At 64.9% G+C, this 55,267-nt stretch carries 56 protein-coding genes and 1 tRNA gene (2 of these 57 running past the window's edge); 21 read left to right on the top strand and 36 right to left on the bottom strand.

What is annotated here, in order from left to right; translation table 11 throughout:
• Both ectB and RHOSA_RS0111400 read left to right on the top strand, forming a co-directional pair.
• Positions 1-635, top strand: the end of a protein-coding gene (gene ectB, locus RHOSA_RS0111395; protein ID WP_037256154.1) for a diaminobutyrate--2-oxoglutarate transaminase. 661 nt of this gene lie to the left of the window's left edge; only the last 635 of its 1,296 coding nucleotides appear in the window; its start codon lies off the left edge, out of view; the stop codon is at positions 633-635.
• A 158-nt stretch (positions 636-793) separates the two neighbouring features.
• Positions 794-1,189: an ectoine synthase gene (locus RHOSA_RS0111400; protein WP_027288774.1), complete on the top strand. Its 396-nt coding sequence runs from the start codon at positions 794-796 to the stop codon at positions 1,187-1,189.
• 96 nt (positions 1,190-1,285) lie between these two features.
• Here the strand turns inward: RHOSA_RS0111400 and pdeM are convergent, their stop codons facing one another.
• The 3 genes from pdeM to RHOSA_RS22005 are packed head-to-tail and all read right to left on the bottom strand — an operon-like array spanning position 1,286 to position 5,067.
• Positions 1,286-2,050 carry a ligase-associated DNA damage response endonuclease PdeM gene (gene pdeM, locus RHOSA_RS0111405; protein WP_242468789.1) on the bottom strand — a complete coding sequence of 255 codons (765 nt, stop codon included), beginning with the start codon at positions 2,048-2,050 and terminating at the stop codon, positions 1,286-1,288.
• Positions 2,051-2,073: 23 nt separating this feature from the next.
• Positions 2,074-4,548, bottom strand: a complete 2,475-nt coding sequence (locus RHOSA_RS0111410) for a ligase-associated DNA damage response DEXH box helicase (RefSeq protein ID WP_037256157.1) — start codon at positions 4,546-4,548, stop codon at positions 2,074-2,076.
• Between the two features lie 54 nt (positions 4,549-4,602).
• Complete coding sequence (locus RHOSA_RS22005) at positions 4,603-5,067, bottom strand: DUF6314 family protein (RefSeq protein ID WP_037256160.1); 465 nt, start codon at positions 5,065-5,067, stop codon at positions 4,603-4,605.
• A gap of 126 nt (positions 5,068-5,193) precedes the next feature.
• Here RHOSA_RS22005 and RHOSA_RS22010 point away from each other — a divergent pair, with 126 nt between their 5' ends.
• Together RHOSA_RS22010 and RHOSA_RS0111430 are read left to right on the top strand one after the other, a co-directional pair.
• Positions 5,194-6,267: a ligase-associated DNA damage response exonuclease gene (locus RHOSA_RS22010; RefSeq protein ID WP_051432064.1), complete on the top strand. Its 1,074-nt coding sequence runs from the start codon at positions 5,194-5,196 to the stop codon at positions 6,265-6,267.
• Positions 6,267-7,886: a cisplatin damage response ATP-dependent DNA ligase gene (locus tag RHOSA_RS0111430; RefSeq protein WP_027288778.1), complete on the top strand. Its 1,620-nt coding sequence runs from the start codon at positions 6,267-6,269 to the stop codon at positions 7,884-7,886. The genes RHOSA_RS22010 and RHOSA_RS0111430 overlap by 1 nt, the downstream gene beginning before the upstream one ends.
• 43 nt (positions 7,887-7,929) lie before the next feature.
• Here RHOSA_RS0111430 and RHOSA_RS0111435 read toward each other — a convergent pair whose 3' ends face one another.
• From RHOSA_RS0111435 to RHOSA_RS22020, 3 genes are all read right to left on the bottom strand, one after another.
• Positions 7,930-8,295 carry a cupredoxin domain-containing protein gene (locus tag RHOSA_RS0111435; RefSeq protein WP_051432065.1) on the bottom strand — a complete coding sequence of 122 codons (366 nt, stop codon included), beginning with the start codon at positions 8,293-8,295 and terminating at the stop codon, positions 7,930-7,932.
• Positions 8,292-9,341 (bottom strand): cytochrome-c peroxidase, encoded by a 1,050-nt coding sequence (locus RHOSA_RS22015; RefSeq protein WP_051432066.1) that lies wholly within the window; start codon positions 9,339-9,341, stop codon positions 8,292-8,294. Before RHOSA_RS22015 ends, RHOSA_RS0111435 begins: the two co-directional genes overlap by 4 nt.
• 127 nt (positions 9,342-9,468) lie before the next feature.
• A complete protein-coding gene (locus RHOSA_RS22020) occupies positions 9,469-10,647 on the bottom strand; it encodes a 4-helix bundle domain-containing protein (RefSeq protein WP_156092704.1) in 1,179 nt (392 codons plus the stop codon).
• Between RHOSA_RS22020 and RHOSA_RS0111450 the strand changes: the two genes are divergently transcribed.
• The 3 genes from RHOSA_RS0111450 (at position 10,634) to RHOSA_RS0111460 (ending at position 12,948) form a co-directional block, all read left to right on the top strand.
• Positions 10,634-11,329: a Fe2+-dependent dioxygenase gene (locus RHOSA_RS0111450; RefSeq protein WP_027288780.1), complete on the top strand. Its 696-nt coding sequence runs from the start codon at positions 10,634-10,636 to the stop codon at positions 11,327-11,329. The genes RHOSA_RS22020 and RHOSA_RS0111450 overlap by 14 nt on opposite strands.
• 354 nt (positions 11,330-11,683) lie before the next feature.
• Positions 11,684-12,130 (top strand): Fur family transcriptional regulator, encoded by a 447-nt coding sequence (locus RHOSA_RS0111455; RefSeq protein WP_051432068.1) that lies wholly within the window; start codon positions 11,684-11,686, stop codon positions 12,128-12,130.
• 374 nt (positions 12,131-12,504) lie between these two features.
• Positions 12,505-12,948, top strand: coding sequence for a hypothetical protein (locus RHOSA_RS0111460; RefSeq protein WP_027288782.1), 444 nt, complete (start codon positions 12,505-12,507; stop codon positions 12,946-12,948).
• On the opposite strand, the gene RHOSA_RS0111465 is transcribed toward RHOSA_RS0111460, so the two are convergent.
• Positions 12,945-13,280, bottom strand: coding sequence for a hypothetical protein (locus RHOSA_RS0111465; RefSeq protein WP_156092706.1), 336 nt, complete (start codon positions 13,278-13,280; stop codon positions 12,945-12,947). The genes RHOSA_RS0111460 and RHOSA_RS0111465 overlap by 4 nt on opposite strands.
• Before the next feature lie 165 nt (positions 13,281-13,445).
• Between RHOSA_RS0111465 and RHOSA_RS0111470 the strand changes: the two genes are divergently transcribed.
• Positions 13,446-14,060 carry a YceI family protein gene (locus tag RHOSA_RS0111470; protein ID WP_037256162.1) on the top strand — a complete coding sequence of 205 codons (615 nt, stop codon included), beginning with the start codon at positions 13,446-13,448 and terminating at the stop codon, positions 14,058-14,060.
• Positions 14,061-14,145: 85 nt separating this feature from the next.
• On the opposite strand, the gene iadA is transcribed toward RHOSA_RS0111470, so the two are convergent.
• Complete coding sequence (iadA, locus tag RHOSA_RS0111475; RefSeq protein ID WP_051432069.1) at positions 14,146-15,288, bottom strand: beta-aspartyl-peptidase; 1,143 nt, start codon at positions 15,286-15,288, stop codon at positions 14,146-14,148.
• Between the two features lie 356 nt (positions 15,289-15,644).
• Here iadA and RHOSA_RS22025 point away from each other — a divergent pair, with 356 nt between their 5' ends.
• Both RHOSA_RS22025 and cphA read left to right on the top strand, forming a co-directional pair.
• Positions 15,645-16,553, top strand: coding sequence for a cyanophycinase (locus RHOSA_RS22025; protein ID WP_081728670.1), 909 nt, complete (start codon positions 15,645-15,647; stop codon positions 16,551-16,553).
• The gene (gene cphA / locus RHOSA_RS0111485; RefSeq protein WP_027288786.1) at positions 16,550-19,174 is read left to right on the top strand and encodes a cyanophycin synthetase; all 2,625 of its coding nucleotides are present in this window, start codon (positions 16,550-16,552) and stop codon (positions 19,172-19,174) included. The genes RHOSA_RS22025 and cphA overlap by 4 nt, the downstream gene beginning before the upstream one ends.
• Before the next feature lie 45 nt (positions 19,175-19,219).
• Here cphA and RHOSA_RS0111490 read toward each other — a convergent pair whose 3' ends face one another.
• From RHOSA_RS0111490 to RHOSA_RS0111545, 12 genes are all read right to left on the bottom strand, one after another.
• Entirely contained in the window at positions 19,220-19,840 is a 621-nt protein-coding gene (locus RHOSA_RS0111490) for a hypothetical protein (RefSeq protein WP_027288787.1), read from the bottom strand.
• 83 nt (positions 19,841-19,923) lie between these two features.
• Positions 19,924-20,349: a PAS sensor domain-containing protein gene (locus RHOSA_RS22030; protein WP_051432070.1), complete on the bottom strand. Its 426-nt coding sequence runs from the start codon at positions 20,347-20,349 to the stop codon at positions 19,924-19,926.
• A 165-nt stretch (positions 20,350-20,514) separates the two neighbouring features.
• Positions 20,515-20,796 (bottom strand): Dabb family protein, encoded by a 282-nt coding sequence (locus tag RHOSA_RS0111500; RefSeq protein ID WP_027288788.1) that lies wholly within the window; start codon positions 20,794-20,796, stop codon positions 20,515-20,517.
• Positions 20,797-20,817: 21 nt separating this feature from the next.
• Positions 20,818-21,609, bottom strand: a complete 792-nt coding sequence (locus RHOSA_RS0111505; RefSeq protein ID WP_081728671.1) for an ABC transporter ATP-binding protein — start codon at positions 21,607-21,609, stop codon at positions 20,818-20,820.
• A 5-nt stretch (positions 21,610-21,614) separates the two neighbouring features.
• Positions 21,615-22,883: an ABC transporter substrate-binding protein gene (locus RHOSA_RS0111510; protein WP_081728672.1), complete on the bottom strand. Its 1,269-nt coding sequence runs from the start codon at positions 22,881-22,883 to the stop codon at positions 21,615-21,617.
• Between the two features lie 81 nt (positions 22,884-22,964).
• Entirely contained in the window at positions 22,965-24,038 is a 1,074-nt protein-coding gene (locus tag RHOSA_RS0111515) for a branched-chain amino acid ABC transporter permease (protein WP_027288791.1), read from the bottom strand.
• 4 nt (positions 24,039-24,042) lie between these two features.
• The gene (locus RHOSA_RS0111520) at positions 24,043-24,924 is read right to left on the bottom strand and encodes a branched-chain amino acid ABC transporter permease (protein WP_027288792.1); all 882 of its coding nucleotides are present in this window, start codon (positions 24,922-24,924) and stop codon (positions 24,043-24,045) included.
• Entirely contained in the window at positions 24,921-26,930 is a 2,010-nt protein-coding gene (locus tag RHOSA_RS22035; protein ID WP_081728673.1) for an AMP-dependent synthetase/ligase, read from the bottom strand. The genes RHOSA_RS0111520 and RHOSA_RS22035 overlap by 4 nt, the downstream gene beginning before the upstream one ends.
• Entirely contained in the window at positions 26,920-27,753 is an 834-nt protein-coding gene (locus tag RHOSA_RS22040) for an ABC transporter ATP-binding protein (RefSeq protein ID WP_051432071.1), read from the bottom strand. The genes RHOSA_RS22035 and RHOSA_RS22040 overlap by 11 nt, the downstream gene beginning before the upstream one ends.
• Before the next feature lie 291 nt (positions 27,754-28,044).
• Positions 28,045-28,881 carry an ABC transporter substrate-binding protein gene (locus RHOSA_RS0111535; RefSeq protein ID WP_037256165.1) on the bottom strand — a complete coding sequence of 279 codons (837 nt, stop codon included), beginning with the start codon at positions 28,879-28,881 and terminating at the stop codon, positions 28,045-28,047.
• Between the two features lie 45 nt (positions 28,882-28,926).
• Positions 28,927-29,691: an ABC transporter ATP-binding protein gene (locus RHOSA_RS0111540; protein ID WP_242468788.1), complete on the bottom strand. Its 765-nt coding sequence runs from the start codon at positions 29,689-29,691 to the stop codon at positions 28,927-28,929.
• A gap of 8 nt (positions 29,692-29,699) precedes the next feature.
• Positions 29,700-30,404 carry an ABC transporter permease gene (locus RHOSA_RS0111545; RefSeq protein ID WP_027288795.1) on the bottom strand — a complete coding sequence of 235 codons (705 nt, stop codon included), beginning with the start codon at positions 30,402-30,404 and terminating at the stop codon, positions 29,700-29,702.
• A gap of 237 nt (positions 30,405-30,641) precedes the next feature.
• Between RHOSA_RS0111545 and RHOSA_RS0111550 the strand changes: the two genes are divergently transcribed.
• A complete protein-coding gene (locus RHOSA_RS0111550) occupies positions 30,642-31,421 on the top strand; it encodes an enoyl-CoA hydratase/isomerase family protein (RefSeq protein ID WP_027288796.1) in 780 nt (259 codons plus the stop codon).
• A gap of 3 nt (positions 31,422-31,424) precedes the next feature.
• On the opposite strand, the gene RHOSA_RS0111555 is transcribed toward RHOSA_RS0111550, so the two are convergent.
• Complete coding sequence (locus RHOSA_RS0111555; protein ID WP_027288797.1) at positions 31,425-31,658, bottom strand: hypothetical protein; 234 nt, start codon at positions 31,656-31,658, stop codon at positions 31,425-31,427.
• Between the two features lie 112 nt (positions 31,659-31,770).
• Positions 31,771-32,223, bottom strand: a complete 453-nt coding sequence (locus tag RHOSA_RS22045) for a PaaI family thioesterase (RefSeq protein ID WP_037256168.1) — start codon at positions 32,221-32,223, stop codon at positions 31,771-31,773.
• Between the two features lie 291 nt (positions 32,224-32,514).
• Here RHOSA_RS22045 and gatC point away from each other — a divergent pair, with 291 nt between their 5' ends.
• The 7 genes from gatC (at position 32,515) to RHOSA_RS22055 (ending at position 39,256) form a co-directional block, all read left to right on the top strand.
• Positions 32,515-32,802: an Asp-tRNA(Asn)/Glu-tRNA(Gln) amidotransferase subunit GatC gene (gene gatC, locus RHOSA_RS0111565; protein ID WP_027288798.1), complete on the top strand. Its 288-nt coding sequence runs from the start codon at positions 32,515-32,517 to the stop codon at positions 32,800-32,802.
• A gap of 19 nt (positions 32,803-32,821) precedes the next feature.
• Positions 32,822-34,318 carry an Asp-tRNA(Asn)/Glu-tRNA(Gln) amidotransferase subunit GatA gene (gatA, locus tag RHOSA_RS0111570; protein WP_027288799.1) on the top strand — a complete coding sequence of 499 codons (1,497 nt, stop codon included), beginning with the start codon at positions 32,822-32,824 and terminating at the stop codon, positions 34,316-34,318.
• 7 nt (positions 34,319-34,325) lie between these two features.
• Positions 34,326-35,780 (top strand): Asp-tRNA(Asn)/Glu-tRNA(Gln) amidotransferase subunit GatB, encoded by a 1,455-nt coding sequence (gene gatB, locus RHOSA_RS0111575; RefSeq protein ID WP_027288800.1) that lies wholly within the window; start codon positions 34,326-34,328, stop codon positions 35,778-35,780.
• A gap of 353 nt (positions 35,781-36,133) precedes the next feature.
• Complete coding sequence (locus RHOSA_RS22050) at positions 36,134-36,400, top strand: hypothetical protein (protein ID WP_037256171.1); 267 nt, start codon at positions 36,134-36,136, stop codon at positions 36,398-36,400.
• 276 nt (positions 36,401-36,676) lie between these two features.
• Positions 36,677-37,369 (top strand): glutathione binding-like protein, encoded by a 693-nt coding sequence (locus tag RHOSA_RS0111585; RefSeq protein ID WP_027288801.1) that lies wholly within the window; start codon positions 36,677-36,679, stop codon positions 37,367-37,369.
• Between the two features lie 19 nt (positions 37,370-37,388).
• Positions 37,389-38,567 (top strand): trans-sulfuration enzyme family protein, encoded by a 1,179-nt coding sequence (locus tag RHOSA_RS0111590; protein ID WP_051432072.1) that lies wholly within the window; start codon positions 37,389-37,391, stop codon positions 38,565-38,567.
• A gap of 56 nt (positions 38,568-38,623) precedes the next feature.
• Positions 38,624-39,256 carry a glutathione S-transferase N-terminal domain-containing protein gene (locus RHOSA_RS22055; RefSeq protein WP_081728674.1) on the top strand — a complete coding sequence of 211 codons (633 nt, stop codon included), beginning with the start codon at positions 38,624-38,626 and terminating at the stop codon, positions 39,254-39,256.
• A 115-nt stretch (positions 39,257-39,371) separates the two neighbouring features.
• On the opposite strand, the gene RHOSA_RS0111600 is transcribed toward RHOSA_RS22055, so the two are convergent.
• Entirely contained in the window at positions 39,372-39,590 is a 219-nt protein-coding gene (locus tag RHOSA_RS0111600) for a hypothetical protein (protein WP_027288803.1), read from the bottom strand.
• 292 nt (positions 39,591-39,882) lie between these two features.
• On the opposite strand from RHOSA_RS0111600, the gene RHOSA_RS0111605 reads away from it, so the two are divergent.
• A tRNA-Ser gene (locus tag RHOSA_RS0111605) sits at positions 39,883-39,975 on the top strand.
• Positions 39,976-40,321: 346 nt separating this feature from the next.
• Here the strand turns inward: RHOSA_RS0111605 and RHOSA_RS25155 are convergent.
• The 3 genes from RHOSA_RS25155 to RHOSA_RS0111615 all read right to left on the bottom strand — a co-directional run bounded on the left by RHOSA_RS25155 (position 40,322) and on the right by RHOSA_RS0111615 (position 42,641).
• Complete coding sequence (locus RHOSA_RS25155; protein ID WP_156092708.1) at positions 40,322-40,894, bottom strand: hypothetical protein; 573 nt, start codon at positions 40,892-40,894, stop codon at positions 40,322-40,324.
• Positions 40,895-41,283: 389 nt separating this feature from the next.
• Positions 41,284-42,012: a hypothetical protein gene (locus tag RHOSA_RS0111610; protein ID WP_027288804.1), complete on the bottom strand. Its 729-nt coding sequence runs from the start codon at positions 42,010-42,012 to the stop codon at positions 41,284-41,286.
• Positions 42,013-42,167: 155 nt separating this feature from the next.
• Positions 42,168-42,641 carry a DUF4168 domain-containing protein gene (locus RHOSA_RS0111615; protein WP_027288805.1) on the bottom strand — a complete coding sequence of 158 codons (474 nt, stop codon included), beginning with the start codon at positions 42,639-42,641 and terminating at the stop codon, positions 42,168-42,170.
• 387 nt (positions 42,642-43,028) lie between these two features.
• Here RHOSA_RS0111615 and RHOSA_RS24260 point away from each other — a divergent pair, with 387 nt between their 5' ends.
• A complete protein-coding gene (locus RHOSA_RS24260) occupies positions 43,029-43,889 on the top strand; it encodes a bactofilin family protein (RefSeq protein ID WP_051432073.1) in 861 nt (286 codons plus the stop codon).
• A gap of 19 nt (positions 43,890-43,908) precedes the next feature.
• Entirely contained in the window at positions 43,909-44,718 is an 810-nt protein-coding gene (locus RHOSA_RS0111625; protein ID WP_051432074.1) for an alpha/beta hydrolase, read from the top strand.
• Between the two features lie 5 nt (positions 44,719-44,723).
• Here the strand turns inward: RHOSA_RS0111625 and RHOSA_RS0111630 are convergent, their stop codons facing one another.
• The 10 genes from RHOSA_RS0111630 to RHOSA_RS0111675 form a co-directional block, all read right to left on the bottom strand.
• Complete coding sequence (locus tag RHOSA_RS0111630) at positions 44,724-46,358, bottom strand: NTP transferase domain-containing protein (RefSeq protein WP_027288807.1); 1,635 nt, start codon at positions 46,356-46,358, stop codon at positions 44,724-44,726.
• Positions 46,355-47,089 carry an XdhC family protein gene (locus RHOSA_RS22065; RefSeq protein WP_051432075.1) on the bottom strand — a complete coding sequence of 245 codons (735 nt, stop codon included), beginning with the start codon at positions 47,087-47,089 and terminating at the stop codon, positions 46,355-46,357. Before RHOSA_RS22065 ends, RHOSA_RS0111630 begins: the two co-directional genes overlap by 4 nt.
• Positions 47,086-47,430, bottom strand: a complete 345-nt coding sequence (locus RHOSA_RS0111640) for an XdhC family protein (protein ID WP_051432076.1) — start codon at positions 47,428-47,430, stop codon at positions 47,086-47,088. The genes RHOSA_RS22065 and RHOSA_RS0111640 overlap by 4 nt, the downstream gene beginning before the upstream one ends.
• Positions 47,427-48,668: a vWA domain-containing protein gene (locus RHOSA_RS0111645; RefSeq protein ID WP_037256176.1), complete on the bottom strand. Its 1,242-nt coding sequence runs from the start codon at positions 48,666-48,668 to the stop codon at positions 47,427-47,429. Before RHOSA_RS0111645 ends, RHOSA_RS0111640 begins: the two co-directional genes overlap by 4 nt.
• Before the next feature lie 191 nt (positions 48,669-48,859).
• Positions 48,860-49,789 (bottom strand): AAA family ATPase, encoded by a 930-nt coding sequence (locus RHOSA_RS0111650; RefSeq protein ID WP_027288810.1) that lies wholly within the window; start codon positions 49,787-49,789, stop codon positions 48,860-48,862.
• Positions 49,790-49,917: 128 nt separating this feature from the next.
• The gene (locus RHOSA_RS0111655; RefSeq protein WP_051432077.1) at positions 49,918-50,271 is read right to left on the bottom strand and encodes a YdbL family probable chaperone protein; all 354 of its coding nucleotides are present in this window, start codon (positions 50,269-50,271) and stop codon (positions 49,918-49,920) included.
• Between the two features lie 49 nt (positions 50,272-50,320).
• Positions 50,321-50,524 carry a YnbE family lipoprotein gene (locus RHOSA_RS0111660; protein ID WP_244880635.1) on the bottom strand — a complete coding sequence of 68 codons (204 nt, stop codon included), beginning with the start codon at positions 50,522-50,524 and terminating at the stop codon, positions 50,321-50,323.
• A gap of 107 nt (positions 50,525-50,631) precedes the next feature.
• A complete protein-coding gene (locus tag RHOSA_RS0111665) occupies positions 50,632-53,535 on the bottom strand; it encodes an intermembrane phospholipid transport protein YdbH family protein (protein ID WP_027288813.1) in 2,904 nt (967 codons plus the stop codon).
• Positions 53,536-53,670: 135 nt separating this feature from the next.
• Entirely contained in the window at positions 53,671-54,465 is a 795-nt protein-coding gene (locus tag RHOSA_RS0111670) for an FAD binding domain-containing protein (protein WP_027288814.1), read from the bottom strand.
• Between the two features lie 16 nt (positions 54,466-54,481).
• A protein-coding gene (locus RHOSA_RS0111675; RefSeq protein WP_027288815.1) for a xanthine dehydrogenase family protein molybdopterin-binding subunit crosses the window boundary here: on the bottom strand, positions 54,482-55,267 show its 3' portion. 1,578 nt of this gene lie beyond the right edge of the window; 786 of the gene's 2,364 nt are visible here — the last part of the coding sequence; its start codon lies beyond the right edge, outside the window; the stop codon is at positions 54,482-54,484.

Here is a 55,267-nt window from a genome sequence, read left to right on the forward strand (position 1 = left end):
CCTGGCTCAAGCGCCTGGACCAAATCTGCAAGGCCCACGACATCCGGCTGATCGTCGACGACGTGCAGGCCGGCTGCGGGCGCACTGGCACCTTCTTCTCGTTCGAGGCCGCCGGCATCGATCCGGACTTCATCTGCCTGTCCAAGTCGATCGGCGGTTACGGCATGCCGATGGCGATCACGCTGATCAAGCCGGAGTACGACAAGTTCGCCCCGGGCGAGCACAACGGGACTTTCCGCGGCAACAACCCGGCGTTCGTCGCCGCAACGGCCGCGCTGGAGACCTACTGGCGCGACGATACCTTCGCCAAGGGCGTGCGCGAGAAGGGTGAGTTCATCACCAAGCGCCTGAAGGAGATGGCCGCCAAGCATCCCAACGTGCCGAGCGAGGTGCGCGGGCGCGGCTTCATGCAGGGCATCGCGCTGCATGTCGACGGCCTGGCCGACGCGGTCACCGAGGAAGCGTTCAAGCGCGGCCTGATCATGGAGACCAGCGGCCCGGCGGACGAGGTGGCCAAGCTGCTGCCGCCACTGACGCTGGATCAGCAGGGCCTGGAGAAGGGCCTGGACATCATGGAGCAGGCGCTCGACGCCGCCGTCCAGGCACATGCCGACAAGATCGGCAAGGTCGCCTAGCTTCCGCGACGCGGGGCGCGGGGCGCTTTCCGCGCCCTGGCTTTTTGGCGCCGGTCCGGGCAGGGTGCACGCCGCATCTGATCCGGGCCGGCGCCTTTTCGTGCGCCCCAACGCCCGGCACCCCGAACAATCAACGAGATCAGGAGACGGATTCCGCCATGATCGTGAAGCACCTGAACGAGATCGTGGACACGCAGGCCGACGTGCACGCGGAGAACGGCAACTGGAAGAGCCGCCGCTTCCTGCTGAAGCGCGACGGCATGGGCTTTTCCTTCCACGAGACGATCATCCACGCCGGCACCGAGACCTACATCCACTACGCCAACCATCTGGAGGCGGTCTACTGCGTGGCCGGCAACGGCGAGATCGAGGATCTGGAGACGGGCAAGGTGCACAAAATCACCGACGGTACGATGTACGCCCTGAACGGCCACGAGCGCCACTACCTGCGCGGCGGCACCGAGGACATGCGCATGGTCTGCGTCTTCAACCCGCCCCTGACCGGCCGCGAGACGCACGACGAGAACGGCGTCTATCCGCTGCTGGAAGACTGATCCAACAAGGCCAGCCGGTCCTATTGGCAGGTTTTGAGCGTGTGAAAGACCCGCGTCTCGGACCACGCCAATGGGGCCGGCGGCCCTCGGCGCGCTTCAGCCCACCAGCGCGTGCCTGGGATAGGGGTAGACCGCGCGCTTGCCGATCAGGTGGGCTGTGAAGTTGCGCGGGAACAGATTGGCAATCGCAGGATCGAGCACGCTCAGGCCGCCCGTGTAGGCGCCGAAGGCGGGCAGGATCAGCCGCCGGCCATCGGCAACGAAGCAGCGGGCGGAGACGCCCTTGCCCCGCACCCGCACGCGCGTTTTGGGGTGGTAATGGCCGGAAACTTCGCCCGCGCTCCGGTGCGCGGGATCGGCCGCGTGCCGAAACACCAGCGGTCCCAGGGTCAACTCCTGTGCAACCGTGCCGCCCCAGTCGGCCGGCGGGGCCGGGTCGTGGTTGCCGGCGATCCAGGTCCAGTTGACCCGTGCAGCCAGCGTCTGAATCTGTGCGCGTTCGTCGTCCGCCAGACGGTCCGCCGCGCGGCGGTCGTGGAAGGAATCGCCCAGGCAGATCACGTGCTCGGGCCGCCTGCGGTCGATCACCGCTTGCAGCCGCTCCAGCGTCGCCCGGCTGTCGTAGGGCGGCAGGTTGTGGCGGCTGTAGCTGCTGCCTTTTTCCAGATGCAGGTCGGCCACCACCAGCACGCTGCGTGCCGGCCACCACAAGGCGCCGGAGACGTCAGGCACCAGGTCCGCGCCATTGAGGCGGATCGCGGCGTCACTGTCGGCAACGGATTCGGACATCGGCGGGCGGGACGACTCCAGCGGGTCGGGATCGGACGGCGCATCCCTTGTGCGTGATTCGGGGTCGGTCATCCAGCGCCTTCCCGACACGCCGCTCACAACGGCAGCTCCGACTGATCGTACTCGGTTGAGGTGGCCTCCTCGATCAACGTCTGCGCCCCCTCGTCCAGCAGGTCGTCCAGTGCCTCGCCGTCAACCTGCTCGCGACCGATTTCCAGCAACACCGGCACGGCGAGCGGCGAGATTCGTTCCAGCCGGGTGTGCCGGATCGCGCCGGCGACGCGCCCAAGCATGTCGGACAGGCGGCGAATATCGGTCAGGCCGCCGCCGACGTCCTGCCGGGTCGCGCGCAACAGGATGTGGTCCGGCTGGTGCTTGCGCAGCACGTCATAGACCAGATCGGCGGAGAAGGTGACCTGCTTGCCGGTCTTCTCCTGGCCCGGAAGCTGCTTATCGATCAGCCCGGCGACCACCCCGACGTTACGGAAGGTCCGGCGCAGCATTGAGGATTCCTCCATCCACTCCTCAAGCTCGTCACCCAGGATATCCTGGTCGAACAGTTGGCCGACCTGTTCGTCGCTCGGCGCGCGCAGCGACCAGACAGCGAGCACATAGTCGGTCGCGACGAAGCCGAGCGGTGAGAGGCGTAGCCGTTCCATCCGTTTGGTGATCAGCATGCCGAGCGTTTGGTGGGCGTTGCGCCCCTCGAAGCAGTAGGCGACCAGGAACTCTTTGTCGCCGCGTGGGAAGCTCTCGACCAGCAGCCCCTCGCGCCCGGGCACGCTGGAGCGCCAGCGCTGGATGCCCAGCCATTGTTCGACCGGCCCCGGCAGATCGGCCCAGGCGCGCCGATCCTCCAGGATGCCGCGCACCCGTTCGGCCAGGTGGGTCGACAGCGGCAAACGACCGCCCATGTAGGCCGGCACCTTGGGTTGGTCGGCCTTGGTCGCGCGCGTGACCTCGCAGGTCAGCTCCTTGATTCGCTCGAAGCGCAGGAGCTGGCCGGAAAACAGGAAGGTGTCGCCAGCCTCCAGATACTGGGCGAAGAATTCCTCGACCTCGCCCAGGACGCGTCCGCCCCTCAGCTTCACCTTGAGCGTCGGCGCCTCGACGATCGTGCCGACGTTCATGCGGTAACGCTGCGCGTCCGGGATCGAGGCGACGCGGTAGGTGCCGCGGTCGTCTTGGGTCATCCGGCGGAACTTGCGATAGCCTTTGAGCGCATAGCCGCCGTGGTCGACGAAGGCGAAGGCGTCGTCGAAGTCCCGGCGGGACAACTCCCGATACGGCTGGGCGGTACGAATCTCGGCGTACAGGGCGTCGGGATCGACCGGGGCGGAGCAGGCCATGCCCAGAATGTGCTGGCATAAGACGTCCAGCCCGCCCGCGCGTAGCGGTTCACCGTCCAGTATGCGCGCCTGCACGGCTTCGACCGCTGCGCGGCACTCCAACACTTCGAAGCGGTTGGCGGGCACCAGCAGGGCGCGGCTCGGCGCGTCGAGCCGGTGATTGGCGCGGCCGATGCGCTGCAGCAGCCGGGCCACGCCCTTGGGCGCGCCGACCTGCACGACCAGATCGATCGCCGCCCAGTCGATGCCAAGGTCGAGCGAGGAGGTCGCGACCACGGCCTTGAGGTCGCCGCGGGCCATCGCCGCCTCGACCTTGCGGCGCTGTTCGACGTCGAGCGAGCCGTGGTGCAGGGCGATCGGCAACAGGTTCTCGTTCAGGCGCCAGAGCTCTTGGAACACGATCTCCGCCTGCGCGCGCGTGTTGACGAAGATCAGCGTGGTCTCCGCCTGTTTCAGCCGTTCGTAGACCTCGCTCAGGGCATGTACGGCCATGTGGCCGGACCAGGGCAGGTACTCGCGCGTCGTTAGGATTTCGATCTCGGGCTTCGGCCCTTCGCCGCCGTCGACCTGCTGCACCGAGCCGTCGTCCTCGGCTGACGGCGACAGCCAGGCGCGCAGCTCGGCGGGCGTGCGCACCGTGGCTGACAGGCCGACACGCCTGGCCTGCGGGGCCAGGCGGTTCAGCCGGGCTAGGCCGAGCGCCAAAAGGTCGCCGCGCTTGGTACCTGCCAACGCGTGCAACTCGTCCAGCACAACGCACTGCAGACCGGCGAAGAATTCCGGCGCGTCCGGATAGGAGAGCATCAAGGCGAGCGATTCCGGCGTCGTCAGCAGCATGTTAGGCGGATGCAGCCGCTGGCGCTTGCGCTTGGCCTGCGGCGTGTCGCCGGTGCGCGTCTCAACCGAGACGTCGAGGCCCATCTCCGCCACCGGTGTCTCCAGGTTGCGCTGGATATCCTGCGTCAACGCCTTGAGCGGGGAGATGTAGAGGGTGTGCAGACCCGTATGCGGCCGCTCGGCCAGTTCGCACAGCGAGGGCAGGAAGCCCGCCAGTGTCTTGCCGCCGCCGGTAGGGGCGATCAGAAGGGCCGAACGCCCGGCCCGCGCGGCCGCCAGCATCTTCAACTGATGGGCGTGCGGCGCCCATCCCCGATCGGCGAACCAGTCGGCTACCGGGTCGGGCAGGGCGGAATCGGTCTGATCGGTATCGTTCTGGACCATCGCGCCCCCGAGGATAGGCGTCGGGACGGCCAAGGGAAGGGCGGTGAGCCCGCGTTAAGGCTCCCGTTTGAAGGTCGTCATCAACACGCTGTCCTTGCGCGGGCCGGTGACGGCCCAGCGGACGGTGAAACGATCGGTGTCGAGCACGCGATAGAGGCCATCGTAGACGTCCGGCGGGCAGTCGTGGTGGACCGCGCACGTGCCGGCCGACAAGTCGAGAGCATGGAACGGTCGGCCGTCGTCGAACAACACTTCGGCGCGTGCGCCCGCGAGGTTCGCGATCCGGTAGCGGCGCGTGCCGGTCATCTCCTGGCCGGCCGGGCGCCACGTAACCGTCTCGTCGTAGAGCAGTCCAGCGGGATCGCCTGAAGGCAGCGCGAAGGTACCGCTGCCGCGCATGACGTGCCGAACCCCCGCACGGCGATCCTCGATCTCGCGCACGATGGCCCAACGGCCTACGAAGAAGGCGCATAGGTCATAGACGGGCATCGGCTCACCGGCCGGGTCGGGGGCAGTCATAACCAGGACCCTTCGCCGGTTGGGAACAGGCGGTCAAGACCGCGGCGTTGACCGTGCGCCTGCCATGGGCAATCTCTAGGATCGGTTCCGCCGATAGATGATCTTTCTCCTAACCGATTGACCGACATGCCCGCCCCCCGTCCGGAAAGCTGGATCCAGGTCACGAACCGCGGCTTCTACGTCACCCCCGGCGGCTTTTACGTCGATCCGACACGACCCGTCGATTACGCCGTCGTGACCCACGGCCACGCCGATCACGCGCGCCCGGATCATGGCCACGTGTTGGCGACGCCGGAAACGCTGGCGATCATGCGCCATCGCTACCAGGAGCGCGCGGGTGGGACGCACGATCCGATGCGCTATGGCGAGGCACGCAAAATCGGCGAGGTAACGGTGCGCTTCGTGCCCGCCGGCCATGTGCTGGGCAGTGCGCAGGCGGTGCTTGAGTACAAGGGATCGCGGGTCGTCGTCTCCGGCGACTACAAACGCCGGAGCGATCCGACCTGTCCGCCGTTTGAACCGGTGCCCTGCGATGCCTTCGTGACGGAAGCGACCTTCGGCCTGCCGGTGTTCCGCCATCCGGACGCGGCCGGCGAGGTGCGCCGCTTGATAGATGCGCGCGCGCAGTTCCCGGAGCGCGCGATCCTGGTCGGCTCCTACGCGCTCGGCAAGGCGCAGCGGTTGATCTCGCTGATCCGGGAAGCTGGCTACGATCGGCCGATTTATCTGCACGGTGCGCTGATGGGCCTGTGCGAACTCTATCAGGAACTGGGCATCGATCTCGGCCCGTTGGAGCGCGCGACCGGGCAGAACAAGAAGACCCTGGCCGGGGAGATCGTTCTGGCGCCGCCGGCGGCGCTTAACGACCGCTGGGCCCGGCGCCTGCCGGAGCCATTGCCGACCATGGCCTCGGGCTGGATGCGGGTGCGTCAGCGCGCCCGTCAGCGCGGCGTGGAACTGCCGTTGGTGATCTCCGACCACGCCGATTGGGACGAGCTGACCCAGACCCTGCATGACGTCGGCGCGCCGCAGGTTTGGGTCACGCACGGCAGCGAGGAGGCGCTCTGCCACTGGGCCAGTCAGCAGGGCTTCGACGCTAGGGCACTGGCCGTCGTCGGCTGGGGCGAGGAGGAGTCCGATCCCGAGGAGGCGACGGCGCAGGAAACCGAGCCATCAGAACAAACGGGGCAGGCGGGCTGATGGAACGTTTCGCCGAACTGCTCGACCGGCTGGTTTTCACCGCCTCGCGCAATGCCAAGCTGCGGCTGATGGGCGACTATTTCCGCACCACGCCCGATCCCGACCGCGGCCACGCGCTCGCGGCCCTGACAGGCGCGCTGGACTTCAAGGAGGCGAAGCCAGGCCAGATCCGCGGCTTGGTGCAGGCGCGCGTCGATCCCGTGTTGTTCGAATGGTCCTACGACTACGTCGGAGATCTGGCAGAAACGACCGCCCTGATCTGGCCCGCCCAGCCCGGTGCCAACCGCAAGCCGGAGATCACCGAGGTCGTAGCGCGCTTGGCGGAAACCAAACGCGCGCAGGTCCCCGATCTGATTGCGCGCTGGTTGGATGCACTCGAACCAACCGAACGCTGGGCGCTGCTTAAGCTGATCACCGGCGGTCTGCGCGTTGGCGTATCGGAGCGGCTGGCCAAGACCGCGCTGTCGGAGGCGTTCCAGACCGAGCTACAGGAGATTGAGGAGGTTTGGCACGGTCTCCAGCCGCCCTATGAGGAGCTGTTCGCCTGGCTGGAAGCCCGTCAGGGCCGGCCGGAGATCGACACCCGCGCGGCCTTTCGCCCGATGATGCTGGCGACCCCGCTGGAGGACCAGGAGGTCGATCAGTTGGAAGTTGCGAATTACCGCGCGGAATGGAAGTGGGACGGTATCCGCGTGCAGCTGGTCGCCGGCGGTGGCGTGCAGCGCATCTTCTCGCGCACCGGCGAAGAGATCACCGGCACCTTCCCGGATGTCGCCGAGGCGATGACCTTCGACGCCGTGCTGGACGGCGAACTGCTGGTCGTGCGCGACGGCGTCGTGGCGTCGTTCAATGACCTGCAGCAGCGTTTGAACCGCAAGAAGGTGACCTCGGAGCTGTTGAAGGACTATCCCGCATACGTGCGGGTTTACGACATTCTATTCGACCAGAACGAGGACCTGCGCGGCTTGTCCTTCGATGACCGTCGGGCGCGTCTTGAAGCCTTTCTCGCGCGCGAGCAGCCAGCGCGGATGGACGCCTCGCCGTTGCTGCCGATCGACCGCCTGGACGCCCTCAAGGAACTGCGCGAGGAGGCGTGCCAGCGCGGCATCGAGGGGCTGATGCTCAAGCGCAAGGACAGTACTTACGTCGCCGGTCGGCCCAAGGGTCCGTGGTTCAAGTGGAAGCGCGATCCCCTGACACTGGACGCCGTGCTGATGTACGCCCAGCGCGGCCACGGCAAACGCAGCAGCTATTTCTCCGATTACACCTTCGGTACCTGGCGACCGGTTGACGACCGCGCATCAGACGCGGACGCCAACAAGTCGGAAGTGAATGGCTGGGAGCTGGTGCCGGTCGGCAAGGCCTATTTCGGTTTCACCGACCAGGAACTGCGCCAACTCGACAAATGGGTGCGCGACCATACGGTGGAACGCTACGGCCCGGTCCGCGCGGTCGATCCGCGGCTGGTGCTGGAGGTTGCGTTCGATGCCGTACACCCGTCGAACCGGCATAAGTCCGGGGTCGCCATGCGCTTCCCGCGCATCTCCCGCATCCGCTGGGATAAGCCGGCGCACGAGGCTGATACCTTGGCCAATCTTGAGAAACTGGTTGAGAGTTAGCGGATAAGCTCCGGCTTAGGAAGAAATAGGGAGAGAGAGGCGGCTAACCGTCTGCCTCCGAACCCTTCTCCTGCACCGTCACCTTCAGCTCCATCACCGGGTGGATGCCGCAGGTCACGTAGTAGGTGCCAGGCTCGTCGAAGGTCAGGCGGACATCCTCGCCGGGGTCCTGGCTGCCGGAGTTGAAGTCCATCCTGGGATCGTAGACGCGGATGTTGTGGGTTCGGCTATCGTCGTTGTGTAACACGATGGTCTCGCCCACCTGAATCTCGACGGCATCTGGGTGGAAAGCCTTATTCTTCTGGCTGATCTCATGCGCCACGTCGTTGCCGCCGTCGCCGCACGCGGCGAGCGCGAGCAGACCGGTAACCGTCAGCAGCCGGGCGCAGGCGTGTAGAGCGCGGGTCATTGCGGTAGCTCCGGCCGGGTGACGTTCTGTAGCGCGTGCGGGGTCTCCAGGGTCTTCAGGAAGGCGATCAGCTGGGCGGTTTCGACGTCTGTCAGATCGATCTCCTGCATATCGGCGGACAGCGTCTCACGGCGCACGAAGTCTCCCTCATAGTGCTGGATCACCTCGCGCAGCGTCTGCATTCGGCCGTCGTGCATGTAGGGCGCGCGCCGCGTGATGTCGCGCAGGGTCGGCGTCTTGAAGGCGTGGTTGGCGGCATCGACGTCCAGCACCGGTCCGCGGCCCAGGTCGCCACGATCGTCCAGGCCGATGTCGTGATAGGCGCCGCGGGTCAGCCGCCAACCGCCGTGGCACGAGGCACAATTGGCCTTGCCGTTGAACAGGCGGAAGCCCTGCTTGGCCATGTCGGAGATCGCGTCTTCGTCGCCGGCGATCCACTGGTCGAACGGTGTCATCGGCTGCACGAGCGTACGCTCGTAGGTTGCCAGCGCCTTGGCGAGGTTGGCCTGCGTGATCTGCGGGTCGGCCTCCGGGAACACCTTCGCAAACGCCCGCCGATAGCCGTCGATCCCGCGCAATTCCTTGAGCAGCGAGGGCATCGGCTGATTCATCTCGCCCTGCGACAACACGGGACGGGTTGCCTGGTCTTCCAGGCTGGGTGAACGACCATCCCAGAAGAAGGTCCGTTCCCAAGCCACATTCCACAGCGTGGGCGAATGGCGCTGCTGGGGGGTGCCCGTCGGACTTTGAGCCACCGGCTTGCCATCTTCCCAGCCAAGGTCAGGGTTGTGGCAACCGGCGCAGGCGATGTCGTTGTTGCCGCTGAGACGGGTATCGAAAAACAGCTGCTTGCCAAGCTTGGCCTTGGCCGGCGTGTAGGCGTTGTCGGCTGGGAAGGGCGGAACGGCCGGACGGACGTAACGCTGCTTCAACTGTGCCATGCTGGGCTCGGGGGTCGCGTCCGGGCTCAGATACCAGCCCAGCGCCGCAGCTGTGGCGGAGATTGCTGCGAGGCCGACGGCAGGCAGGAAGATGCGCAAACGCATCGAAAATCTCTAGCTCTGATCAAACGGAAGAAACACCGGGCAGGGCGCTGTTAAGCGCTCCACCCGGTGCGTTGGACCCGACAAGACACGAAGGTCTCGGTGGGGTGCAAGAGGGACGCTGGTCGGCTCAGCCGCCTTCGCCGCCCTCTCCACCTTCACCACCTTCGCCGCCTTCGCCGCCTTCGCCGCCAGCAGAGGCACCGTAGTCGCGGATGATGAAGCTGGACAGTTCGAGTTCAACCTTGGACGCTGCGGCCTGAACCTCGCCCGGGCTCATCTTGGGCTCGTATTCTGGCGTGATCGACGGCCAGGCGGTCATCAGCGACTCGTAGTCCGCGATCGCGTCCTTCAAGTCTTCAGCATCCCGGCTGTACAGGCTGGAAGCCAGACTGCCCAACAGGTCGCGGCCGATCCAGACGAATCCGCGGCTGTCCTGGTACTCCGCGACTTTGACCATCTGGCCGTCCTTGATCGCGGCATCGTATTCGGCAGCCGCCTGCTGCACCAGCGCGGTCACCACCGGCAACATGAAGCTGGGCTTCGTGGTGTACTCGGGGCTGACGGCATTCAGGCCCGCGTTCACATATTCCAGCACGTGGTAGTAGGCGTGCTCGGCCTTCTCGTAATCGCCGGCTTCGGTCGCCTCGACCAGCTCGGCGAGGTCATCCCTGAAGTCCTGGACGCCACGCTCTGCGAGCTGGCTTTCGATGCCGCCGTAGATCTCTTCCACCGGGTGGCGGAAATGCACCATGGCATCTTTCGGCTTCTCGGCTTCGAGCAGCTCGTAGCCGGAGTGCAGGTGCCCCTTCATCATGGCAAGCTGGAACAGGAAGTTCTGGTCTGCGGACAGGCCAGCGGCGGGACCCGCTTCGCCGCCCTCGCCACCCTCGCCACCTTCGCCACCTTCGCCCCCTTCACCTCCGGCGGAGGCGAGCTGGATGGCGGTTGCTGTCTTGGACGGCGTGTAAGGGGCGTGCGCACCGCGCTCGCCGCCAGCCACTCCGGCCGCAGCCTCGGCGTCCTTGACCGGATCGCCTTGCGCACCGGCACCGGCAGCAAACACGAAGGCGCCGAGGCCGACCCAGAGCTTGGTTCGGTTCTTGGACATCGTCGTCCTCTCAAAAAACCGTTGGAAGATCAGGCTCGCGCTGGAGCCTTCCTGGAAAGCCGCGCCATATTGCCGCGGTTTCAACACTTTGTATGAGAATGAATTGCAATTGCAACCGCAAAATACCCACCCTAAGGTGCCGTTTCGATCGCCCGCATGCAAAGTATAAAGGACCGATGTCGCGATGATCGTGTGCATCGCCAATGTTCTGGACCGCCAGACCTTGCAGCAGGTACGCGACCTGCTGGCTCAGGGAAGCTACGTCGACGGCAAGCAAACCGCCGGCTGGCATGCCAAGCTGGTCAAACACAACCAGCAACTCGCCGCCAGCGAGCCGGCGGATCACGCAGACAAGCTGGTGCGCGAGGCGCTACTCAGCCATCCAGTATTCAACGCGGCCGTTCAGCCCAAACGGCTAAGACGCATGCTGTTCAGCCGCTACGAGGGCGGCAATGCCTACGGCGCGCACGTCGACGACGCGCTGATGGGCGCGGGCCCGAAGGTCGAGACGGACGGCGACAGCGCACGCCTGCGCTCGGACGTGTCGATGACCGTCTTCCTGGCCGACCCAGAAGACTACGACGGCGGCGAGCTGGTGATCGAGGGCACCGGCGGCGAGCAGTCGTTCAAGCTGGAGGCTGGCCACGCCGTGACCTATCCCTCCAACACGCTGCACTATGTGGCCGAAGTCACCCGCGGCACCCGGGAGGTCGCGGTCACCTGGGCTCAGAGCCTGGTGCGCGCGCCCGAACAGCGTGAAGTCCTGTTCGATCTCGACACCGCCCGACGGACGCTTTTCCAGCGCGAAGGTAAGAGCCGTGAATTCGACCTGATGTCGAAGACGCACGCCAACCTGACTCGCATGTGGGCGGAGCCGTAGACCTAGATGACCGGGGTGTGGGTGATGCAGATGCGAATGATTTGCAGTTGCATCCGCTGCGCCCGCATGGCACAGTCCGATTCAGGATCAAGGGATCGGACACGGCCCTTGCCATCCTCATGTGCAAACTCCGCATTGGCCCGACCGGGTATGGCCTCTAGAATTGGCGTCTCGGTCGGGCCATTTTTTTGCGTAAATGGCTGTTTTGCGCGGCGCTAACGGCTGTTGCGTTCACGCGGATTGCACCGGCGCCGTCGGAGGCGCATTTTAGGACGCGTTGGTCGTGCCTTCCGGTCAGGTGATTCGGTCGCGCGCGGCATCGTGACGCGTGAAGGCGGTAAACGCAGGGTGGATATGGCTGATACGAGCGAAAGCGCACAGGGCGACCGGGTCCGTCAGTTGGAGGCGGATGCCCGCCGCTCCGGCATGCGGATCACGCCGCACACCACGACGATCATTCAGATCCTGGATGAATCCACGGACCACCCGACCGCAGAGGACATTTTTGAGCGGGCGCGCGAGCGCGATCCCAGCATCTCCTCTGCGAGCGTCTACCGGATTCTGAACAAGTTGGAGGAAAGCGATCTTGTCCGCCGGCAACGTCTGGACAGTGATCGCTTCCGCTATGAGATCGCGGACGAGTGCCGCCATCACTTGGTCGATCTGGACACTGGCCAGGTGGTCGGCATTACCGATCCGGAGATCGACGAACTCAAGGACAAGATCGCGAAGCGCCACGGCTACGAGATCGTCGATTTCCGCTTGGAGTTGTTCGGCCGGAAGACAGGCGGTGGCAGTTAGGCCCGGGGCGTACGTCTCTGGAGTTCAGATCTGATCAGGGCGCAGGCGGACTGAGGTCGGCATCCGCTGACACCTGAACGGACCGCTTAAGTGGGCAAACGGTCGAACCTGTCCAGTATGGCTCGGCGCGAACGTTTGGGCTCAAGCGCCTGAAGTGCTTGGTCAGGACCCTCCCTTATCTTACTGATATTTTTGCAGTCGGGATGGCTTGCCGGTTGCGTCATTCTGTCAGTATCGACAAGGTGTTGTCGAATAGGTAATATGATTCTGAATTGACGGATTCATGTCAATTTAGCATGAATCCAAGTCCATACGTATCCCGAGCGCCGAGGCGCTTGCCGATCGGCCGTCATCACACAAACGGGAGATGTCGGATGACCAATCGCTTGCATGCGCTGGCGGGCAGCTTGGGTCTGCTCTGCATCGCGCTTTTTTGGGCCGCAACCGTTGTCAGTGAACTGTCTCAGGATATGACAGCGATCGTTTGGGTGAAGACCGCCATTCCGTGGGGTCTGCTGGTATTGATCCCGGCGATGATTGTCGTCGGTGCCAGTGGATTCCGTCTGGCCCGCGGGCGAACTGGCAACGTGATCGAGGCAAAGCGCCGGCGTATGCCGCTGATCGCGTTGAACGGGATGTTGGTTCTGGTTCCCTGCGCTTTCGTGCTGGCAGCATGGGCACAGGCTGCCCGCTTCGATAGCTGGTTCTATGCGGTGCAAGCACTGGAACTGGCGGCGGGCGCCCTCAACCTCATGCTTATGGGGCGTAACATGCGCGATGGCCTGCGGCTAACCAATCGGTGGCGAAGGACCACTTAACGGTTCGTGGCGATCTGCATGGCCGCCGCTTCGTCGGACGCCGTCACCGCCTTGCGGGCGATTTTGTACCAGAAGGACTGCTGGCTTTCGTCCAGCGCAGCAAAAGCTTCCGAATTGGTGTCGTGCATGGCGCCATAGATCGCTGCTGCGACGCGGCGCACACGCGCTTCGCCGGCATCATGCTCGGCCAGGCTGCGCAAGCCGGCAGCAAGTGTCATGCGTGCAAGCCCTTCATAGCCGAGTGCGCTCGGATCATCCTGTGCCTTGAGCAACGCCTCGCCGAGCGCGTCCGCGGCATCCTCGACCGCTTGGCGGGCGGTTTTGTCGGTCATCGTGGCGTCCTCCTTGATCGGTTGATGCGCAGCACCGCCTGCATAAGGCGTCAACAGTGTGTTTTCGAACACTGTCCTTGTGGGAAGCCCCCAACAGAACATCTAAACGGGACCTTCACGGGTATTCCAGCCCGTTCAGACCAATTCGACGAGGAGGCTTCCAGAATGCGCCAACTCCGCACCCTGACGCTGGGCGCTGCCGGCACCGCGGCGCTTGTGCTCGCCACGCCGCTGCAGGCCGAGGCCGCCCCCGAGACGTTCACCGTTGACCCGACACACACCCAAGTTGCCTTTCTGATTAACCATCTTGGTTACTCCAACATGCTGGGCGAGTTCGAGGAGATGTCGGGGGAGTTCACCTTCGATCCCGAGGATGCGTCTGCTGCGCAGGTCTCGCTCACGATTCAGGCCGACAGCGTTTATACCGGCCACGACAAGCGCGATGAGCACCTGACAGGGCCGGACTTTCTGAATGCGCAGGAGTTTCCGGAGATCACCTTCGAATCGACCGGCGTTGAGCGCACGGGCGAGAAGACCGGCAAACTGACCGGCGATCTGACGATGCACGGCCAGACGCATCCCGTGACCCTGGACGTAACCTTCAACAAGATGGCGCCGAACCCGCTCCCGCAGTATGATAACGTCTTGACCGCAGGCTTCTCCGCCCGCGGCACGATCGACCGGACGAAGTGGGGTGTCGATGCCTATGCGCCCGCCGTGGCGGCCGAGATGCAACTGATCATCGAGGTCGAGGGGCACGACAAGGATCACGAGGGCTAAGCGCCATGTGCCGGCTTCGGCGATCAAATTGAAGCCGAAGCCGGCCTTTCCGAGTTTTCCGTAGCGAGCGGATAGAGCAGCACGCTCAGGCGTAGTGGCTCCATACCTCCCGGCCCTGGGAGAACGTCATGCATGGATTAAGGGCTTCGTCGAGCAGGGTCACGTCAGCATCGAAGCCCTCGACAAGCTGACCCTTGCGGGTGTGTAGCCCGAGCACACGCGCGACGTTCGCCCCTAACAAAGGCAAGGCATCTGCTAGATCCAAGATGCGTTCACGCACCAGCGTTTGCCAGTCGCTGAGCAGCGGGCCGTTGCTTGCCACCGAGAGCTTGGTCAGGCGGCCTTGCGCGTCGAACTCCGGCAGGCTGCCCTGGCAGTCGGACGACAGGGTGATCTGCGCCGCCGGTACGCCACGCTCCAAAAGTCGACGCACGCCGTCGAAGCCGGTGAGCCCATCGCCCGGATCGCCGTCGAACGCGGTGACGTCGACACTCGCCTGGAAGGTCTTGGCATAGTCCGCGGCGTCCTCGATCAGATGCGCGATTCGATTCACATGAGTCGGTATGACCTGTTCGGCAGGGATTTCCGTCTCCGACAGCAAGCGGCGCAGCAGCTCCAACCCGCGCGACCCGTCACCCATGTGGAAGTGGCAGATGCCGCGCTTGCCTGCCAGCATACCGCCGACCCGCGCATCCGCGACCAGCCGGGCAAGTTCATCGAAGGTCGGCTGGCTGGACCTATGGTCGGACAGCGCGATCTCGCCAACGCCCAGGATTTCAGGAACCCACGCAAGGTCGCGTTGTACGGAACCGGTCAGGGTAGGGGGCGGCACCCGGTAGTTGCCGGTATACATGTAGGCGTCGACACCTTCCGCCCGTAGTCCACGGACTTTTGCCAGTACATCGGCAGGCGAGCGGCTGATGCCGTCGGTCCCCAGTAGGCCGACGACCGTTGCAATGCCACGCTCGGCGATCTGGCGGGCGGTGATCTCGGGGCAGCGGGTGACGGGCCCACCTTCGCCGCCGCCGCCTGTGACGTGAACGTGCTGATCGATGAAACCGGGCACAGCCCAGCAGTCGGGACGCTCGTAGACGGCAACCGGCCAGTCCGTGGGTACCGATAATTCTGGACCGACGTAGGCGATCCGGCCATCGGCAAACAGGATGTCGGTCGCTTCGCTCGGCTGCGGGGTGTACACCCGCGCCACGCGCAGCAGGGTCAGCATCATCGATACTCCGTTTTCGACCGCCGGACGGGTTAGGGAACGATTCACCATCCTCAGGCGGCGCGCCATTCGGGTATAATTAACATGTTGCGGGCAGAGTGATAGTGAGTCGGTCCGTCACAGCAAGGATATCGCGCTTGACACGGAGGCGAGCTTGGAGCGGATATATCGCGTCAATGATCGGTCTGGCCTGGAACTTACGATGCGTTCCTTTTGGCAGACTGCGCGCTTTGGAGCCGCTGCGATCGTTCTCCTGTCATCCTGCCGCTGCTGATCGTCCGACATCCTTTCCCGACCCATCACTCGTGAACCTGCCCTAGCTAAGAGAGGCGTCGCGCACTGCGACGACTGGCCTTCCCATGGATAGCAATAACGTCGATCCCGCTGCCGACACCGGCCCGACCGGTGCTTCCCAGAACCTCAGCCATGACGCGCCCAAGGGTACCTTGATCGCCATCGGCGGGGCAGAAGATAAGACCTCCAACCTGGAGGTTCTAACCCGCGTGTTTGCCTACGCGCCGGCGGATAACAAGACGGTGGCGGTGATTGCGACCGCCAGCCAGATCCCCGAAGAGGTGCTGCCCGCTTATGAGCAGGTGTTCAAGCGCCTGGGCGCAACACACGTCCATTCCTTGGATGTTCAGGACCGGAAAGCGGCGAAGGATCCCAAGACCTGCGAGGCCGTACAGAGCGCCGGCGTAATCTTTTTCACCGGCGGCGACCAGATGCGCCTGACCCATGTGTTGGGCGGCTCGCCGCTGTTGCAGGCGGTCCGTGCGCGCTACCAGGAAGGGGCTGTTGTGGCAGGGACGAGCGCGGGGGCGGTCGCTTTATCGTCAACCATGATCTACAATGGCCACGCCGCAGATGCCCTGCGCAAGGGCGCGGTCAAGATGAGCAACGGCCTGGGCTTCGTTGACGATGTGGTGATCGACAGCCACTTCCTGGAACGCGGTCGCTTTACCCGTCTGATGGAAGTTGGCGCCACAAATCCGGAATATCTGGGCTTCGGTCTGGGGGAGGATGCGGGCGTGATCTTCCACAATGGCGGCTTCGTGGAAGCGATTGGTCCGGGACATGTCGTAATCGTGGACAGCCATGATATGGGCAGTTCCAACGTTGCCGATCTGGAAGACGGCCAACCGGTTGCCGTCGAGAACGTGGTTATGCATGCCCTGATCGCCGGTCACGGCTATGACCGGACAACCCGAACGTACCTTGGCACAGACACGCTCGCCCAGCGCTTGAGGGAAAGGACGCCCGTTTGAAGATTCTCGAGCTCCGCGCGCTGCGCGGCCCGAATTACTACAGCCGCTATGTAGCGATTTACATGCGTCTCGACATCGAGGCGTTGGAGGACAGCCCGACCGACACGGTACCGGGGTTCAAGGAGCGGCTGCAGGCGTTGTTGCCCAGTCTCTACGAACACCGCTGTTCGGTCGGCGAACCAGGCGGCTTTCTACAACGGGTCGAGCGCGGCACCTGGGCTGGGCACGTCGTCGAACACGTGGCGATCGAGTTGCAGAACCTGATCGGGTTCTCCGTGGGCTATGGCAAGACGGTCGATAGCTACGAGACTGGCATCTACAACGTCCTCTTCCGATACCGGGACGAAGCCTGTGGTCTGGCGGCGGGCGAGGAGGCCGTCGACATCGTCGACAAGCTGTTCAAGGGGGAAGAGGTCGACCTCGAGGCCGCGGTCGCGCGGCTGAAAGAGGTGCGCGACGCGCACCAGTTGGGCCCCTCAACCGGCTCGATCGTCAACGCAGCCCAGGCGCGCAACATTCCCTGGTATCGGCTGAGTGACGACACCAGCTACACCCAGCTCGGGCACGGCACCAAGCAACGCCGCTTCCAGGCGACCGTGACCGCGCGCACCAGTCTGATCGGCCACGGCATCGCCGACGACAAGGATTGGACCAAGCAAATCCTGGGCGACGCCGGCATCCCGGTGCCCAAAGGCTACAGCTGCGAGTCCTGGGATGACGCGCTGTGGGCAGCGGAGCAGATCGGCTATCCGCTCGCGGTGAAGCCGCTCGTCGGCAATCATGGCCGGGGTGTGACCACCAACATCACCACCGAGCAGGAACTGCGCGAGGGCTACGAGGCTGCCTGCGCGCGCTACGAGACGGTGGTGGTGGAGAGCTTCGTTCGCGGTGAAGATCACCGTCTACTGGTGATCGATGGCAAGCTGGTCGCGGCCGCCCGTCGGCGCCCGGCGCATGTCGTCGGTGACGGGCAGTCGAGCATCCAGCAACTGATCGATTGTGAGAACGCCGATCCGCGCCGCGGGGTCGGGCATGAAAATCTGCTGACTCAGATCCATGTCGATGAGCAGACCCACCGGCTGCTTGGCCAGGTTGGTATGAGCCTGGAGACCGTGCCCAAGGATGGCGAAGTCGTGTATCTGAAGGCGACCGCTAACCTGTCAACGGGCGGCACGGCGACCGACATCACCGATGACGTCCACCCGGAAGTGAAGTACGCGGCCGAGCGGATCGGCCGTCTGATCGGCCTGGACATCATCGGCATCGACCTGTTGGCCGAGACGCTGACCAAGCCGCTCGACCAGCAGTCCGCCGGTGTGGTCGAGGTGAATGCCGGCCCCGGTTTCCGGATGCACATGTCGCCAACCCACGGCACGCCACGCGATGTTGGCAAGCATGTGGTCGATATGATGTTCCCGGACCCGCAGGACGACGGGCGGGTCCCGATCACCGCGATCACCGGGACCAACGGGAAGACCACGACGACCCGCCTGATTTCGCACATGCTGCGCCAAGCGGGCCGTCAGGTCGGCATGGCCTGCACCGGGACGATTGAGATCGACAATCACGTGATCATGCGCGGCGACTACTCCGGTCCGCAGGCAGCGCACGCGGTGCTCAAAGAACCAACGGTCGAACACGCCGTGCTCGAATGCGCGCGCGGCGGCATCATGCGCCGCGGCCTCGGCTTCGACGAGTGCGACGTTGGCGTGCTGCTGAACATCGCCAGCGACCACCTGGGCGAGCGCGACATTCACACTCTGGACGAACTCGCCCGCTGCAAAACCGTCATAGTCGATGCGGTCCACCCAGGCGGCACCTGCGTACTCAACGCCGACGATCCGCGTGTGCTGGATCAGGGCACCTATTGGGCGCGCGGCAAGATCGCCTACTTCACCCTGGACCCCGACCACCCGGATGTCGCCAAGCATGTCGAGGATCACGGCATCGCTTTCACCGTTGCCGACGGCAAGATCGTCCTGCGCCAGGGCCAGGTGCAAGCGGACATCATCGAGGTGAACGATGTGCCGATCGCTTTCGAAGGACATGCCCGCTTCAACGTTTCCAACGCACTGGCGGCTGCGGCGGCCGGGCACGCGCTGGGCTTGGAACTGGCCGACATCCGCCAGGGTCTGATGACCTTCCACCCGACCCCGGGCCAATTGCCGGGTCGGACGAATCTGGTGGAGGCGGACGGCGTGCGGGTGCTGGTCGATTACGGCCATAACGTGCCGGCGTTGACCGCGCTGGAAGAACTGGTCGGAGGGCTGACCGCCAAGCGCCGGATCGCGGTTGCTTCGGCGCCCGGCAACCGGCGCGATGAGGACCTGCGTGCCCTCGGTGCTCAATTAGCGCAGATGCACGACCAGGTATTCATCTGCGAGCCCGATCCACGTGGTCGCGAGGTCGGCGAGGCGGCCAATCTGCTGCGCAGCGGCGCCGAGGACGCAAACGCAGGCAAGGTCGAGGTCGTGTTGGACGAACACGGCGCGATCGAGAAGGCCGTTGACGCGGCCAGCGAGGGGGACCTTCTGGTGATGCTGGTCGACGACACCGAGTTTGCGATTCAGCGCGTCAAAGGTCGCTCCTTCCGCGCCGCCGCTCCGATTGCGAAGGGGTAAAGCGCGAGTCCGGGCGAACCGTTCCCGCCTCTGAGGGTGAGGGGGTTACGCCACGGCTTTGGGCGAGGTCTTAGTGCTATCCAGACGGCGTTTCTGAGCGTCGTCTGGGTCATGCGGCAGTGCCGGGACCTCATCGGTTTCAGGCATCGCCCGGGTACTGCTGCTCTTACCCGCAAGCTGGCGGCGCGCGAAACGGTCGAGGCGCTGGCCGCTCGACACGCGTTCAGTTCGTTCGCGCCGGCTGTTTGTCCGTGTGTTGGCGGGCGCCGTCTCCGGCTCGGCCTGCACCGTTTCGGCCTCGGCAGCCGCCTTCGCCGCCTCCGCGCGCTGGCGCCGGACGGCGTTAAACTCGGTCATGCGGGCGACCAGCTTGTCCAGCAATTCGGTTTCCGACGGCGCCTTCTCAGGTGCCTTCACACTGAACACGTCGAGGCCAGCATACTTCACCTGCACAAAGCTGACCTGCAGGCTGCGCCAAGCGCAGAAAACGGCGAAGACGCCCACCACTAGCCAGCCCGAACCTTGGCCCAGCAAGGCGAAGGCCAGTCCGCACACCCCGCAGGCGAGCAGGACAACGGCTGCGACCGGTCGCCAGAATACGGCAGCGACCAGCAGCAGCACGGCGATCTGAACGGAGAATACGAGGATATCGCTGGCAGCGAGCATGGCGGTCCCGATCGACTAGTCCTGCCCCAAGGTAGTCGCGCAGCAGTTAACCGATCGTTAGAGCGAGCGGTAGCCAGGGGGCTTCAAGCCAGCGGTTCCATCACCGGCATATCAAAATAAGGGCCACGGTCCACTTGGGACTCGGCGATTGGGTTCTGAACGCCGACGTAGGTGTCGAGCACACCTTCGCGGAACACCGGACGCAAGCGCAGACGGTTCCAGAAAGGCGTGCCGTCCTTGCGGTAGTTCAGGATGTCGATGGTCAGGCTGCGCGCTTGCGCGATCGCCTTGTGAATCGCGGCAACGTCATGCGGGTCGGTATCGGGGCCTTGCAGGAACCGACAGTTTCGATTGATCACTTCCTCCGCGGGATAGCCGGTTTGGTCGACAAACGCGCGGGTGACATAGACCAGTGGCATATCGGCGTGCTGGCAGTCCGCGATCACCGCTGACCGTTCGGCTTCGGTCTGGGTCAAGCGGTCGTAGGCCTCATCAAGGGTCGTGATCATGGGGTCGGGCTCTCGGCATGCCGTGAAGGTAGCTTCGTATCAAAACCCACTACACCTCTAGATATTATGAAACCGTAAAGCCCACACCTTCCAGTGGTGCGAGTCGCATGGTTGTTGTTGAAAATATCCGGGGCGTTCAAGACACAGAGGTCAGCAGCACGCGGGTCACGAGATGATGTCGGCTGCGATCCGCATTTCTCGTAACGGGCGGACCCAATCGATGGCGCTCTGGTACAGTGGATCAGCCTTGTAGCGTGCCAGGGCTGCCTCGTCGGCAAACTCGCCATAGACCACCAGATCGACCTCGTTTGACATCAGGTCGCGGTTGAGGTTGCGGCGGATCTCGAGCCGATCGGCGTGGGGGACTCGTTCAAGCGTCTTCAGGCCAGCCTCTGCCGCATCCAGCCGGTCAGAGGGAACCGTGAAAAAGACGATATGGCGGATCATGCGCGGCACTATCCAGATGGGCTAGGCAAGCCAACGTTTACGCCGACGGTAGTGCTTGACGTTGTGGTAGTCCACCCGGTCGTGACCGCCCAGATAGAATTCCTGGATGTCCGGATTTTGCTTCAGCGTTTCGGCATCTCCGGACATCACGACGTGGCCGTTCTCGATCAGATAGGCGTGGCGCACGGCCTCGAGCGCGGCGGCGGCGTTCTGTTCGACCAGCAGGACACTGACCCGCTCTTCCCGATTGATCCGAGTGATGATCTCGAAGATCTCCTGCACCAGCACGGGGGCAAGACCCAGCGATGGCTCGTCCAGCATGATCAGGCGCGGTTGGGTCATCAGCGCGCGGCCGATCGCGAGCATTTGCTGCTCGCCGCCGGACAGGTAGCCGGATTGACTGCGCCGACGTTCGTACAGACGCGGGAAGTAGTCGTAGACCTGCGCCTTGAGCGCCTGCAGCTTCTGGCGGCTGCCGTTCAGCGGAAACGCGGCCGTCAGGTTGTCGTCCGGAGTTAAGTGCTCGAAGATTCGTCGGCCTTCCAGCACATGCACGATGCCCTTCTCGACCCGCTGGGCGGCCGCCATCGACAGGATGTCCTGGCCGTCGAACGTGACCTCGCCGCGCGTGACCGCCCCACGCTCAGGAACGAGCAGGCCACTGACGGTCTTCAACGTGGTCGATTTGCCGGCGCCGTTGGCGCCGAGGAGGGCGACCATGTCGCCCTCCTCGATGGCCAGGGAGACCCCCTTAATGGCGAGGAAGACTTTGTCGTAGACCACCTCGACATTGTTGAGCGACAGCAGGGCCATGGCGACTAGTTGCCCTGCTCGAACTGCTTGGCGTTCTTTTCGATCTCCTCCCAGACGATGTCCTGATAGGCCGCGATCCAGTCGCTCTGCGGCTCCCAGCTGTCGCCGGTCCACATCGACACGCGGCCGTAGCCGCCACCCTGATGGTCCTTCTCGGTAATCGTGATCGGCGGCATCAGGCCTTCGGCATTGAAGTCCTCGACCATCTCGAAGCCCTGTTTCAGCTTGGGGCCGGTCAGGGGAGCGCCATGCTCTTGAAGAGCCAGCTCCGCTGCGCGGACCGAAGCGGCCATCGTAGCCACGCCGATGTTGTAATAGACGTTGCCGACGTTCTTCTCGTCGCCGGTGCCGTTCCCCTGGGTGACCACCTGGTCCATGATTCGCTGGATCACCGGGGTGTCGCGGCCGGTATGGGTGGCAGCGAACCGCTTCACGCCGGTCGCGGCGTCGAAGCCGACCTGCTCCATGTCGGTGCGCGCAAGCCAGACCACCGACAGGATATCCTCCGGGGAGATGCCGTTGCGGATCGCGGTGCGGATCGACACCGGCTGGCCGCCGCCGGCGCCCCAGATGGTGACGTGGTCCGGGCGCCAGCGGCGCACGTCGGACCAGGTCGAGGATTGCTCGTTGCCGGGCGAAGGATAGGGGAAGGCCTTAACCTCGAAGCCCTTGCGCTCGGCGAGCTCTTCCAGGATCGGCAGCGGCTCGCGGCCGAACGGGCTATCGATGAAGACGTGGGCGATCCGCTTGCCTTCCAGGCCGCCCATGCTCTCCTCGATGTAGTTCGCGAGCACGCTGGCCTGCGACCAGTAGGTCGCCATCATCGGGAAGACGTAGGGGAAGGTCTTGCCGTCGCTGGCGTCGCCACGGCCGTGCAGGGCGGTGATCATCACCACCTCGTCTTCCAGCACGCGCGGGACCATGGCACGGCTAACCGGGGTCGACAGGAAATCGACCAGCACCGCGCCTTCCTCGACCGCGCGGTTATAGGCTTCGATGCCGCGTTGCGGCTCGTTGCCCGTGTCGCGCACGATCAAATCGATCGGATGGCCCTGCACGCCGCCGGTGGCGTTGACCATCTTGATGTAGTCCTGCTGGCCCTGGTTGTATTCATTCGAGACGAAGGTGTAGACGCCGGTGAAGTCCTGCAGCAGGGCAAAGGTGATCGGCTCCTTGTCCTGTGCGCTGGCCTGGGCGGCAAAGCCGGTGAGGGCGCACGCCGCCGCCGCGATCGCGACGGTCGCGGTGCGCAGGGCACCTCGTCTATGGATCATGGGGTTACCTCCCGTTTCGACGTTAAGCTTCTTCTTGCTTTGGCCAGGCCGCGGGGTGTCGTTGGTGTCATGCTCCTGGCGTCAGTTCCGGGTGTGCTGGAAGGGCCACACCAGGAAATAGTTGCGCACGTTGTCGTAGATCTTGGCCAGCCCCAGCGGTTCGAACAGCAGGAATGCGATGATCAGACCGCCGTAGGCCATCAGCGGGATATGCGACTGCAGATTCTGCGACATCGCGATCACCCCGCTGTCGGCGAGTGCTGCGACCAGGTTGGTGAGCACGATCGGCAGCAGCAGCACGAAAGCGGCGCCCAGGTAGGCGCCGATCACGCTGCCCAGCCCGCCGACCAGCACCATCGCGACGAACTGGATCGAGACGTCGAAGCTGAACTGCTCTGGCGTGACGGCTTCGTAGTAGCAGAAGGCGAGCACCGCCCCCGACACCCCGCCGAGGAAGGAGGAGGTGAAGAAGGCGAGCAGCTTGTACTTGAAGACGTTGACCCCGATCACTGCGGCGGCGAAGTCCTTGTCGCGCACCGCGACCAGGGCGCGGCCGAAAGCGGTGCGCTTAATGTTCATGATGAACACCGTGAGGATCACCGCCCATAGCAGCGCGCCGTAGTACTGCACCGTACCGTTGGTCATCGGCGCGCCCAGGAAGCTGACCTCGGGCGCCTGCAGGGTTGCCTGCGCGCCGCCGGAGATCGCGGGGACGTTGATGATCGTCCAGTCCACCAAATACTGCATGGCGAGCGTCGCCATCACCAGATAAAGGCCCTTTACCCGCAGCGCCGCCGCGCCGAACAGCGAGCCGATCACAGCCGCCATCAGACCGGCGCCAAGCAGCGCGAACTCGAACGGGACGCCGGCGCGGGTCAGGTGGATCGCGGTGTAGGCGCCGATCGCCATCACCGCCGCGAAGCCGAAGTGCAATTGTCCCGCAACGCCCATCAGCAACGTCAGCGACAGCGCCGCGGCAGTCCAGACCAGCCAGGGTAAGAGGTAGCTGGACAGGTACAGGTCGCCCACGAGCAAAGGTGCCAGGACGGCGAGGGCGAGAACGCCCAGCGCCTGCCAGCGATCAGCCGGCACCGGCCAGAGCTTACGCTCGCCCGCGTAGGTGGTGTGGTAAACGCCGGCCAGGCGATAGAACATCCAGCTAGACCCTTTCGATATCCTCGCGGCCGAACATGCCGTTGGGGCGGACCAGGATGGTGCCCAGGATGATCAGCGAGGTGACGACGTCGCGGGTGCCGCCGCCGACCAGCGGGTCTAGGTAGCCCGGCACCACGCTGCCCAAGATGCCGACCAGAAGCCCACCGACCAGCACGCCCCAGATGCTGTCCAGCCCGCCCAGGATGACCACCGCGATCGCCGGGAACAGCAGGGTAGAGAGCGTCCAGTCGACGCCTTGGGCGGACCCCCAGAGCGCGCCCGCCGCGACCGCGGAAACGCCGGCCAGGCCCCACGAGATGCCGATCGCACGCTCCACCGAGATGCCCACCGACCAGCTCGAGACGTGGTCATCGGACACCGCGCGCAACTTGGTGCCCAGGCGCGTCTGGAAGAACAGCAGGGACAGCACGATCATCGCGACCGCCACCGCCGCGCCGTACAGGTAGGCCCGGTTGATGAACACGCCTTCGACGATGATTGGCGCCAGCCCGATGCCGAGGTTGAGCGACTTTGGCGCGGCGCCCAGGAAACCGGGCGCGAGGCCGCGCAGCAGAATGTCCAGGCCCAGCGTCAACATCACGATCATGATGATCGGTTGGCCCACCATGCGCCGCAGCAGGACGCGTTCGGCGACCAGGCCGAAGACGAACATCAGCACCGCGGCGAGCGGAATCGCGAGCCACAGCGATAGCCCGACCATGCTGGCGAAGATGTAGATGAAGTAGGCGCTCAGCATGATCATCGCGCCATGGGCCAGGTTGGGCACGCCGGCAGACTTGTAGATCAGCACGATGCCGAGTGCCGCGAGTGCATACATGAGTCCGGTCAGGGCGCCGTTGATTAGCAGCTCGAAAAAATAGGTCATTGGGCGGCCCGGCGTCCGGTGGCGCCACCTACGGAGGTGATGTCGCGCAATTGTAGCCGGCGGGTCTGCTCGCCGGTTTCGCCGGTTTCGTAGGTGAAGGTCGCCTTGTATTCGATGCTGGCATCGCCGCCGTAGAGCGCCTCGATGATCGGGCGATAGTGTTCGTCGATCACGTTGCGGCGCAGCTTGCGGGTGCGCGTGACCTCGCCGTCGTCCGGATCGAACGGCTTGTGCAGATTGACGAAACGTCGGATCTGCAGGCCCTCCGGCAGCGTCTCGTTGGTGCGCTGGAGCACGCCCGCGATCAGATCGTAGACCGGATCCTTCTGCGACAGGTCGGCGTAGGAGGTGTAGGGCACCCCCCGTTCCTCCGCCCAGTGGCCGACCGCGTCGATGTCGATGCAGACGATCGCGGTCAGGACATCGCGGGCTTCGCCCAGGATGCAGATGTCGCGGATGAAGTGAGAGAACTTGATCCGGTTCTCGATGAAGGTCGGGATGAAGCGTGCGCCGCCAGCGGTGTAGACCACTTCCTTGACCCGGCCCTGCACGACCAGTTGACCGTCGTCTTCGATGTAACCCGCATCGCCGGTGTACAGCCAGTCGTCTTGCAGTGTTTCGGCCGTGGCATCCGGGCGCTGGAAGTAGCCATCGAACACGTTGTCGCCCTTGACCAGGATTTCGCCCGCATCGCTGATCTTGATCTCGACGCCGGGAAAGGGCTTGCCGACGGTGTGCAGCTTGACCGCATCGGGGTCCTGCGCGGCCGTCAGCGCCGCCGTCTCCGTCTGGCCGTAGAACTGCCGCAGTTCCAGGCCCAGGGCGCGGAAGAACAGGAACACTTCTTCGCCCATCGCCTCGCCGGCCGTGTAGGGGCGGCCGACCCGGCGCAGGCCCAGCTGATCGCGGATCGGACCATAGACCAGGAGTTCCCCCAGGGCGCGCCAGAGGCGTTTGCCGACGCCGGGCTGATGGCCTTCCAGGCGGCGGCGCTCCAGCTCGACGGCGAACGGCATGAAGCGGTTGTACAGCCAGCGCTTGAACGGTGTGCTTTCGTCAATGCCGACCTGGATGCGGGTCAGCAGATTGGACCAGGCACGCGGGCCGGAGAAGTACATCGTGGGGGCGATTTCCCGGATGTCCTTCTGCGCCGTCTCCTGCGTCTCCGGAATGTTGACCGAGAAGCGCAGCAGGATCGCCGCGCCGACGGAGAAGGTAAAATCGCCCACCCACGCCATCGGCAGGAAAGCCATGTGCACTTCGCCTTCCCGGAAGTAGCCGGCGGCAGCGGCATTGCGCACGGCAAACAAGACATGGCCGTGCTTGAGCGGAACCCCTTTGGGCGCACCTGTGGTGCCGGAGGAGTGCAGCAGCACCGCCACGTCGTGCACGCGGGCACGGCCCAACAGGTCCTCGCGCAGCCCGGGCTCCGTCTGCAGGCGCGTACGACCCGCCTCGACCAGCGTCTCGACCCCGACCACGCCGTCCGGTTCCTTGCCTTTCAGGCCGCGCGGGTCGTCGTAAACGATCAGTTCAAGCTGCGGGTAGCTTTTCTGGATTTCCAGCAGCTTATCGACCTGTTCCTGGTCCTCGCCAAGAGCGACGCGGATGCTCTCGCGCTGCACCTGGTCGCCGATTTCCTGCGGCGTCGCGTCCGGATAGGCGGGCGAGGGGACGGCGCGCAGCGCGCCCGCGCTCAGCATGGCGAAGTAGAGCGCCGGCCGGTTGTCCCCGATCACCAGCATCTGTTCCCCGGCCTTCAGGCCGTACTGCTCCAGCCCGGCGGCGAGGGCGAGCACGCGCTCCAGGTAGTCCGACCAAGTGTACTCCTGCCAGATGCCGTGGTCGCGTTCGCGCATGGCGACGCGATCTGGCACCTCGCGCGCGTTGCGGGCCAAGTGGTTGAGCAACGTGTCATCGGCCTGCCAGTCGGGGTGCTGGGCCGCCGGCGCCGTGCTCTCGGCATGCCCGGTCGCGGCAGTGGGGGCTTGAGCCTCAACCGGCATGGGCGACATCCGCTGGCTTCGGGGTGTCGACCTTGCCGATGTAGGCGGCGACCACCTCGGGATCGCTCATCGCATCCTTGGCGGCGTCTTCGGCGATCTTCTCGCCGTTGTTCAGCACCGCCACGCGCTCGCAGATCGCGGTGACCACGTCGAGGTGGTGTTCGATCAGCAGGATGGAGAGGTTGAGCGCCTCGCGCGCGTCCAGGATGAAGCGCACCATGTACTCCTTCTCCTCCTGGTTCATGCCGGCCATCGGCTCGTCCAGGATCAGAAGGCGCGGTTCGGCCGCCAGGGCGCGCGCCAGCTCGACCCGCTTCTGCATGCCGAGCGGGATCATCTCGACCGGTTCGTGGCGGACGCTTTCGAGCTGTAGCAGGTCGATGATCTCCTCGACCTGCCGGCGGTTAGCGACTTCGTCCTTTTCCGCCCAGACCCAATAGAACAGCGAAGCCAGCGCGCGCGGTTTCATGTGCACGTGCCGGCCCATCAGGATGTTGTCGAGCGCGCTCATACCCTTGAACAGGGCAACGTTCTGGAAGGTGCGCGCGATCCCCAGGCCCGCCACCTTGTGCGGCTTGACCCCGGCGATCTGCTTGTCCCGGAAATGGATCGACCCGGTATTGGGCGGGTAAAAGCCGGTGATGGCGTTTACCAGCGTGGTCTTGCCCGATCCGTTCGGGCCGACGAGACCGTAAATCTCCCCCGGCCCGATCTCGATCGACACGTTCTTGAGCGCCTGCAGACCGCCGAACGACCGGCTGACGTTGTCACACGTCAAGACGGCCTTATAGCCGGCGGACCGAACGGTCTCTGCTTCGGCCACGTTGTTTTCGCCTCCCCAGACGAAACGGGCCGGCCGTGATTTGTTTTCTTGCGCGGCCGGTCTCCTTTCTCAATAACCGGTTCGGGGCCGGCTTGTGAACCGGAAAGCCAGACATCTTTTAGGTTGCAGCGCAGCATATGACTGCGTGCATCGCAGCAAGGCTGCGCATGAAACTGCGGCTGTGGCCTGATCAAAAAAAGCCCCGGCAGCCATAACGCAACGGCCACCGAGGCTAGGATCACCGGAGGTTGGGCCATCCGGCGAAGCACGTCGTCTTGTTCAGACGGGTGTCTAGTTCGCGTTCGGGAAGAAGGCCTGCTCGCCTTTCAGCCGGTAGTTGCCGATCGCCTGCTGGCCGTCGGCGGAAACCAGCCAGTCGACGAACGCCTGCGCCGGGCCTTCCTTGACGTCCGGGTGCTGCTCGGGGTCCAGCACCATGACGCCGTACTGGTTGAACAGGCGGGGGTCGCCCTCGACCAGGATGTCGTAGCCGTCCTTGTTCCCGAAGTTCAGCCAGGTGGCGCGGTCGGACATCGTGTAGGCGCCCATCTGCACGGCGGTGTTGAGCGTCTTGCCCATGCCGGAGCCGGTCTCGCGGTACCAGTCGCCGCTATCCTCCTGCGGGTTCACGTCGGTGGCCGACCAAAGGCCGAGCTCCTTCTTGTGGGTGCCGCTGTCATCCCCGCGCGAGGCGAACGGTTCCCCGGACTCCGCGATCTGGGTCAGCGCGTCGGTGACGCTGTCCATCTCGGAAATGCCGGCCGGATCGTCTTCCGGCCCAACGATCACGAAATCGTTGTACATGACGTCGAAGCGGCGCTTGCCGTGGCCGTCGGCGACGAACTTGTATTCGCTCGGGGTGTGGTGCACGAACAGAACATCGCCGTCGCCATTGCGGGCGTTGCGGATCGCCTGGCCGGTGCCGACCGCGACCACGCGCACATCGATGCCGGTCATGTTCTCGAACTTCGGCAGCAGGTACTCGAACAGACCAGAAGCCTCGGTCGAGGTGGTCGACTGCACGATGATGAAACGGTCGTCCTGCGCCTGCGTGCTGTCAATCGGTTGCGCCACGATGGCGAGCGCGACCGCCCCCAGGACGATGCCGAGACGCTTGAACAGGGTCATTTGAGGTTTGCCTCCCACTCCTTATGCGCCGGAAACCGGCACGGTTTACAGAACGAGGTCGCCGGACAGGAATGCCCGGGCCTGCGCACTCTGCGGTTGGTCGAAAAAGGTTTGAGCCGGGCTGCGCTCGATCAGGTGGCCGCGATGCAGAAACACCACTTCGTCCGCCAGCCGGCGGGCCTGGCCCAGGTCGTGCGTGGTCAGCACGATCTTGGTGCCCCGGTTCTTGATCTCCGCGACCATGCGCTCGACGGCGTGGGCGCCGGCGGGATCCAGGTTCGCCGTGGGCTCGTCGAGGAACAGCACTTCGGGCCGCGTTGCCCAGGCGCGGGCCAGGGCCAGACGCTGCTGCTCGCCACCCGACAGCACGCGCGCCGGCCGACGAGCCAGCTGGTACAATCCGGCGTCGGCCAAGGCTTCGGCGGCCCGCTGCCGGCGTTGGCTACGCGGCAGGCCATGGACCTTGAGCGCATAGACCACGTTCGCGATCACCGAGCGGCGCAGCAGCACGGGCTTTTGGAACACCATGGCCTGTTGGCGGCGCACCGTCCGGTCTGGTGCCCGGCCGTTCCATCGCACCGTGCCCGCACTTGGCGTCAACAGCCCGTGCAACAGGCGCAGTAGCAGGCTCTTCCCTGCGCCGTTTGGCCCCATGATCGCCGTCGTGCCGGTGCGGTCGAGTGCGAGGTCGATGCCATCGAGCAGCTTCTGCCCGCCCGCTTGAAAGGTGAGTCCCTGCACGGTCGCCGGCCGGATGCTATCGGCTGGCTGATTCCGGTGTGCCTGCCGCTGGGCGGTACCGTGCATCATCGCGGCCCTCACCAGTTCGCCTGCGCGCTTAAGCCCCGCAGGCTCATCACGGCGGCGTTCACCAGAACGGCGAGCAAGATCAGGATGATGCCCAGCCCGAGCGCGAGCTCCAGGTTGCCCTTGGAAGTCTCGAGCGCGATCGTGGTCGTCATCACCCGGGTGACGTGGTTGATGTTGCCGCCGACGATGATCACCGCGCCGACTTCCGCGATCGCCCGGCCGAACCCTGCAAGCAGGCCAGTGAACAGGCTGTAGCGCCCGTCCCACAGCAGCGTCGCGGTGGCCTGCACGGGCCCGACCGACAGCGAACGGAACTGCTCGGCGTATTCGGCATGCAGGTCTTCCACCGTTTGCCGGGTCAGGGCGGCGATGATCGGGGTCACCAGAACGGTTTGCGCGATCACCATCGCGCTCGGCGTGAACAGCAGCCCCAGATCGCCGAGCGGTCCGGCGCGCGAGAGCAGCAGGTAGATCACCAGGCCCGCAACCACCGGGGGCAGCCCCATGAAGGCATTGAGCACAACAACCACGGCCTGCCGGGCAGGAAAGCGCGCCACGCCGAGCGCCGCGCCGATCGGCAGGCCGATCACGGCCGCGCACAGAACCGCACTCAGACTGATCTGGAGGGAGAGCGCCACGATCTCCACCAGTTCCGAGTCCAGCCCGACGATCAGCTTGAAAGCGGCCAGAAAGGCCGCGGCAAAGTTATCCATGACGGGCGCGCAGGCCCCCTCCCAGACCCCATTAAATCGCTTCGAGTGTGTCTGGACCTGTCACTGTTTTCAATGGACTGACTAAAACGGAATTAGAACATATTGAAACATCTATACGCAGATCGTGTGTCGCATTCGGACACTTGCGACGGAGTGGGAAATCAGCGATGGATCGAACATCCCGCCGATGCGCGGTCCGTCGCGCCCATTGCTGGTGGCATAGACCCTGGGGACCCCATGGCCGATGAAATCCTGCTGACCCACGAAGACGCCATCGCGACCGTGACGCTGAACCGCCCGGAACGGCGCAACGCCTGCAACCTTGCCATGTGGCGGGAACTCCATCGGGTGATGACGGAGGTCAGTGCGGACGACAACCTGCGTTGCATCGTCGTACGGGGTGCAGGCGCAGAGGCATTCGGCGCCGGTGCCGATATGTCGGAATTCGAGGCCGAGCGCTTTTCGGCCGAACAGGCACGCAGCTACAATGCCGTGATGGCGCCGGCGATCTACGCCCTGCGCGATTGTCCGCATCCCACCGTCGCACTGGTACAGGGCGCCTGCATGGGCGGCGGCCTGGAAATGGCGCTCTTCTGCGACCTGCGGATCGCGGGAGATGGCGCCAAATTCGGTATCCCGATCAACCGGATCGGGCATGGCTTGCCCCTACCGGAGCTGTCGGAACTGGTGAGCCTGGTCGGTCGACCGGCCGCGCTGGAACTGTTGCTGGAGGGCCGAATCTGGGCGGCCGACCAAGCGCGCGAGCGTGGCCTGGTGACACGTGTGGTGCCGGACACGGAAGTCGAAGACGAGGCCTATGCCACGGCCGCGCGGATCGCCAAAGGCGCGCCGATCGCCGCACGCCTGCACAAGCGCATGGCCCGGCGGGTCGCCCAACCCGAAGCGCTCACGGCCGACGAGTTGGACGCCCCGTTCCAGACCTGCGACACGGCGGATTACAAAACCGGCGTGCGCGCCTTCCTGAACAAGGAAAAGCCGAACTTCCGCGGCGCGTAGTGGCTAGATCTCCTCGTCGCCCAATCCCGGCTGGTCGAGGATGTCGCACAGGCGCTTGACCTTCGGACTGCGTGCCTCATGCAGCCCGGGTGTGTCGTTGCTGTTGACCCATTGATAGGCGGCAACCAGTTCACTGACCGTGGCCTTGGTCGCCACAACCTCGGCCGCGCGCGCGTCATCAAGCTGGCCGACGATCCGCTGGACGTCGTGCGCGGTGACCGGGCGGTCGCTGCTCATCGCTGTGCCTCCTGATGCCTGGGGAGGGAGCCGACCAAGGTTGCCGGCTCCGTATCTCTATATGCGCACGCCAAAGTAGGTGTACGCCCGCAGCCGTTGAAGAGGGACGGGATCAGGTGCCAGGCAGTTGATCGACCGCCACCCCGGCGGGATCACCGCTGCCAGGGGTGTATTTGAACACCCCGTCGCCGCGCCCGATCAAGGTGCCGTCGTCGGCGTGGACGGTGCAGTCAGCGAAGAAGACCGACTTGCCACCCCCGGTCTGGCGTGCCCGGGCGACCAAACGCTGGCCGGCCTGCGCCGGGGCCAGGAACTGCGTATTCAACTGCAGCGTCATTGCCCGGCGCGCCCGGCCCGGGCTGTCGCAGAAGCAGCCCGAATAGCCGCAGGCGGTATCGATCAGGGTCGTCAGCACGCCACCATGCAGGATACCGCTGCGGTTCAGATGGTCGGCTACGACACCCAGCTCGACCGCGGCTTGCTGCCAGGACCAGTCGGCGATGCGGTAGCCGACCAGGGCGGCGAAGCCCTGGGCCGGGGTGAGGGGATCGTTGGAATCGGTCATGACGCGTGAACGTGCCGAGGCACGTGGGCGCTGTCCAGCGTCGGCCCCATGAAGGCGTTCCGATTCATCGAGGCGTGAAGCCAGAAGAGCCACCTTCGCACGCGCACAATCGCCGCGCTGCCGGCGCCTTGCGAGCCCCCGGGGCCGGTGCTAGGTTCCGGTCGGTTTCGCGCGTCGGAAGGTGTGGTTTTCCCGCATCATTCAGCGCGCCGTTCTCACGCCAATCGAGCCGGCAACGCGCGGATGCGACTAAGCGTTTGCGCGCGCGGCACAGTCTCAAGGGAAGGTGGCATGGCGGTCGACAAGGATACCGTCGCCCAGATCGCAAAACTCGCCCGCATCAAGGTCGACGATGCGCAGCAGGAAGCGCTCACCAAGGAGCTGTCCAACATCCTGGGCTGGGTCGACGAACTGGGCGAGCTGGACACCGAGGGCGTGCAACCGATGACCAGTGTCGTCGAGGTGCAGCACAGCCTGCGCAAGGACGTCGTCAACGATGGCGACCGCCAGGACGACATCCTGAAGAACGCGCCCGAGTCCAAGCAGGGCTACTTCGTCGTGCCCCGCGTCGTCGAATAACACGAGTATCGAAATACCAATGGCCGATACCCCGAGCCGCCCGAACGAAATGACCCTGAGCGCCGCGCGTGACGCGCTGGCCGGGGGCGAGATCTCCGCCAAGGAGTTGACGGACGCCCTTGTCCAGGCCGTGGAAAGCGTCCGCCCGCTCAACGCCTATATAACCGAGACCCCGGACCACGCCCGGAAAATGGCGGAGGCCGCCGATGCCCGCCGCGCCAAGGGCGAAAGTCGCGGCCCGCTCGATGGCGTGCCGATCGGGATCAAGGACCTGTTCTGCACCCAGGACGTCCTGACCACCGCCGGCAGCCGTATCCTGGACGACTTCAAGCCGCCCTATGAATCGACCGTCACCAGCAAGCTCTGGGACGCCGGCGCCGTCATGCTGGGCAAGACCAACCTGGACCAGTTCGCCATGGGGTCGTCGAACGAGACCAGCTACTACGGCTCGGCCGAGAACCCCTGGCGGCGCGCGGGCGACAATCGCCCGCTGGTCCCCGGCGGCTCTTCCGGTGGCTCGGCCAGCGCGGTCGCCGCGCGCGCCGCGCTGGGCGCGACCGGCACGGATACCGGCGGATCGATCCGTCAGCCGGCGGCGCTCACCGGGATCACCGGCCTGAAGCCGACCTACGGCCGCTGCTCGCGCTACGGCATCGTGGCGTTCGCCAGCTCGCTCGACCAGGCCGGCCCGATGGCGCGCACGGTGCGCGACTGCGCGCTCCTGCTAGGCGGTATGGCCGGCTACGACGACAAGGACGGCACGTCCGTCGACACGCCGGTGCCGGACTACGAGGCGGCGCTAACCGGCGACATCCGCGGCCTCAAGGTCGGCATCCCCAAGGAATACCGCGTCGAGGGCATGCCCAAGGAGATCGAGGACCTGTGGCAGCAGGGGCTCGACTGGCTGCGCGACGCTGGTGCGGAGCCGGTGGAGATCTCCCTGCCGCGCACGCATTACGCGTTGCCGACCTACTACATCATCGCCCCGGCGGAGGCGTCGTCGAACCTGGCACGCTACGACGGCGTGCGCTTCGGCCTGCGCGAGCAGCCGGGCAAGTCGCTCGATGAGATGTACGAGGCGACCCGCGCCGCCGGCTTCGGCGACGAGGTCAAGCGCCGGGTCCTGATCGGCACCTACGTGCTCTCGGCTGGCTATTACGACGCCTACTACAACAAGGCGCGCAAGGTCCGCACCCTGATCGCCCAGGACTTCGCCGAAGCCTACAAGCAGTGCGACGTGATCCTGGCGCCGACCAGCCCGAACGCGGCCTTCGGCGTGGGTGAGCTGACCGACGACCCGATCAGCATGTACCTGAACGACGTCTTCACCGTGCCGGCCAGCCTCGCCGGACTGCCGGCGCTCTCGGTGCCGGCGGGTCTGGACGGCCAGGGCCTGCCGCTCGGCTTGCAGCTGATCGGCCGCGCCTTCGACGAGGAAACCGTGCTGCGCGCCGGCGAGGTGATGGAAAAGGCAGCGAACTTCACGGCCGAGCCGGCCTTCGTGGCGGGGAGATAAGCGAGATATGGCGGACTATCGTCTCCAGGGCGACACGGGAGAGTGGGAGGTCGTCTGCGGCCTCGAGATCCACGCCCAGATCATCTCCAAGAGCAAGCTGTTCTCCGCGGCCGCGACCGAGTTCGGGGCGGAGCCGAACAGTCAGGTTTCGCCCGTCGATGCGGGCATGCCCGGCATGTTGCCGCGGGTGAACGAGTTCTGCGTCGAACAGGCGGTCAAAACCGGGCTCGGTCTGCGCGCGGAAATCAATCGCTGGAGCGCGTTCGAGCGCAAGAACTACTTCTACGCCGACCTGCCGCAGGGCTATCAGATCAGCCAGTACCTGCATCCGCTGGTGGGCGAGGGGACTGTCTACCTCGACATGCCCGACGGCTCGACCGTGCCGGTCGGCATCGAGCGCCTGCATATGGAGCAGGACGCCGGCAAGTCGTTGCACGACCAGGAGCCGGGCAAGACCTATATTGACCTCAACCGCTCCGGCGTCGGGCTGATGGAGATCGTCTCCAAACCCGACATCCGAAGCCCCGAGCAGGCCGGCGCCTACGTCAACAAGCTGCGCTCGATCCTGCGCTACCTCGACACCTGCGACGGTAACATGGCCGAGGGGTCGATGCGCTGTGACATCAACGTCTCGGTCCGCAAGCCGGGCGGCGAGCTGGGCACGCGCTGCGAGCTCAAGAACGTCAACTCCGTGCGCTTCATCATGCAGGCGATCGAGGCGGAGGCGACCCGTCAGATCGAGATCCTTGAAGACGGCGGCGAGATCGAACAGCAGACCCGCCTGTACGATCCCGACAAGCGCGAAACCCGCGCCCTGCGCGGCAAGGAGCATGCGCACGACTACCGCTACTTCCCCGATCCCGACATCCTGCCGCTGATCGTCGAGAACGACTGGGTCGAGCGGATCAAGGCGTCGATGCCCGAGCTCCCGGACGAGAAGAAGCAGCGTTTCATCAACGACTACGGTCTCAGCGCCTACGATGCCGGCGTGCTGGTCGCCGAAAAGGACTACGCCGACTTCTTCGAGACGCTGGCCGAGGGCCGCGACGCCAAATTGGCCGCCAACTGGTTCACCGGCGATTTCTTCGGTGCGCTCAACAAGGCGGGGCTCGACCTCGATGAGTCCCCGGTCGACAGTGCCAAGCTGGGCGAGCTGCTCGACCTGATCGCCGACGAAACGATCTCCGGGCGGATCGCCAAAGACGTCTTCGAGGAGATGTGGGAAACCGGCAAGCCGGCCGGCCAGATCGTCGAAGAGAAGGGCCTGAAGCAGATCACCGACACCTCCGAGCTCGAGGGTATCGTCGACAAGATCGTCGCCGACAACCCCGAGCAGGTCGCCCAGGTCCGGGAAGGCAACCAGAAGGTTAAGGGCTGGTTCGTCGGTCAGGTGATGAAGGCCACCGGCGGCAAGGCCAATCCCAAGCTGGTCAACGAAATCTTGGCGAAGAAGCTAGGGTAGGGGGCGCCGATGGGCGCCCCCACGCCTCAGGAGCTCGATCTGCCCCTTCACGCAGGCTTGCGGCTGAGCGGCCTGAGCTGAACATTTTGTTTTTAAAGCATAAAACAAGACCATAGCTACTGAGCGAACGCCAAAGACGTCGTCTCCAAGCACGCAGCAAGTGCTCAGATCTGACGATCACCGCTTCCAGGCGTTTTTTTCTTTTTCCACCGACGCGCGCCGACACCCCTTGCGTCCCTGTCGCGCTGGCCGTAGATTCAAACCTGACCTTTACGGTCTGATTTAATTTCCAGAGTTTGGAGTCCGCCAGGACGGGTTTATCGTCCTGGGATCGCAAGCCGCAGGATCGAGAAATGACGCGCGAGAAAGACAGCACGACGTTGGGTGAAGGGGGCAAGACCGCCCGAGACATCCAGTGCGAAAAGCTCGACCCGAATTTGCCCTGCAACTGCCGCGAGGCGGTCTGCCGGGCGTATCGGGAAATGGTGGCCCGCGGGGCAAGCCACGTGGACGCGCACCAAGTGGCGGCGCGCGTCTATCGCCACCACCACCCCAACCAGCCGGCCGCCCAGGTCAACCGACTGGTGACCCGGTTGGTCGAGCCCGCACCGCTTCACTAGCTCCCGGCTTCACGGCTCACGCGCCAAGGCCGAGGCGACGATCTGTAAAAAAGTCGCGATCGGTCGGAAGAGGGTTCGCTCTCACTTAAATATTAGAATTTCTCCAATTCAAAAGACTGTTGACCGCCCGCGCGCCCTGTCGCGGGTTTTTGATTTTCCGCCCTCCCGTTCCCACGTGCTATCCAGTCGGCAACGTCGCCTTCGTTGTCCGAACGGACATCCCACCCCGCGTGCTGCGCCGATTGAAGGCGCGCAAAAACAGGGAGTACCCGCGGCATGATCGAGCTCTATTCCTGGCCAACGCCGAACGGCCATAAGGTCCACATCATGCTGGAGGAAACGGGCCTGGAGTACGAGGTCCACCCGATCGATATCGGCAATGGCGACCAGTTCGATCCAGAGTTCCTGAAGATCTCGCCGAACAACAAGATGCCGGCGATCGTCGACCGCAATGGGCCGGAGGGCCACCCGCTGCCGCTGTTCGAAAGTGGCGCGATCCTGATGTACCTGGCCGAGAAGACCGGCTACTTCCTGCCCAGCGAGCCGACCAAGCGTTACCGCACGCTGCAGTGGTTGATGTGGCAGATGGGTGGCCTCGGCCCGATGGCCGGGCAGGCGCACCACTTCCGGCAGTACGCCCCCGAGCGCATCCAGTACGCCTATGATCGCTACACCAACGAAACCAAACGCCTTTACGGCGTGATGGAGCGCCGGCTGGGCGAGGCGCCCTATCTCGCGGGCGAGCACTACACGATCGCCGACATCGCGGCCTTCCCTTGGACTCGTTCCGCGGAGAAGCAGGGCATTGAGATCGAGGACTTCCCGAACGTGCAGGCCTGGCGGGACAAGATCGCCGACCGGCCGGCCGTGCAGCGTGGGCTGGAGGTCCTGGCCGACCGGCGCAAGGAAGGCTTCGACGACAAGGCGCGCGAGCTGTTGTTCGGCGCCAGCCAGTATCAGCAGCGCTAGCGCAGGGCCCTGTCAGACAATGGCGAAGAAGGACAAAGCCGCCAAGAAGCGCGCCAAGAAGGCGCCGCACCCCGCCACCCTGGCCGCGCAGACGCTGGAGGGCGTCAGCCCGCGTGACGGTGCGGTCGTTCCCGACGTGCGGCCCTCGACCACCTATGCCCGCGACGCCGACAACGGCTTGATCGGGGACGCAGTCTACGCCCGCGATGCCTCGCCCAGCGTGCGCCCGGCCGAACGCCTGCTGGCCGAGCTGGAGGGCGGCGAGGCCGCGCTGCTGTTCGCCTCCGGCATGGCCGGCGCGGCGGCGGTGTTCCAGGCCCTCAGGCCCGGCGACCATGTGATCGCGCCGAAGGTCATGTACTGGTCGCTGCGCAACTGGCTGGTCCAGTTCTGCGCGGACTGGGGCCTCAAGCTCGACCTCGTCGAGGCCAGTGATCCCGAGGCGATCGAGGCCGCCGTGCGGCCGGGCGAGACGGCGCTGGTCTGGATCGAGACGCCGTGCAACCCGACCTGGGATGTGATCGACATCGCGAGTGCCGCCGACGTCGCCCACGCGGCGGGCGCATTGCTGGCGGTCGATTCCACCGTGGCCACACCGGTGCACACCCGCCCGCTCGAGTTCGGCGCCGACTTGGTGTTCCACGCGGCCACCAAATCGCTGAACGGCCACAGCGACGTCGTCGCCGGCGCGCTGGTCACCGACGACCCCGAAGCCGAAATCTGGCAGCGCATTCGCGCTAACCGCGCCAATGTCGGCGCGATCCTGGGCCCGTTCGAGGCGTGGCTGCTGCTGCGCGGCATGCGCACGCTCTACTTGCGGGTCCCGCGCGCGAGCCAGAACGCCATGGCGATTGCCCGGCACTTCGATGGCCATCCGAAGGTCGCAAACGTGCTCTACCCCGGTTTGGAAGGCCATCCAGGCCACGGGATCGCGGCCCTGCAGATGACCGATGGCTTTGGCGCCATGCTGTCGCTGCGCATCCAGGGCGGACGCAAGAGCGCGCTCAAGGTGCTGGGGGCCTGCAACCGGTTCCTCCGCGCGACCTCGCTGGGCGGGGTCGAGAGCCTGATCGAGCACCGCGCGACCATCGAGGGGGACCGCAGCCCGGTTCCGGACGACCTGCTGCGTCTCTCCATCGGCATCGAAGAGGTGCAGGACCTGATCGCCGACTTGGAGCAGGCGCTCGACCACGCCTGAACGCGGCCGCGCCCCGGCCGCAAATCCATTCCGCAGACCGTTAGAAGGGGGATGGCTTGACCATCGATCTCTACACCTTCGGCACACCCAACGGACATAAGGTGTCGATCCTGCTGGAAGAGCTCGGTCTGGATTACACCGTGCACAAGGTGGACATCTCGAAGGACGAGCAGTTCGACCCCGAGTTCCTGAAGATCAGCCCGAACAACAAGATCCCTGCGATCGTCGACCAGGAAGGGCCGGAAGGCCGGCCGATGCCGCTGTTCGAGACCGGCGCGATCCTGATGTATCTGGCCGAGAAGACCGGACAGTTCTGGCCGCGCGAGCCGGAGCCCTATTGGCGCACGGTCGAATGGCTGATGTGGCAGATGGGCGGCTTCGGCCCGATGCTGGGACAGGCCAATCACTTCAACAAGCTGGCCAAGGAAACCGTGTCCTACGGCCAGCAACGCTATACCAACGAAGCGCGACGCCTCTACGGCGTGCTCGACAAGCGCCTGGGCGAGGTGCCGTATGTCGCCGGTCAGAGCTATACGATCGCCGACATCGCTACCTGGCCGTGGGCGCGGTTCCACACCTGGCACGGCGTGGAGCTCTCCGAGTTCCCCAACATCCAACGCTGGTACGACGAGATCGCCGCGCGCCCCGCGGTTCAACGCGGGCTGAACGTGCCGAAGCAAGAAGAGTAGGGCAGGCGGGCGCGTGCGGGGGCCTTCGCGCCGGCCCGCAACGCGCCCGGCCATGGCCGCCGCGCCCGTCGGATTTGGATATGCCGGAAATCCAGGCGCGCCGATAGCGCGGTGTTTAGCCGACAGCGACGCGCTGGCTACTTGGCGCCTGCGCCACCTGCTGCGGGCGACCCGCCGCCCGGCCAGCCGCGTCGCAAACCTCCCGCAATTCCTCGCGCGCGCTCTGCAACGCTTTCAATTCCCGCCGGTCGTCGCGGTCCCAGACCTCGAGGCAGCTCAGCTTGATCTCCACGAGGTCGATCAACGTCTCGATCGTCGGCTTGGAGAGGGTCATGGCTGGCGTTCCCATCCCTGTAGTGCGGGCGGCCCATCGCGGCCGCGAGGTCGGTATGAAAACGCGTTAAAGGTTAACGCCAGGTTGCCCGCGTTAACCAGACTCCACCCAGACTCCAGATCGAGCATGTGCGCGCACACCTCGCGTCGATATGCCCTTGAGCCGACAGATCACGGTTCCGGCGATCATGTGCTTCGGGCGCGTTGACAACCCCGCCGGCCGGTCGCTAGAAGGCGTATGCGTCACAGTCGCGGCGGTGTTTCAAGGCCGCACGGTGACCGCGACAATCTGTGGAGAGGTGGCCGAGTGGTCGAAGGCGCTCCCCTGCTAAGGGAGTGTACGGGTAATCCCCGTACCGTGGGTTCGAATCCCACCCTCTCCGCCAACTACCCCACATGGGCGTATCTTACTGAAATCGTCTAATTTTTCAGAGGATGCCCCGTGGATAACCCACAGGTTTGCTTATTTGCTCGTTCGCGGCGAAAAGGAAGACGTACCTAGGTGAGAGAAGTCCCGATGGTAGATTATCAATGGGGTCGCGGAGTCGCTGAGGCCGCTCAGGCAACGGACAAGGCCTTGGACCAAACGCAAGGATTGGGGCGTTTCCCCCTTACTCTACGGCAGGGCGTGGGGCTACAGGCAGGGGCGTGGGTGGGTGCCTGGTGCAACAGCCTCCCGCAACACTCAGCTCGAACGCGCGGAACACTGCGACGCTCCGCTAGCTGTCGTATCTAATGCGACCGAAATAAGCTTTCTACGACTTCAATGCCAGTTGTGGCTCCTAGAAAACCCGCGCCCATGGCTGCAATTTCCGTCAGAACAGCAGTTATCCGTAATGCGTTTAAGAAAAAATTGCGATAATATACACGTCTAAGTATTTTTTCTTTTTTAGAAACTGCCTGCTCTAGCTCAAAATGGTCGTCAGTAAAACGTTCAACGGGAAATCCGTCCTTGAATTCTTGTATATGCAGGAGTCTTTTCGCGCGCAGATTGTTCTCGCTTGACCTGAATGAATAAGATACAGCGAGGAAAAGTAGGCCTGCGAAAAAGTATTTTAGGCTGTGTAAGGCGCCAGCTACATTTTCAGCGTCCGGCCCGATACTGGCTAGAAAGGAAAGAGCTGCAACTAACCCTCCCGCATTTAGCAAGAAAAACAATTGTATCTGCGCTTTTTCCCAATAATTATATTCATCAACGTAATAGTTGCGAAGCACATTCAAATCGTATGGTTCTTTTTCAAATGCAGCGTATAGTTTAAGAATCTCCTGTTTTGTCTGTTCAGACTTGGCGTTTTCGTCAGACATTATCGGAAGCGCATTTCTGTGATTTCGTGGAACGCTGCTATGGCTGGAGTAAGATTTTAACAATCCATGTGGTGGTTTAGCCATGCTTTGATGAGCGAACGTGTGCACCGGCGCTGGGGTCACGGTAACCAAATGTGTTGCTTTGCAGGTAGATAGCATGCCGATCGGCGTTCAGACCACACGCCGATCAACAGATTGGTTTCGCAAAATGTATCAATTCTTGCGAGCTAACCATGCTTAGGATACACCCAAGACTGGCGGTCACATGGCGAAATATTTTGGCTTCTCCACGAGCGCAACCAACACCAGATCGCGAGAGGCGACGGCAGGTAGCGGTCCTGTAGAGGCAGGATGAGGCCGTCGCGCGGATCGCGGGGCGCGCGCCGGTGTTAGATGCAACTCTCCAACAGCATGCGGGTGACCTGGGCCTTGTCTTTGAAGCCCAGGCTGCGGCTGGTACCCAGGACGATCGAGCGCAGCAGCATACGCTCGCCCTGAAAGGGTACGAGGTCGAGCGCGAGCGGGGTGCCGTTGAGCCGGGTCCAGAGCGCCCCGTCGGGCTCCACGCGCACCTTGTGCGGCGGGCTCGTCTTCGGAATTTCGGCCATTTCCAGGCAGGCGGCGAGCGTGGCGTAGTTGATGCCAAGGTCGTCCACGCCGCGGCGGAGCACCACCGGCTTGGCGAACCGCGCCGCGTAATCCTTGGCATAGGTCGCGTGGACCTGCGTGCTCTCCACCGGGATGCGGGCCAGGCGCATCCGGGTCAGGCGACGCAATGCCTCTTCGACATAGAGCGTCCCGACCAGCTGGAGATCGCTGTCCTGCAGCGTCCGGCCGCGATCGATCGCTTCTTCGATCGTTGCAACGGGCGCGTCCCCGCCGCGGCCGAGCAGCGCATCGACGTCGGCGAGGTAGCTGCGCACCGATTGCGCGGCATTCTCAAGCGGCAGCGGCGTGCCCGTATCGCCGTGCATCACCGTGACCGGGCCAGTGTCGGTGTGCGTATAGAGCGGCGTCGGCGCGGGCTCCCCGGCAGCCTCGGCGGCTTCTGGTAGCGCGACAGCGGCGAGCAGCACAGCGGTCGCAAGCGGCCGCACGGATCGGGTCAAACGGGTCATGTCGAAGAGGCTAGCACGCCCACGGGCTTTGGCGAGTAGCCACACAGGTCGCGAGGGGCGCCGCTCAGACCGACATCCTGTTCGATCCCAACATGAAAAAGCCGTGCGGAGGCGGGCTCCGCACGGCTTCAAAGGCACTTTTCCAGCCGGAACCGTTACTGGCTTCCGCCCTGGTCGGTCTCACCCTGACCGCCGCGCTTCTTTTGCATCTTGGTCTTCACGATGCTGGACAGCTCGTTGGCGAGCTCTTCGTCCTGCTGCGCGGCCTTGGCGATCTGGCGATATTCCTTCACCGAGATGTTCTCGGTGTTCTGGATGGTCGTGCGCATCTCGCCGGTGGCCTGCTCGGCCAGGCTCTGGGCCTTCTCCTTGTCGCCGCCCTGCTGGGCCTGGCGGATCTTGGGCGTCCAGGCGCGCCGGACCTCCGAGATCTTCACGGCAGCGTCGGCGAAGGCGTCCAGCTTTTCGTCCGAGAAGTCCGGGGTGGGGGCCTGCTGTTGGCTCTGCTGCTGGCCCTGGTTGGCGTTCTTGCTGCCGTCGGCCGCGACAGCGGGCGTGGTGCCGACGGTGGCGCCAATCATGGCGAAGCTGAAGGCCAGAGCGGCGAGGCGCGAAACGCGGATGCTCATCTGTGGCTCTCCGGATGTTGTGGAGATGGTAAGGTATGATCGGTCGCGAGCTCGTTCCACGCGACAGCGTCGGATGTTGCGGGTAACAGCCGGGGCGCGCCGCGTAAAGCGAGGCGCCGCGAGCCATGGGTGTCGACGCTGTGTCGGGGATTGGGCGGTTACGTTGACGTGCCGGACGTGCGAGCGTACGCGTATAGCCGCGACGGGGCGGCATCCGGGCGCGCGAGGGCCACGCGTACGGCGCCATAAGATCGCCACAGCTTTGCCGTACGCAGACAAACCCCTGGTCTAATAGGCTGCCGAAAGTCTGGCTGAACGACGATTCCCGGGTGTTTCGGCCAGCCATGCCTTGAAGCCAGCTATGCCTTGAAGGAGGTCGCAGTGCCCTTGACGTCTTCGATCCCGCACATCGCCCGAGGCCCCGCCGATCGGCCGGGCGGCGATGGCAGCAACGGGCCGGGCGGACCGCAAGCGCAGCGCCCGCTGGTTCCAGGCATTCCCTCCCGCCGGGTCGATCCGAGCGGGGTGGTTACGCAGCAGAACCGTCACTTGCGTCCAGGTCAGCAACAGGGGCCGCGCGGCGCGGTCGCCGAAGAGGGCGAACTCGTCGTTGGCCACGGCATCACGGTCAGGGGCGGAATCCATAACTGCCACCGGCTCGTGGTCCACGGAACGGTGCAGGCGACCGTACCTTGTGACTCGCTAGAAATCGGTCCTGACGGGGTGTTCGAGGGCCGCTCGGAGGTCAAGGACGCCACGATCGCCGGCCGGTTCGACGGGGATCTGCTGGTCGATGGGGCACTGACCGTCGCGCCGGGCGGCTTGGTCAAGGGGCGGGTCCGCTACCGGTCGCTGCGCGTCGAGTCCGGTGGCCATCTCTCCGCCGACATCGATCACATCGACACGGCTCCGCAGCTTGAGGCCGAGCCCCAAATCACGGCGGACTCCGAAACGCCAGTGGACCAGCCGGAATCGCAAGCAAATGGGGCGTCGGAGTCCGAACCGGCGACAGATACCTCCGAAATCGAGCGGCACGAGACCCTGGGGGTGCCACCGGCATTCAGCGATCTGACCGGGCTCAACGGAACGCCTGAGGGCCCGGAAGACACGGCGAGTGACGGCAACGCGCCCTCCGCGAAAGAAGCGGGCGCCGCACCTGCAGACGAGACGGCATCCGAGGATACAGACGAGGACGCCGAGCGCTTCTACCGCTCGCTGACCCGCTCGAACAGCAGCGCCCGCGTCTAATAAGACCGCGGGCGTCGGCGTGCCCCTGTTGCTGAAGCTGCTACTCGCAGGCTTGGTTGGCTACAGCCTGCTGGTCGCGGTGCTCTACACCCAACAACGCCAGATTCTCTTCAAGCCGAACCGCACAGCACCCGACCGGCCGACGGATGCGCCGTCCGGCTTCTTGGAAATCACCACCGAAACGGCCGATGGTCTGACCCTGCGGCATTGGTATGTGCCGCCGCCATTAGACGCGCGCGGCGTGGTTGTCGTACTTCACGGCAACGCCGGCAACCGCGCCGGGGCTTACGAGAAGTTTCGTCCGATCCACGACTGGGGCTACGGACTGTTGCTGGCCGACTATCGCGGCTACGGCGGCAACCCGGGCACCCCCAGTGAGACAGGGTTGATCGCGGACGGCCGTGCCGTGCTGGCGTGGCTGGCCGGGCAGGGCGTGCCGGGAGCGCAGATCGTCCTCTACGGCGAATCGCTGGGCAGCGGCGTTGCGACCGCCTTGTCTGCGGAACAAGCTGTCGGCGGCGTGGTGCTGGAAGCGCCCTTCACCAGCATCGCCGAACTGGCACAGCAGCAGTACTGGTATGTGCCGGCCCGCCAACTGGTGCGCGACCGGTTCGACAACCGCGCGCGCATCGGTGACGTCGGGGCACCGATCCTGATTCTGCACGGAGAGCAGGACTCAACGATCCCGATCGACCACGGCGCCGCCCTGACAACCCGCGCCGGCGATAATGCTCAGTTGATCCGCTTTGACGACGGGACCCATCTGAACATTTGGCAGATCGGCGCGGACACTCAGGTTCGCGCGTTCCTGAAGCAGGTGTTGGGGTAGGGGATTCAATCCGGACTGCCAGATCTGTACGCCTCCAAGGCGTCTGGCGTGTCCAGATCGGTGAAGGCATGGGGGCTTTCCACCAGCACGACCTGATCCGGGTAGGCCTGCAGGATCGGTTTGGCCCCGACGTCGCCCTCGATCTCGCGAATTTCAGGAAAAAAACGACGCGCCAACAGGACCGGGTTGCCGCGCCGGCCATGCACACTGGCGGCCACGATGGCCGCGCCGCCGTCGGGATCGAACGCCTCGATCAGGCGGTCGATCGTGGCGGCATCGACCCCTGGCATATCGCCCAACAGCACGACCACGCCATCGATATCGCGTGGCAAGGCGGACAGGCCAGCGCGCAGCGAGCTCGCCATACCGGTTTGGTAGGCCGGATTGTACACCGTCTGAACCGCCCGACCTTGCAGCAGCCTGGCGACTTCCGCCTGTGCATGACCGGTGACAACCATCACGGGTGCGGCGTGCGCCCCCTCGGCCGCATCGACCGCATGTAGCAGCAGCGGCTGGCCGTCGACCTCCGCCAACAGCTTGTTACGCCCGCCCATCCGGCTGGACTGACCGGCGGCAAGCACCAGGGCAGCGATCCGCGGAGGGACGTCGCCCTGCGGTGCCCGTTCCGGCGCAGCCGCCGCGCGGGGCAGGGGCCGGGTCGGAATCTCCTTCAACAGACCGCCGGCGCCCATACGCATGATATCGGTCCCCGTGACTTCCAGCCCGGCCATCAGCCGCCAGAGGACCCAGTCGTTGCCGCCAACCCTGGGCGAACGGGCGGAGCCTGGCAGCGCCAGCACGGGGATGCCGCCCAACTCCGCCAGGACCAGCAACTGCCCTGGATCGACCGGCATGCCGTAATGGCGAACCCGACCGCCTGCGGCCTCGATCCCCGCCGGGATCACGTCGCGTCGGTCCGTGGTCGCGCTGGCGCCCAGGATCAGGACCAGTTCAACGCCCTGGGCGCGCAGCTCGTTCAGTGCACGCGCGACGCTGTCAGTGTCGTGGTGCGCGCGCTGCTCCGCAACCAAACGGCCATGCAGTCCTTCGACCCGCGCCGTAATGGCCTCTGTCGTCTTTTCCAGCACCTTGTCGCGGGTGCCGGGGAGGGTGGTCTGCACCAGGCCACAGCTGCGCGGGCGGAAGGGCGCAACCCGGATCAACGGCACCCCGCCGGCATGCGCGGCCGTGGCGGCGGCATCCGCGGTCTTCTCCGGTACGCCGAGCGGGATCACCTTGACGGTCGCGATCAACTGGCCGCGCTCGACCCGGTCGTAGGGATGGACGGCCGCGAGCGTGATTGCCTCGGCGACCAGGTTGACCGCGTCCAATCGCGCGCGGTCGAACACGGCGACGCCATCGGCTTCGGCGAACAGATTGACGCGCCCGGTCGCCGCCGTTCCCAAAGTCACGTGGTCGCCCGCGCAGGCTTCGGCGACGCGCAAAGCCCCGGTATCCTCGTCCAGATCGTCAGGTTCGAGCCGCGCGGCAACGACCGTGGCAATCGCGGCGTCCTGCAACGCGCGAACATGCTCGGCCGTCAGCCGGGTCCCCTTCTTGAAAGTGCGATCGCCTACCTGCTGGCTATGCGCCAGGATCGCGCCCTCGGCATCGCGGACGGGGATATTGGCGAAGATCATCCGGCGGTGGCGGGCTGCTGGTCTTTCACCAGTGGGGTCGCGCCATGCAGGACCTGGGTCATCTGCGCCATCGCGGCGAGCGCGATTTCCGCCGGCGCGCGGCCGCCCAACGGCAGGCCGAGCGGACCATGGATGCGTCCCAGCTGCGCCTTGGAAAAGCCTTCCTGGGTCAACCGTTCCAGCCGCTTCGCGTGCGTGCGCGTGGAGCCGAGTGCGCCGATATAAAAGCAGGGACTGTTCAACGCCTCGACGAGCGCGGGATCGTCCAATTTGGGATCGTGGGTCAGGGTAATCACCGCCGTCCGCCGGTCCGGGTCGAGCGCCTTCAAGGCGTCGTCCGGCCAGTCGTGGCGCAAGGCAACCGATGGAAAGCGGCTGTCGGTTGCGAACGCACGGCGCGGATCGACCACCGTCACCTCGTAGTCGGCCAGCCGGGCCATCGGCGCCAGCTTCTGGGCGATGTGCACCGCGCCCACGATGATCAGGCGCAGCGGTGGATTGAAGACCTCGACAAACAGATGAGCGTTCGGCTCCGGCAGCCGGCCGGGGCGGTCGTAGCGGATCGCGTTGTCGATCGCGTGCAGGACCGGCGTGGACAGCAGCAACTCGCCGGCGACGAGGTCGCCATCGTCGATCAGCGCTTCCTCGCCGCCTTCCAAGTCGGTGACCAGCGCAACCGGGCGCTTGGCGGCGCGGGCTTCCTGCAACCGGCGCAGAACCGCGCGCTTCATTCCATCTTCTCCACATAGACGTGGACCGTGCCGCCGCAGGCGAGTCCAACTTCCCAGGCCTGCTCGTCGGACACACCGAACTCCAGCGTCTGCGGCTTACCGCTCTGCATCGTCTGCTTGGCGGCGTCGACCACCGCGCCTTCGATGCAGCCCCCGGAGACGGAGCCCATCATGTTGCCGTTGGAATCCACGATCATCTGACTGCCGGTCGGCCGGGGAGATGAGCCCCAGGTGGACACCACGGTCGCGCGCGCGACCGTGCGGCCCGCGTCCAGCCAGCTCAGCGCGGTCTGCAGTTCGTCATCTTGCGGCAGGCCGACTTGGTCAGCCGAACCGCTCATGCCTCGACCATCTCCTGCCATCGGTTCAATCCCTCCTGCTGCACACCGGCCGGTTTGGCGAGCGCCTGGGCCAGATCTTCCAGGCTCTCCAGATTGTGCACGGCCCGGAAGGCGTCGACGTACGGCATGATCGCCTTCGCTCCCATAGATTTTGGCTGATAGCCGCCGTACCGCAAGAGCGGGTTGAGCCAGATCAGCTGCCGGCACGACTTGTGCAGCCGCTCGACCGCGCGCGCGAGGCCCTCGGCGTTGTCGCGGTCCAAGCCATCGGTGATCAGCAGCACCGTGGCGCCTTGCCCGAGGACACGGCGCGACCAGACGCGGTTGAAGCTCTCCAGGCAAGCGCCGATACGGGTCCCGCCTTCCCAGTCGGTGACCTCTTCGCCGACCTTCTCCAGCGCCTTGTCGACGTCCTTGTGGCGCAGGTAATGGGTGATGTTGGTCAGGCGCGTACCGAACACGAAGGACTGCACCCGGTCGCGATCGCTGGTCACGGCGTGCATGAAGTGCAGCACCATGCGCGAATACTGCGCCATCGATCCCGAGATGTCGCAAATCAGCACCAGCGGCGGCGGGCGCTTGGTCTGTTGCTTCCACTGGATCGGGATGTCGCCGGACCCCGAGCGCAGGGCCGCGCGCATCGTCCGGCGCATGTCCGCGCGTCCGGGCGTACGGGCCGCGCGATAGCGGCGCGTGCGCAGCAGATCGAGGGGCAGTTCCAGATCGCGAATGGCCCGCTTGGCCTGCTCCATTTCCGCGTTCGACATCTGCTCGAAGTCCTTGGTGCGCAACACATCCTGCTGCGACCAGGTGAGCGTGGCATCCAGCTCCAGCTCTTCCTTCTCGGTCTCCTGCTGTTCGCCGGGGGCTTGCTGCATCGCTTCCTGCAGCCGCCGCTTGACCCGTTCGCGCTTCTCTTCCTCGTCGGCGGCCACCTGGAACTCGGGCAGGAGCATCTGCATCACCCGGTCCAGGATCTTCGGATTGCGCCAGAACAGGTGAAAGGCCTGATCGAACAGGGCAATCTGGTCACGCCGCGTGACGAACACGGCGTGCAGCGTCCAATAAAGATCGTCGCGCCGCTCGATCCCGACCGTCTGCACCGCACGCAGGGCCTCCAGCACCTTGCCGGGACCGACGGGCAAGCCAGCAGCGCGCAACGTGCGAGCGAACAGCGTCAGGTTCTCGACCAGCCGACCATCGCCTGCGTGACTTTCGGGCGCTATCGCGTCTGTCATCCGCGTTTCCTGGTCTAGTGCGGGCTCTTGCCGAACACATGCGCTGGTTGGCTATTGCGCATGCCCCGAAATGGCCCTTCGGGCCCGATCAGGATGAAGTCGACGATAATTCAAAAACAGTAACTTCAGCCGAAAAGCGGCCGCCAAGCGACCGCTCGAATCGCGATTGCCAGGCGCCTGAGGCGCGCGCTTCACAGGCTGCGCCGGGCGGCCTCGGTATGCATTTCCTGCTTGATCTGGTCTAGAATCTGCCGCGCTTCGCTACCTTCGATCTTGGCGATATCATCCTGATATTTCAGCAGAACGCCCAAGGTGTCGTCGATCGCCTGCGGCTCCAGGGCGACCTTGTCGAGCTGCGTCAGCGCGTCGGCCCAGTCCAGCGTTTCCGCCACCCCCGGGACCTTGAACAGATCGATCTCACGGAGCTTTTGGACGAAGCGCACGACCTGCTGGCTTAGCTCGTCGGCGGCGTTCGGCGCCTTGACCCGGAGAATCTCCAGTTCGCGCTCGTACGTCGGATAGTCGACCCAGTGGTAATAGCAGCGCCGCTTGAGCGCGTCGTGGATCTCGCGCGTGCGGTTGGAGGTGATTACCACGATCGGCGGTTTCGGCGCCTTGACCGTGCCCAGTTCCGGGATGGTCACTTGGAAGTCGGACAGAACCTCCAGCAGGAAGGCCTCGAACGGCTCGTCGGTGCGGTCGAGCTCGTCGATCAGCAACACTGGGGGGCCATTCACATCTTCACGCAGCGCCTTCAGGATCGGCCGCTCGATCAGGAACTGCTCGGAGAAGATGTCGGCGGACAGTTGCTCGCGGTCGCGGTCGCCGGCGGCTTCCGACATGCGGATTTCGACCATCTGCCGGGCGTAATTCCATTCATAGACCGCCGACGCGACGTCCAGCCCTTCATAGCATTGCAGGCGCACCAAGCTCCGTCCCAGCGTCTCCGCCAGGACCTTGGCGATCTCGGTTTTGCCGGTGCCAGCCTCGCCCTCCAGGAACAGCGGCCGGCCAAGCGATAGCGACAGGTAGAGAACAGTCGACAGACTGCGGTCGGCGACGTAGCGGCCGTCGGACAGCAACTGCTGGGTTGCATCGACGCTTGTCGGCAGAGCGGCCATGCGGTTCGCGGCTCCCGTGATCGTCATGCGCAAAGGCGGATCAGTAATCTGCGGACACCATGCGTCGGCGCGACGCAACTCTCGCTCTTAGGCGTGCTAGCAGACGACCCACCCCCCGACAAGCGCGTCTACTTCCGGACGTAACTGCCGTCCGACTTCTTGAAGTAGGTCCCGACCGGCGCCTTCTCCAGGATCTTAGGCGCGTAGACCTTACCAACGGACTCAGGCGTGACGCCCTGCTGTTGGGCACGCTTCTCATAGACCTGACGGCGTTCCGCGTTGATCCGCTCAACGACCTGCTGGGCTTCAGCCGGGGGGGTGCCGACACGGACTTCGACGTAGCCGTCCCACCGCTCGGCGATCACGCCATCGGCGCGCAATTCATCCAGGGACGCAGCCTCGGCCGGTGTACTCGCGCCGAAGCTCACTAGGGCGAGGAACAGGCAGGCGAGGGCAGTCAGAAGGGTGCGGCGTGCGAACATGAACGGCGGCTCTCCAAAGCGCATATCGGGACCTAAGATGTTGGCGTATCTAGAAGATATCCGGATTCTCCTGGATGTCTTCCTCCGCCTTCTCCTCCAGCTTCACCCGGACCTCGGCGTCGAGCTTGACGTTGAGGTTGATGGTGATCGGCTTGTCCGGCGCTTCCACCTTCACTGTGGGTTGGCAGGCCGTGACAAGAAGGACCAGTGCGAGCAGCGGCGCGGCAGACATCTGGATCCCGGAAATGCGCACGAGTCTATACCTCCAAATTCGCATGCAATTATGCTCTCAAATAAAAGCGACGTCGGCAAGAGCCTACGCGCGGCGTCCCGAACGACCAAGCAGGAACCGCCAGCATGCTATTGGATCTCGATCGTTTCGGCGCCGCGGTTTTCAAGAGCCCGTTGGAGGAGATCGGTGGTCAGGGTTTGACCTTTCTGAAGAGCTTGCAAGATCGGGTTCAAGTCACCTGTTAGATTGATGTTGAACTTGAAGGGATAGCCGTCGAGCACATCGGGGTTACGGCCCTGCATCGTGATTCCTAGGACCGGATTCCCCCCAGCCGGCTGGGTCACGGTAAGTGAGAGCAGGTCGTAGCGGAAATCCTTGAGCGCGCGGACCATCAGCTGCACCGACTCGCCCTGGCTGGCGAGCGCATCCTGTGCGGCGCCGAACGTCACCCGGATGCGGCCCGTATCCACCGCGGCGAGCTTGCCCTGTTCGATCTGGAAGCCATCGGGCCCCCAATGCAGCGGAATGTCCCCGGCAAGCGTGCCCTCGGCGCTCAACCCATCGACCTCCAGCAGACCGACCAGTTGGCTCATCGACAGGTCGCGGACCTGGACGTTCAGGCGGTTGTCATCCCCCCATGGCCGCAAGGTCGCATCACGCACGAACACCTCGCCCTCAGCCAGGGTCCCATCTGCGCGGGCGAGGTGGATCACAGGGTCACCCTCCTCGCTGTCGACGTCGAAGAGGATCTCGACCCCTTCGAGCGGCACGCCGGCGGTCACGCTGTCCGCGGTCAGACGTTGGTTTGCGGACGTATCGGTCGGGGTCAGGCTGTCGAAGAACACGGTGCCCGAGAGCCCGGCAACCGTGGCGACAGCCGTTGTGAAGCTGAGGTCGGTCAGGGCCACCGTGGCGGTGTCGGTTAGACCGGCCGGTGTCCAGGACAGGGCGCCGCGCACGCCGAACTCGCCCTCGACATTGCGCACCTGCGCGCCGAGCCAGGGGGAAATGCGACCCGGCTGCACCCCACCGGGGACAAAGCTGGCATTGAAAGGCCCAATGGTGGCCTCGCCATTACGAGCATCTGCGTCGGTGCGGGCACTGAAGGGCAGGGTGATGTCCGTGCCCTTCACGATCTGTTGGCCCACCACGCGCCAGCCTTGGTCGTCGGTGGCGTGCAACTGCATCCACAGCAAGCTGGGCTTGAGCACTGCGGGGGTCGCATCGTGGGTCAGGTGGCCCAGAGTGATCAGTGCGACCGGATTGCCATAACTCTGCTTGAACTCCGCCGAGACCTCGCGCGCTTGGATCTGGAGGTCCGGAACGGTCAAGCGCCCGCCGTCGAAAGCGATACGCGCCTTGAGCGGCTGCAGGCTTTCCAGGGCCAGATCGAGCGGACCGGGCGTCAGACTGGTCCGCAGATTGTCAGCCTCCTGGCGCAACAGGGTGGCATTTAGCGTTCCCGGATCGGCTTTCACCTGCGCCTGCAACCGGCCGCTGGCGGCGGTTGCTTGGAGATCGGTGAACGTCAATGTGACCGGCGTGTCGACCTTGACCGGGCTGGTGTCGGGCAGTTCCGGAATCGTCAACGTGGCGGGGGCGGACAGGCCCACGCGGGTCCCCGCCAACGTGGCACGCACGGCAAGCGGCGCGGTCAGCCGCATGTCATTGATCCGCCTGCCAGACTGAGCGACCGACAGACCGTCGGCATCCAACGTGCCGTCCAGCGTGAGCCCGCCAGGCTTGATCGTGGCCTGCCCATTGAAGGCGAACGCATCCAAGCGGTGCGGGCCATAGGCAAGGTCGCGGCCTTGCGCGTCCAGCAAATCGACGCGCGCCACCTGCAAGCCAAACCCGCGATCGAGCGTTCCGTTGGCGGCAGCCCGCACGCGCAGCTCGGGCGTGTTGCCATCCTCCGCCCCGCTGCCAGCCTGTACGCTCGCCCGGCCGTTCCAACGCCAAACGGCCGTATCGTCTGCGGCCATCTCCTGTATGGCGTGCAACTCGACGAGTTCGTGTCCCCCGGACCAGGGAGAGAGGGTGAGCTGTCTGAATTCCCCGACCTGCGCCGCTGCGTCCGCCGGCAAACCAAGTGCCGCCAGCCGGTCGCCTTCCAGTGTGTCGGCCTGGACCTTGAGCGGATCGAGCAGCCGAACCACCAGGGAGCCATCGGAAGCCGCGAGATGCAGGGTCGTGCCCGCCTGAACGCCAGTTGCCAGATCCGGCAGATCCAGATCGGCCACGGATAGCTCCAGGTTCAGGCGGGAACTTGGTCGAATCAGGTTTTGCAGGGTCAGCGCACTGCCTGGTGTCGGAAACTGCAACTCGCCGGTCAGGGCAAAGTCGGCGTGGCCCGCCGTGGGTCGGTGCGGCACGTCGTCAGGCCATGGCAGCCGGGCGAGGGCGCTTTTTCCAGTCACTTTTAGGAAAACGTGCGGATCCAACTGCAGTTGCCGGGCATCCAGACTAAGATCGGCGGTGGTGTGCGGCGTACGGGCCCGGCCACGCAGGGTGCCACGCATCTCCCCATCGCGACGGCCGATGCGCCCGGCCAGGGAAAGCTGCACGACCGACCGGGCACCCCGCACGTCGACCGCCGCGTTGCGCAGAAGCACGGTCGGTAAACCATCGGGCACACGCGGTGTCGTAGATGGGCCGGTCTCCGCCGATTTACCGTTGGAGACTAAGCCAAGCACGCCGCCCATCGGTTGCTCGGCCGTCAGATCGACCGTCACGCGTGGCCCGTCAATCTCGATCCGGCCGATGCGTCCGTCGATCAAGGAGGCGGGGGTAAAGGCGACGGCGATCCGCGCGGCCTTAGGCGCGCCAGGGCCAAGGTCAATGTCGGTCAACTCCAACCGCTCGGTGGTCAGAGTTGCAACGGTAAGTTCGGCGTTGGGAAAGCCGCGTTGCGCCAGCAGTTGACGCGCCACCGCTTCGGCAACCTCCGCCCGGGCGAGCAGAAGCCCAGCCGCAAGCACGACGAGGAGCGTAACAACCGACAGAGGCAGCCAGAGCAGCCAGCGGCGCATGAGAGACGGCTTTGTCGTGACGATGGAATGCGACTAACGCGGGAGCATGGCGCGCCTATGGCGGGAAAGCAAACGGCCGGCCCCGCAGATGATGCGCGGGACCGGCCATCAAGTTCATCGTTCAGGTCGGGATAATCAGCCTGCAGCCTGAACGGCGCGCTTCGCCATCACGGTGACCAGATGCGCCCGGTAGTCCGCACTGGCGTGCAGGTCGCTGTTAAGCTCGTCTGCGGAGACCTTGATGTCCTTGATCGCGTCCGGCGACCAGTTGGCGCTGAGCGCCTGTTCCATCTCCGGCATGCGGAAGGCGCAGGGGCCGGCGCCCGTGATGGCCACCCGCACGCCGCCATCGGTCTGGGCCACGAAAGCGCCGACGATGGCATAGCGCGACGCCGGATTGTGGAACTTGGCGTAGGCGCTTTTCTGCGGAACCGGGAAAGCAACCTCCTTGATCAACTCGCCCTCTTCGAGCGCCGTCTCGAACAGGCCCTGGAAGAAGTCATCTCCCGGAATCTCCCGCTTGTTGGTCCGCACGGTCGCCCCCAGGCCAAGCACGGCGCCCGGATAGTCCGAGGCGGGGTCATTGTTGGCCAGCGAGCCGCCGATCGTCCCACGGTTGCGCACCTGCGGGTCGCCGATCGCCCCAGCCAAGTTGGCGAGGCCGGGGATCTTCGCCTGCACCGTCTTGTCGTTGGCGACCATGTCATGCGGCGTCATGGCACCAACGACGATCTGGCCGCCTTCCTCCCGGATGCCTTTGAGGTCGGCGATGCCGGACAGGTCAACAAGCTGCGAGGGCGCAGCCAGACGCTGCTTCATCGTGGGCAGCAGGGTCTGGCCGCCGGCGAGCAGCGACGCCTCATCGTCTTGAGCGAGAATTTGCGCCGCCTCGTCCAGACTGCTCGGCCGGTGATAGTCGAACTGATACATGGCGTCTTTCGCCTCCCTATTCGGCCGCCGGGGCCAGGCGCTGCTGCGCCAGGCGCCAGACCTTCTCGCGGGTTGCCGGCATCTGAATCTCCTCGGTGCCGAGCGCGTCGGTGATGGCGTTCATCAACGCCGCCGGCGCGGCGATCGCGCCGGCCTCGCCGCAGCCCTTGGCACCGACCGGATTGTGCGGGCAGGGGGTTTCAGTCATGCCGACCCGGAAAGAGGGCAGGTCGTCCGCGCGCGGCATGGTGTAGTCCTGGTAGGAACCGGTCACGAGCTGCCCACTGTCGGGGTCATAGACCGCATTCTCCAACAGCGCCTGACCGACCCCCTGGGCGATGCCGCCGTGCACCTGTCCTTCCACGATCATCGGATTGATCACCCGGCCGAAATCGTCGACGGCAACCCAGTCCGCGATCTCGGTCTCGCCAGTATCCGGATCGATTTCGATCTCGGCGATGTGCACGCCAGATGGGTAGGTAAAGTTTGCGGGATCGTAGAAGGCTGTCTCGTCCAGCCCCGGCTCCACGTCTTGCGGGAAGTCGTGCGGGACGTAGGCGGCGAAGGCGATCTCACCGATCGACTTGGTCTTATCCGTGCCAGCGACGCGGAAAGTGCCACTGTCGAACTCGATGTCGTCGACCGACGCCTCCAGCATGTGCGCGGCGATCTTCTTGCCCTTTTCAACCACCTTGTCGCAGGCCCGCAGGATCGCCGAACCGCCGACCGCCAACGAGCGCGAGCCGTAGGTGCCCATGCCCATCGGGATGCGGCCGGTGTCGCCGTGGACGATATCGACGTT

Origin of the sequence: Rhodovibrio salinarum DSM 9154 (genome assembly GCF_000515255.1) — a bacterium.
GTDB classification, from domain to species: Bacteria; Pseudomonadota; Alphaproteobacteria; order Kiloniellales; family Rhodovibrionaceae; genus Rhodovibrio; species Rhodovibrio salinarum.

Excerpts from the sequence above, each read along its gene's own strand:
- RHOSA_RS0111645 (WP_037256176.1), bottom strand. The coding sequence starts at position 48,668 with ATGACAGACGCGATAGCGCCCGAAAGTCACGCAGGCGATGGTCGGCTG.
- RHOSA_RS0111590 (WP_051432072.1), top strand. The coding sequence starts at position 37,389 with ATGGCGAAGAAGGACAAAGCCGCCAAGAAGCGCGCCAAGAAGGCGCCG.
- RHOSA_RS0111430 (WP_027288778.1), top strand. The coding sequence starts at position 6,267 with ATGGAACGTTTCGCCGAACTGCTCGACCGGCTGGTTTTCACCGCCTCG.
- gatC (WP_027288798.1), top strand. The coding sequence starts at position 32,515 with ATGGCGGTCGACAAGGATACCGTCGCCCAGATCGCAAAACTCGCCCGC.
- RHOSA_RS0111545 (WP_027288795.1), bottom strand. The coding sequence starts at position 30,404 with ATGGATAACTTTGCCGCGGCCTTTCTGGCCGCTTTCAAGCTGATCGTC.
- pdeM (WP_242468789.1), bottom strand. The coding sequence starts at position 2,050 with ATGACCGACCCCGAATCACGCACAAGGGATGCGCCGTCCGATCCCGAC.
- RHOSA_RS0111505 (WP_081728671.1), bottom strand. The coding sequence starts at position 21,609 with ATGGCCCTGCTGTCGCTCAACAATGTCGAGGTGGTCTACGACAAAGTC.
- RHOSA_RS25155 (WP_156092708.1), bottom strand. The coding sequence starts at position 40,894 with ATGTCTGACGAAAACGCCAAGTCTGAACAGACAAAACAGGAGATTCTT.
- RHOSA_RS0111600 (WP_027288803.1), bottom strand. The coding sequence starts at position 39,590 with ATGACCCTCTCCAAGCCGACGATCGAGACGTTGATCGACCTCGTGGAG.
- RHOSA_RS0111610 (WP_027288804.1), bottom strand. The coding sequence starts at position 42,012 with ATGACCCGTTTGACCCGATCCGTGCGGCCGCTTGCGACCGCTGTGCTG.
- RHOSA_RS0111520 (WP_027288792.1), bottom strand. The coding sequence starts at position 24,924 with ATGACCTATTTTTTCGAGCTGCTAATCAACGGCGCCCTGACCGGACTC.
- RHOSA_RS0111450 (WP_027288780.1), top strand. The coding sequence starts at position 10,634 with ATGATCGTGTGCATCGCCAATGTTCTGGACCGCCAGACCTTGCAGCAG.
- RHOSA_RS0111535 (WP_037256165.1), bottom strand. The coding sequence starts at position 28,881 with ATGACCCTGTTCAAGCGTCTCGGCATCGTCCTGGGGGCGGTCGCGCTC.
- RHOSA_RS0111515 (WP_027288791.1), bottom strand. The coding sequence starts at position 24,038 with ATGTTCTATCGCCTGGCCGGCGTTTACCACACCACCTACGCGGGCGAG.
- RHOSA_RS22030 (WP_051432070.1), bottom strand. The coding sequence starts at position 20,349 with ATGATCACGACCCTTGATGAGGCCTACGACCGCTTGACCCAGACCGAA.
- RHOSA_RS0111585 (WP_027288801.1), top strand. The coding sequence starts at position 36,677 with ATGATCGAGCTCTATTCCTGGCCAACGCCGAACGGCCATAAGGTCCAC.
- RHOSA_RS0111550 (WP_027288796.1), top strand. The coding sequence starts at position 30,642 with ATGGCCGATGAAATCCTGCTGACCCACGAAGACGCCATCGCGACCGTG.
- RHOSA_RS0111540 (WP_242468788.1), bottom strand. The coding sequence starts at position 29,691 with ATGATGCACGGTACCGCCCAGCGGCAGGCACACCGGAATCAGCCAGCC.
- iadA (WP_051432069.1), bottom strand. The coding sequence starts at position 15,288 with ATGATGCTGACCCTGCTGCGCGTGGCGCGGGTGTACACCCCGCAGCCG.
- RHOSA_RS22045 (WP_037256168.1), bottom strand. The coding sequence starts at position 32,223 with ATGACCGATTCCAACGATCCCCTCACCCCGGCCCAGGGCTTCGCCGCC.
- RHOSA_RS0111410 (WP_037256157.1), bottom strand. The coding sequence starts at position 4,548 with ATGGTCCAGAACGATACCGATCAGACCGATTCCGCCCTGCCCGACCCG.
- RHOSA_RS0111655 (WP_051432077.1), bottom strand. The coding sequence starts at position 50,271 with ATGTTCGCACGCCGCACCCTTCTGACTGCCCTCGCCTGCCTGTTCCTC.
- RHOSA_RS0111435 (WP_051432065.1), bottom strand. The coding sequence starts at position 8,295 with ATGACCCGCGCTCTACACGCCTGCGCCCGGCTGCTGACGGTTACCGGT.
- gatB (WP_027288800.1), top strand. The coding sequence starts at position 34,326 with ATGGCGGACTATCGTCTCCAGGGCGACACGGGAGAGTGGGAGGTCGTC.
- RHOSA_RS0111670 (WP_027288814.1), bottom strand. The coding sequence starts at position 54,465 with ATGTATCAGTTCGACTATCACCGGCCGAGCAGTCTGGACGAGGCGGCG.
- RHOSA_RS22025 (WP_081728670.1), top strand. The coding sequence starts at position 15,645 with ATGGATAGCAATAACGTCGATCCCGCTGCCGACACCGGCCCGACCGGT.
- RHOSA_RS22015 (WP_051432066.1), bottom strand. The coding sequence starts at position 9,341 with ATGCGTTTGCGCATCTTCCTGCCTGCCGTCGGCCTCGCAGCAATCTCC.
- RHOSA_RS0111665 (WP_027288813.1), bottom strand. The coding sequence starts at position 53,535 with ATGCGCCGCTGGCTGCTCTGGCTGCCTCTGTCGGTTGTTACGCTCCTC.
- gatA (WP_027288799.1), top strand. The coding sequence starts at position 32,822 with ATGGCCGATACCCCGAGCCGCCCGAACGAAATGACCCTGAGCGCCGCG.
- RHOSA_RS22005 (WP_037256160.1), bottom strand. The coding sequence starts at position 5,067 with ATGACTGCCCCCGACCCGGCCGGTGAGCCGATGCCCGTCTATGACCTA.
- RHOSA_RS0111460 (WP_027288782.1), top strand. The coding sequence starts at position 12,505 with ATGACCAATCGCTTGCATGCGCTGGCGGGCAGCTTGGGTCTGCTCTGC.
- RHOSA_RS22020 (WP_156092704.1), bottom strand. The coding sequence starts at position 10,647 with ATGCACACGATCATCGCGACATCGGTCCTTTATACTTTGCATGCGGGC.
- RHOSA_RS22010 (WP_051432064.1), top strand. The coding sequence starts at position 5,194 with ATGCCCGCCCCCCGTCCGGAAAGCTGGATCCAGGTCACGAACCGCGGC.
- RHOSA_RS0111650 (WP_027288810.1), bottom strand. The coding sequence starts at position 49,789 with ATGGCCGCTCTGCCGACAAGCGTCGATGCAACCCAGCAGTTGCTGTCC.
- RHOSA_RS0111640 (WP_051432076.1), bottom strand. The coding sequence starts at position 47,430 with ATGAGCGGTTCGGCTGACCAAGTCGGCCTGCCGCAAGATGACGAACTG.
- RHOSA_RS22035 (WP_081728673.1), bottom strand. The coding sequence starts at position 26,930 with ATGCCGGTTGAGGCTCAAGCCCCCACTGCCGCGACCGGGCATGCCGAG.
- RHOSA_RS0111490 (WP_027288787.1), bottom strand. The coding sequence starts at position 19,840 with ATGCTCGCTGCCAGCGATATCCTCGTATTCTCCGTTCAGATCGCCGTG.
- RHOSA_RS22065 (WP_051432075.1), bottom strand. The coding sequence starts at position 47,089 with ATGAAGCGCGCGGTTCTGCGCCGGTTGCAGGAAGCCCGCGCCGCCAAG.
- RHOSA_RS0111455 (WP_051432068.1), top strand. The coding sequence starts at position 11,684 with ATGGCTGATACGAGCGAAAGCGCACAGGGCGACCGGGTCCGTCAGTTG.
- RHOSA_RS0111555 (WP_027288797.1), bottom strand. The coding sequence starts at position 31,658 with ATGAGCAGCGACCGCCCGGTCACCGCGCACGACGTCCAGCGGATCGTC.
- RHOSA_RS0111500 (WP_027288788.1), bottom strand. The coding sequence starts at position 20,796 with ATGATCCGCCATATCGTCTTTTTCACGGTTCCCTCTGACCGGCTGGAT.
- RHOSA_RS0111400 (WP_027288774.1), top strand. The coding sequence starts at position 794 with ATGATCGTGAAGCACCTGAACGAGATCGTGGACACGCAGGCCGACGTG.
- RHOSA_RS0111470 (WP_037256162.1), top strand. The coding sequence starts at position 13,446 with ATGCGCCAACTCCGCACCCTGACGCTGGGCGCTGCCGGCACCGCGGCG.
- RHOSA_RS0111510 (WP_081728672.1), bottom strand. The coding sequence starts at position 22,883 with ATGATCCATAGACGAGGTGCCCTGCGCACCGCGACCGTCGCGATCGCG.
- RHOSA_RS0111615 (WP_027288805.1), bottom strand. The coding sequence starts at position 42,641 with ATGAGCATCCGCGTTTCGCGCCTCGCCGCTCTGGCCTTCAGCTTCGCC.
- RHOSA_RS22050 (WP_037256171.1), top strand. The coding sequence starts at position 36,134 with ATGACGCGCGAGAAAGACAGCACGACGTTGGGTGAAGGGGGCAAGACC.
- RHOSA_RS0111630 (WP_027288807.1), bottom strand. The coding sequence starts at position 46,358 with ATGATCTTCGCCAATATCCCCGTCCGCGATGCCGAGGGCGCGATCCTG.
- RHOSA_RS0111465 (WP_156092706.1), bottom strand. The coding sequence starts at position 13,280 with ATGACCGACAAAACCGCCCGCCAAGCGGTCGAGGATGCCGCGGACGCG.